Source organism: Arthrobacter sp. NQ4, from assembly GCF_029077345.1.
In the GTDB taxonomy this organism is placed as follows: Bacteria; Actinomycetota; Actinomycetes; order Actinomycetales; family Micrococcaceae; genus Arthrobacter.
Window position 1 is genome coordinate 1 of sequence record NZ_JARETC010000018.1, and the last position, 42041, is coordinate 42041.

The 42041-nt window shown below is 66.8% G+C and carries 37 protein-coding genes and 1 pseudogene; 23 read left to right on the top strand and 15 right to left on the bottom strand.

Translation table 11 applies throughout. The features are described from left to right. Positions 1-128 precede the first annotated feature (128 nt). Complete coding sequence (locus PUN51_RS19615; protein ID WP_159630603.1) at positions 129-872, bottom strand: GAF and ANTAR domain-containing protein; 744 nt, start codon at positions 870-872, stop codon at positions 129-131. 288 nt (positions 873-1160) lie between these two features. Between PUN51_RS19615 and PUN51_RS19620 the strand changes: the two genes are divergently transcribed. The 4 genes from PUN51_RS19620 (at position 1161) to PUN51_RS19635 (ending at position 5639) form a co-directional block, all read left to right on the top strand. Beyond that, complete coding sequence (locus tag PUN51_RS19620) at positions 1161-1754, top strand: adenylate kinase (protein ID WP_159630605.1); 594 nt, start codon at positions 1161-1163, stop codon at positions 1752-1754. Positions 1755-1799: 45 nt separating this feature from the next. Next, a complete protein-coding gene (locus PUN51_RS19625; protein ID WP_224027075.1) occupies positions 1800-2678 on the top strand; it encodes an NAD-dependent epimerase/dehydratase family protein in 879 nt (292 codons plus the stop codon). A 131-nt stretch (positions 2679-2809) separates the two neighbouring features. Beyond that, positions 2810-4654 carry a S8 family serine peptidase gene (locus PUN51_RS19630; protein WP_275182231.1) on the top strand — a complete coding sequence of 615 codons (1845 nt, stop codon included), beginning with the start codon at positions 2810-2812 and terminating at the stop codon, positions 4652-4654. Between the two features lie 187 nt (positions 4655-4841). Beyond that, the gene (locus tag PUN51_RS19635; protein WP_224027073.1) at positions 4842-5639 is read left to right on the top strand and encodes a phosphatase PAP2 family protein; all 798 of its coding nucleotides are present in this window, start codon (positions 4842-4844) and stop codon (positions 5637-5639) included. Positions 5640-5740: 101 nt separating this feature from the next. Here PUN51_RS19635 and PUN51_RS19640 read toward each other — a convergent pair whose 3' ends face one another. Next, the gene (locus PUN51_RS19640; RefSeq protein WP_159630611.1) at positions 5741-6058 is read right to left on the bottom strand and encodes a MerR family transcriptional regulator; all 318 of its coding nucleotides are present in this window, start codon (positions 6056-6058) and stop codon (positions 5741-5743) included. Positions 6059-6200: 142 nt separating this feature from the next. Here PUN51_RS19640 and PUN51_RS19645 point away from each other — a divergent pair, with 142 nt between their 5' ends. The 4 genes from PUN51_RS19645 (at position 6201) to PUN51_RS19660 (ending at position 9247) form a co-directional block, all read left to right on the top strand. Next, positions 6201-6626 (top strand): Hsp20/alpha crystallin family protein, encoded by a 426-nt coding sequence (locus PUN51_RS19645; protein ID WP_159635154.1) that lies wholly within the window; start codon positions 6201-6203, stop codon positions 6624-6626. 60 nt (positions 6627-6686) lie between these two features. After that, complete coding sequence (locus tag PUN51_RS19650) at positions 6687-7064, top strand: J domain-containing protein (RefSeq protein WP_159630613.1); 378 nt, start codon at positions 6687-6689, stop codon at positions 7062-7064. 108 nt (positions 7065-7172) lie between these two features. After that, on the top strand, positions 7173-7550 hold the full coding sequence (locus PUN51_RS19655; protein ID WP_275182232.1) for a hypothetical protein: 378 nt from the start codon (positions 7173-7175) through the stop codon (positions 7548-7550). Between the two features lie 98 nt (positions 7551-7648). Continuing rightward, positions 7649-9247: a glycoside hydrolase family 1 protein gene (locus PUN51_RS19660; protein ID WP_275182233.1), complete on the top strand. Its 1599-nt coding sequence runs from the start codon at positions 7649-7651 to the stop codon at positions 9245-9247. A gap of 27 nt (positions 9248-9274) precedes the next feature. Here PUN51_RS19660 and PUN51_RS19665 read toward each other — a convergent pair whose 3' ends face one another. Together PUN51_RS19665 and PUN51_RS19670 are read right to left on the bottom strand one after the other, a co-directional pair. Next, complete coding sequence (locus PUN51_RS19665; RefSeq protein ID WP_275182234.1) at positions 9275-10387, bottom strand: App1 family protein; 1113 nt, start codon at positions 10385-10387, stop codon at positions 9275-9277. 32 nt (positions 10388-10419) lie between these two features. Further along, positions 10420-11151, bottom strand: coding sequence for a DUF72 domain-containing protein (locus tag PUN51_RS19670; RefSeq protein WP_224027068.1), 732 nt, complete (start codon positions 11149-11151; stop codon positions 10420-10422). A 63-nt stretch (positions 11152-11214) separates the two neighbouring features. On the opposite strand from PUN51_RS19670, the gene PUN51_RS19675 reads away from it, so the two are divergent. The 3 genes from PUN51_RS19675 (at position 11215) to PUN51_RS19685 (ending at position 14149) form a co-directional block, all read left to right on the top strand. Next, positions 11215-13023 (top strand): glycoside hydrolase family 15 protein, encoded by a 1809-nt coding sequence (locus tag PUN51_RS19675; RefSeq protein WP_224027067.1) that lies wholly within the window; start codon positions 11215-11217, stop codon positions 13021-13023. Positions 13024-13136: 113 nt separating this feature from the next. Further along, entirely contained in the window at positions 13137-13427 is a 291-nt protein-coding gene (locus tag PUN51_RS19680) for a ribosomal protein L7/L12 (protein WP_141159327.1), read from the top strand. Then, complete coding sequence (locus tag PUN51_RS19685; RefSeq protein ID WP_275182235.1) at positions 13427-14149, top strand: HAD family hydrolase; 723 nt, start codon at positions 13427-13429, stop codon at positions 14147-14149. The genes PUN51_RS19680 and PUN51_RS19685 overlap by 1 nt, the downstream gene beginning before the upstream one ends. Before the next feature lie 5 nt (positions 14150-14154). Here the strand turns inward: PUN51_RS19685 and PUN51_RS19690 are convergent, their stop codons facing one another. Continuing rightward, positions 14155-14403, bottom strand: a complete 249-nt coding sequence (locus PUN51_RS19690) for a hypothetical protein (RefSeq protein WP_224027065.1) — start codon at positions 14401-14403, stop codon at positions 14155-14157. Between the two features lie 189 nt (positions 14404-14592). Here PUN51_RS19690 and PUN51_RS19695 point away from each other — a divergent pair, with 189 nt between their 5' ends. Next, a complete protein-coding gene (locus tag PUN51_RS19695; RefSeq protein ID WP_275182236.1) occupies positions 14593-15774 on the top strand; it encodes a zinc-dependent alcohol dehydrogenase in 1182 nt (393 codons plus the stop codon). A gap of 78 nt (positions 15775-15852) precedes the next feature. Here the strand turns inward: PUN51_RS19695 and PUN51_RS19700 are convergent, their stop codons facing one another. Genes PUN51_RS19700 through PUN51_RS19715 form a run of 4 tightly spaced genes read right to left on the bottom strand, consistent with a single transcriptional unit; the run spans position 15853 to position 21036 of the window. Then, a complete protein-coding gene (locus tag PUN51_RS19700; protein ID WP_275182237.1) occupies positions 15853-16665 on the bottom strand; it encodes a bifunctional allantoicase/(S)-ureidoglycine aminohydrolase in 813 nt (270 codons plus the stop codon). Between the two features lie 16 nt (positions 16666-16681). Next, positions 16682-17956, bottom strand: a complete 1275-nt coding sequence (locus PUN51_RS19705; RefSeq protein ID WP_275182238.1) for a DUF6986 family protein — start codon at positions 17954-17956, stop codon at positions 16682-16684. Between the two features lies 1 nt (position 17957). Then, positions 17958-19556 (bottom strand): malate synthase A, encoded by a 1599-nt coding sequence (gene aceB / locus PUN51_RS19710; protein WP_275182239.1) that lies wholly within the window; start codon positions 19554-19556, stop codon positions 17958-17960. A gap of 34 nt (positions 19557-19590) precedes the next feature. Continuing rightward, a complete protein-coding gene (locus tag PUN51_RS19715) occupies positions 19591-21036 on the bottom strand; it encodes an NAD-dependent malic enzyme (protein WP_275182240.1) in 1446 nt (481 codons plus the stop codon). Positions 21037-21257: 221 nt separating this feature from the next. Here PUN51_RS19715 and PUN51_RS19720 point away from each other — a divergent pair, with 221 nt between their 5' ends. Further along, positions 21258-22013 carry an IclR family transcriptional regulator gene (locus PUN51_RS19720; RefSeq protein WP_224027059.1) on the top strand — a complete coding sequence of 252 codons (756 nt, stop codon included), beginning with the start codon at positions 21258-21260 and terminating at the stop codon, positions 22011-22013. A 76-nt stretch (positions 22014-22089) separates the two neighbouring features. Here the strand turns inward: PUN51_RS19720 and PUN51_RS19725 are convergent, their stop codons facing one another. Next, entirely contained in the window at positions 22090-23595 is a 1506-nt protein-coding gene (locus PUN51_RS19725) for a nucleobase:cation symporter-2 family protein (RefSeq protein ID WP_224027058.1), read from the bottom strand. 147 nt (positions 23596-23742) lie between these two features. Then, positions 23743-24651: a factor-independent urate hydroxylase gene (pucL, locus tag PUN51_RS19730; RefSeq protein ID WP_224027057.1), complete on the bottom strand. Its 909-nt coding sequence runs from the start codon at positions 24649-24651 to the stop codon at positions 23743-23745. Positions 24652-24998: 347 nt separating this feature from the next. Here pucL and PUN51_RS19735 point away from each other — a divergent pair, with 347 nt between their 5' ends. Together PUN51_RS19735 and PUN51_RS19740 are read left to right on the top strand one after the other, a co-directional pair. Further along, positions 24999-25199 carry a hypothetical protein gene (locus PUN51_RS19735; RefSeq protein WP_224027056.1) on the top strand — a complete coding sequence of 67 codons (201 nt, stop codon included), beginning with the start codon at positions 24999-25001 and terminating at the stop codon, positions 25197-25199. 130 nt (positions 25200-25329) lie between these two features. Then, on the top strand, positions 25330-26337 hold the full coding sequence (locus PUN51_RS19740) for a glycoside hydrolase family 16 protein (RefSeq protein WP_224027055.1): 1008 nt from the start codon (positions 25330-25332) through the stop codon (positions 26335-26337). Between the two features lie 57 nt (positions 26338-26394). On the opposite strand, the gene ligD is transcribed toward PUN51_RS19740, so the two are convergent. Both ligD and PUN51_RS19750 read right to left on the bottom strand, forming a co-directional pair. Beyond that, positions 26395-27639, bottom strand: a complete 1245-nt coding sequence (gene ligD, locus PUN51_RS19745) for a non-homologous end-joining DNA ligase (protein WP_275182241.1) — start codon at positions 27637-27639, stop codon at positions 26395-26397. 39 nt (positions 27640-27678) lie between these two features. Further along, on the bottom strand, positions 27679-29055 hold the full coding sequence (locus PUN51_RS19750) for an 8-oxoguanine deaminase (protein ID WP_275182242.1): 1377 nt from the start codon (positions 29053-29055) through the stop codon (positions 27679-27681). Positions 29056-29460: 405 nt separating this feature from the next. Here PUN51_RS19750 and PUN51_RS19755 point away from each other — a divergent pair, with 405 nt between their 5' ends. The 8 genes and pseudogenes from PUN51_RS19755 (at position 29461) to PUN51_RS19790 (ending at position 39644) form a co-directional block, all read left to right on the top strand. Next, a complete protein-coding gene (locus PUN51_RS19755) occupies positions 29461-29955 on the top strand; it encodes a nucleoside deaminase (protein ID WP_275182243.1) in 495 nt (164 codons plus the stop codon). 15 nt (positions 29956-29970) lie between these two features. After that, positions 29971-31536, top strand: a complete 1566-nt coding sequence (locus tag PUN51_RS19760; RefSeq protein ID WP_275182250.1) for an NCS2 family permease — start codon at positions 29971-29973, stop codon at positions 31534-31536. Positions 31537-31633: 97 nt separating this feature from the next. Continuing rightward, the gene (locus PUN51_RS19765; RefSeq protein WP_275182244.1) at positions 31634-32857 is read left to right on the top strand and encodes an XdhC family protein; all 1224 of its coding nucleotides are present in this window, start codon (positions 31634-31636) and stop codon (positions 32855-32857) included. After that, the gene (locus PUN51_RS19770; protein ID WP_275182245.1) at positions 32848-33783 is read left to right on the top strand and encodes an FAD binding domain-containing protein; all 936 of its coding nucleotides are present in this window, start codon (positions 32848-32850) and stop codon (positions 33781-33783) included. Before PUN51_RS19765 ends, PUN51_RS19770 begins: the two co-directional genes overlap by 10 nt. 2 nt (positions 33784-33785) lie before the next feature. Then, complete coding sequence (locus tag PUN51_RS19775) at positions 33786-36617, top strand: molybdopterin-dependent oxidoreductase (protein WP_275182246.1); 2832 nt, start codon at positions 33786-33788, stop codon at positions 36615-36617. Between the two features lie 90 nt (positions 36618-36707). Beyond that, positions 36708-37688, top strand: coding sequence for an aldo/keto reductase (locus tag PUN51_RS19780; protein WP_275182247.1), 981 nt, complete (start codon positions 36708-36710; stop codon positions 37686-37688). 23 nt (positions 37689-37711) lie between these two features. After that, positions 37712-38084 (top strand): annotated as a pseudogene (locus PUN51_RS19785) (hypothetical protein). A gap of 54 nt (positions 38085-38138) precedes the next feature. Next, positions 38139-39644 (top strand): HNH endonuclease signature motif containing protein, encoded by a 1506-nt coding sequence (locus PUN51_RS19790; RefSeq protein WP_275182248.1) that lies wholly within the window; start codon positions 38139-38141, stop codon positions 39642-39644. A gap of 19 nt (positions 39645-39663) precedes the next feature. Here PUN51_RS19790 and nboR read toward each other — a convergent pair whose 3' ends face one another. Together nboR and PUN51_RS19800 are read right to left on the bottom strand one after the other, a co-directional pair. Further along, positions 39664-40272 (bottom strand): nicotine blue oxidoreductase, encoded by a 609-nt coding sequence (gene nboR, locus PUN51_RS19795; protein WP_275182249.1) that lies wholly within the window; start codon positions 40270-40272, stop codon positions 39664-39666. 57 nt (positions 40273-40329) lie between these two features. After that, positions 40330-42041: transketolase-like TK C-terminal-containing protein (locus PUN51_RS19800; protein WP_441296775.1), on the bottom strand; the 1712-nt coding region annotated here is incomplete at its 5' end.

Below are 42041 nucleotides of genomic sequence, written 5' to 3' on the forward strand. Positions count from 1 at the left end.
AACGCGTTACGGTGGGACACGAGGACCTCCTGGTTTGTGTTCGCTCTCGACAAGCACCACACAACACCCGGAGGTCCTCTTATTGCTTCAAATCAACCCAGTGTCACCAACCTGGCGGGACAGTACACCTAGCCGTCGTAATGGGTGCGCGCCGGGCCCTGGCCCAGGGCATTCACCACGGCAGCAGCAACATCGTGCAGCTTGGTGTTGCGGGTGCTCGACGCGGTCTTCAGGATGGCAAAAGCGTCCTGCTGGCTGCATCGGTTCTGGGCCATGATGATGCCCACCGCCATATCGATGACCGTGCGGGACTCCAGCGTGGCACGGAGGTTCGCCGCCGTCTCGCTGTAATGCGCAAAGCGCACTGCAAGGCGGAGTGCCAGCGAGGTCTGGCTGACGAAATCTTCGGCGAACTTGAGCACGCGGCCCTCAAAGCGGTGGGCCCGGCCGGAGTACAGCAGCAGCGCTGCCTTGGTTTCGCCTTCAAGCCGGAAGGGAAGAGCCGCGACCGACCTGACTCCCCGTGCCACAACTGCCGTGGAGTATTCCGGCCAGCGGCCGTCCCCTTCGAGGTCCGGAGCGTGGACTGTCTCCTGGACGGTGAATGCCGTCAGGCTGGGGGTCTCGGCGAAGCTGTGCTCAAGGCGTCCGATGGACTTTGCTTCCCGGCTGCTGCTGGCTACGGTGGCGGTTTTCCGCTGCCGGAGCAGGGTGATGGCGCATAGCATCTCATCGCCTGGCTCCGAGAGGTTACGCGCGGACACCTGTGCCAGTTCATTGAGGAAGTCCTCAACATCGGAGCTGTTGAGGACCAGTTCATGCAGGTGCTCTGTGATGGATGTATCGGTTTTTGCTGTTGACTCGCTGGCCACGGTTTTCTGGTGCCATTCGTTCAGGTCAAAACGAGCCTGCAACACACAAGCACCCCGCAGCAGGGCGGGGAACCGGTGATGGTCGCTGGATCGACGAACTTTCCAACGGCCTGCTGCTAAACCGATAACCAGAGTATATACATCCCCGGCCGGGGCGAAGCCCATGTGCTTCCGGGCGGCGACAGCGCTTGCTGGCGCCGGGCAAGGACCAACCGGCACAATGATGCGGGAGCCGGTGCTGCCTCTGCCGGCCCGTTGACTGTGGTCCCGCCGCGGAAGGACAGGAACATGACCAGGCTTCTCATCATCGGCCCACCGGGCTCCGGCAAAGGAACCCAGGCCGAACACCTGGCGCGCCACTTCCAGGTCCCTGCCGTGTCCACCGGCGACATCTTCCGGAGCAACGTAAGCCGGAAGACAGACCTGGGGAACCAGGCTGCGCAGTATTTGGACGGCGGCCACTTCGTACCTGACCACCTAACCAACGCACTGGTCAAGGACCGGCTCCTTGAAGGCGACGCGAGGCACGGGTTCCTGCTGGACGGCTACCCCCGCACGGCGCCGCAGGCCGCCGAACTGGATGCCATGCTCGCGGCCCAGGGCCATGCGCTGGACGCCGTCATCGAACTGCAGGCGCCGGACGCCGAACTGGAGGAGCGGATGCAGCGCCGCGCTGCGGAACAGGGCCGCACGGACGACACCATCGATGTCTTCCGGCGCCGCCTGGACCTCTACCACCGCCAGACCCATGAAGTAGTCTCGGTGTACGCGGGCCGGGGCATCCTGGTGTCCGTCAACGGCAGCGGCGATCAAGGCGGGATCACCGCAGTGGCAATCGCCGCCGTCGAACAGTTCCTCGCAGCCCCGCGGCCCCCGTCCTGACCGAAACACCGCACGGTGAACGCACTCCAACAGAAGGAAACACTGATGAGAATTGCCGTTACAGGCGGAAACGGAAAACTGGGGCGGCACGTGGTGCGCCGGCTCACCGACGATGGCCACCAGGTCCTCACCCTGGACCGCGCTGGCGAGCGCAGCCCGGGGCTCCTGGTAGTGGACCTGCGCAACTACGGGCAGGTGGTGGACGCGCTGCTGGGGGTTGATGACCGGCATGACGGGTTCGACGCCGTGGTGCACCTGGGAGCCATTCCCGCCCCGGGCATCCTTCCGGACGCCGCCACGTTCGAGAACAACATGCTGTCCACCTACAACGTCTTCCAGGCCGCGCGGCGCGCCGGCATCAAGAAGGTGGTGTACGCGTCCAGCGAGACCGTGCTGGGGCTGCCGTTCGACATTGACCCGCCCTACATCCCGGTGGACGAGGAATACCCGCCGCGGCCGGAAAGCACCTACTCCCTGGTGAAGACGCTGGAGGAGCAGATGGCCGTGGAGATGACGCGGTGGGACCCGGAGCTGAGCATTACGGGGCTGCGGTTCTCCAACGTGATGGACGAGGCCGACTACGAAAAGTTCCCTTCCTTCGATGGGGACGCGATGCTGCGGAAGTGGAACCTGTGGGGCTACATCGACGGCAGGGACGGCGCGCAGGCCGTGGCGCGGGCGCTGGAGAACGCCAAGCCAGGATTCGAGGCCTTCATCATTGCCAATGCCGATACCGTCATGAGCCGGTCAAGCGCCGGCCTCGCAGCTGAGGTGTTCCCCGGCGTCAAGGTCACCAAGGAACTGGGCGAGCACGAAACGATGCTTTCCATCGACAAGGCACGGCGGCTGCTGGGCTTCGAGCCCGAGCACAGCTGGCGGAACCATGCAGCAGCCGGCTCCGGCTCTGGAGGAGGCCAGGGCTAGAACCGGGCCTGCAGTAACCGGGCCGCAGGAAACGCCGAAGGTTGGCACAGGATCATCCAAGGAGCCGGAAGCCGTGCGCTTCCGGCTCCTATCCTTTTGGTACCGCCAACCGCCACCGCAAGGACCCCCACATGCGTACCCGATTCTTCGTGCTGCCTGCGCTCACGGCGATGCTCTCCGCCGTCGTCCTTTCCACGGCAGCCCTGCCCGCCGCCGCTGCTCCTATCGCGGCTGCTGTCACTGTCCAACCCGCCGCCGCTGCAACCGGACGCTACATCGTCCAGTACGCCCCCACTGCGGACGTCGCCTCAGAGACGGCCGGACTGCGCGGCCAGGGCCTCGCCGTCGGCCGCACGTTTGAGCACGCAATCCATGGCGCCGTTGTCACCGCAACCCCCGCCCAGGCGGCAGCCCTTGCCAGGTCGGGGAAGGTGCTGTCGGTGGAACCGGACGCCCCCCTCACGGTTTCCGGGAACGAGCAGCCGGCCCCCTGGGGCCTGGACCGTGCCGACCAACGGGCGTTGCCGCTCTCCGGCAGCTACTCGTGGACCGGGTCCGGCGCCGGTGTGACGGCCTACGTGGTGGACACCGGCATCCTGGCCTCGCACAGCGACTTTGGCGGCCGGGTGGCGGCGGGCTGGACCGCCGTGGCGGATGGCAACGGCACCACTGACTGCAACGGCCACGGCACCCACGTAGCCGGAACGGTGGCAGGGTCCACGTACGGCGTCGCCAAGAGCGCCACCCTGGTGTCGGTCAGGGTGCTGGACTGCAGCGGGTCCGGCTACAACTCGGACGTGGTGGCCGGCCTGGACTGGATCGCCGCAAACCATGCAGCCGGAACACCGGCCGTGGCCAACCTCAGCCTGGGTGGAGCGGCCAGCAGCACGGTGGACAGCGCCGTCCAGGCCGTCCTGGCTGACGGCGTCACCACTGTGGTGGCCGCGGGCAACTCCGCTGTGGACGCCTGCACGGGCTCACCTGCCCGCGTGTCCGGCGCCGTCACCGTGGCGGCCAGCGATGCAACCGACAAGCAGGCATCGTTCTCCAACTTTGGGTCCTGCGTTGACCTGTATGCTCCCGGCGTCGGCATCACCTCCGACTACTACACCTCCACCACGGCCACGGCGTCCATGTCCGGAACATCCATGGCGGCTCCGCACACCGCCGGCGCCGCTGCCCTGCTGCTCTCGCAGAACCCCGCCCTGGCACCGGCGGACGTGGCCGCGGCACTGGCAGCCAATGCCACCTCCGGGGTGGTCACCGGCGTCACCGCGGGTACCCCGAACCGCCTGCTGTTTACCGGTGCGGACGCCACGGCTCCTGCCCCTGCTCCTGCCCCGACCGTCACCTCGGTTTCGCCGGCCGCCAAGGCCACCGCCGTGGCCGCGGGCACGAACGTGGCGGCCACCTTCAGCGTCGCCGTCCAGGGCGTGTCCGCCACGACCTTCGTGCTCAAAAACGCCGCAGGGACCAACATTGCCGCCACCGTCACGTACAACGCAACCACCAGGACCGCCACCCTTGACCCGGCCGCAAGCCTCGCCGCGGACACCACCTACACGGCCACCCTGGCCGGCGGAACCTCTGCCATCCGCGACGCGGCAGGCACGCCACTGGCCACCACCAGCTGGAGTTTCACCACCGGTCCCGCGCCCACCCTCACCAGCTACACCCCGGGCAGCAATGCGCTCCTGGTCCGCAGGAACAGCAACGTCAGCGCCACCTTCAGCGAAGCCGTCCAGGGCGCCGGCACCGCCACATTCACTTTGAAGAACGCTTCCACCGGTGCCTTGGTGGCAGCCTCTGTCTACCGCAACGGCACCACCAACCAGTGGATCCTCGATCCCCAGGAACCCCTGGCCGCCAAGGCCCGGTATACGGTGACCCTGGTTGGAGGGGCCGCCGGGATCCGCGACCTCGCCGGCAATCCGCTGGCCGGCCGGAGCTGGCAGTTCACCACCGGGTCGTACTAGTCGCCCGGACCGGCCCTGCCGTTGGCCGTGGCGGCCGCCCTGGCGCCCTACCTGGCCGGGGCCGGCTCCATGGCCGGTGACCCGGTGATGGAGTGAATGGCCAATCATGGGGATAATCTTCAGCCTAGGCATTCAACAACACGCATACACGGCGTGCATTCAACAGGGCGCAGGGACGGGCAGCACATTGGCACAAAAATCAGCAGGTTCCGCAGTCACGCAGAGAAACTCGGGCAGGTGGCACACCTTCCATGAGAAGTTCGTGGTGGAGGAGCGCTACATCGATCCTGCCGACCGGCGCCGCCTTTACCGTGCATCGGTCATCCTGGCGGTGGTGGGGCTGGCACTCTTTATCGCCACGCTGATCAGCGTGGTGCAGGGTGTCGGCCTTACCGTTGCAGACCAGCCGGTGCACGACTGGCTGCTGACAACCCGTTCAGGGGCACTTACCGCGTTCATGATCTTCCTGGCCGTGTTCTTCGGCCCCATCGCCCTGCCCATCATCGTGCTGGTGGTGATCCTCGTCTGGGGCTTCGCGGCCAAACACGCCTGGCGCCCCATCCTGCTGGCGTCCGCGATGCTGACCGGGGTGATCATCTCCCAGATCATCCTGCACATCGTCCAGCGCTCGCGGCCTCCCGTTGACCAGATGCTGTTCGGTGCGGACCAGACCTTCTCGTACCCGTCCGGGCACGTCCTGGGAGCCTGCGACTTCCTGCTGGTGGGCGCCTACCTGATCTTCTCCCGGCGCCGGAACCCCCGCTCAGCGGTGTTCGGTTTCATCGGGGCCGGAATCGGAATCATCCTCGCCATCGGCAGCCGGCTCTACCTGGGCTACCACTGGCCCACCGATACCCTTGCATCGTTTTCCCTCTCGCTGCTCATCCTGGGCGGAGTCATCGCGCTGGACACCTGGCGGACAGCGCGAATCCCCGGGGAGCCGGTCACGGGAGAGCTGTCGAAGGAAGAATCCGCCCGGGAGTAACGCCCTCCCCGGCAGGCTAATTCACTGCAGTTGCGTCACCGCGGCTGCTTGATTCCGGTTGTGTCGCTCGGCTGATTCGCTGCAGCCAGGTCCCGGCTGCATCACTGCGGCCGGGACCTGGCGCGCTTCAGGGCCCTGTGCAATTTCACATTCGCTGCCTCCAGCTCCAGGACCTTGGCAACGCCTGCCAGGTTCAGCCCCTCCTCGAGGAGCTCGCCGATCCGCTGCAGTACGGCAATGTCGTCATCGCTGTATTGGCGGGTGCCGCCTGCCGTCCTCGACGGCGTCAGCAGCCCCTTGGTTTCGTACAGCCTGATGTTCTGCTGCCCGGTTCCCGTGAGCTCCGCGGCCACCGAGATGGCGTACAGGGCCCGTGAGCCGGCGGAGCGCGCAGGCCGTCCCGCATCAGGTTCTGCCATGTGTACTCCCAAAAATCGCTGCGGCCCGTGTCTTGCTTCAGTTTCCCACGAGTGCTATAAAAAATCTATATCCACCGCCATAGATTAGGTGATAGTGGAGCAGACGCAGATCAACACTTGGAAGCTGAAGGAGTGGGAAATGATGTTGATGCGTACGGACCCGTTCCGTGAGCTGGACCGGCTCACGCAGCAGGTCTTTGGGACTGCCGCCCGTCCGGCCGCCATGCCCATGGACGCCTGGCAGGAGGACGGCGAGTTCGTGGTGGCGTTCGACCTTCCCGGAGTGAAGGTGGATTCGCTGGACCTGAACGTCGAGCGAAACGTCCTGACTGTGCGGGCCGAGCGCCAGGACCCCACGCAGCCCAATGTGGAACTGGTGGCCTCTGAGCGTCCCCGCGGCGTGTTCAGCCGCCAGCTGATCCTGGGCGACACCCTGGACACCGACAAGATCAAGGCCAGCTACGACCAGGGCGTCCTGACCCTGCGGATACCGGTTGCAGAACAGGCCAAGCCGCGCAGGATCGAAATCCAGACCCAGCAGGGCGGGATGCAGCAGATCAACACGTAGGGCTTTCCTTCGCGTGCCCCTGCCGGCCCGGCAGGGGCACCGGCGGAGCAGGAGGCTGGCATGAATGACGTCCCCGATTACTACACCATCCTCGGCGTGGGCCGGGATGCCACCCGGCAGGAAATCTCCCATGCGTACCGGGCCCTCATGCGCAGCCACCATCCGGACATGGACGGCGCGCAGGCGGACGGGAACAATCAGCCAGGGGGGAGCCAGCCGGCGGTGGCGCGCAACCCCGGGCAGCGTGACGAACTCCTGAGGATCATGCAGGCGTTCAACGTGCTGCGTGACCCCGGGCGCCGGGCCGAGTACGACCGGAGGCTGACGGCGGCGGTGCCCACCATCGTTCCGGTCCGCAAAGTCCGCAGCACCGGCGGCCCGTCCGGGCCTCCCATCCGTGTCACCCCCGTGCGGTGGGAGAGCGGGCCCTGGGCCTGAAAACGGCCCCGGCCCTAAAGCTGGTCCTGAATCCGGCCCTGAAGCGGGCCCTGAACCCCGTAAAACCAACCAACGCAGTGCCATTCATCCAAGGAGGCGGAAAGCTGCATGAGCGACTGGCGGCGCTACGATTCACACCTCATTCCCGCATTCCATGAGCGCTTTGAGCAGCGCTGGGGTCCGGGAACCGCGCCCTTCCTGGACCCCGAGGCGCACGAACAGCCGCTGCCGCGCGCGCAGTGGATCAACCCTGCCACCGGTGCGGCCTTGGCGGCGGTCCCGGTCTGGACGGCCGACGAGAGGCAGCAGCGTTCCTTCGGCGTGTTCTACCTGCCCCCGGCGGGGGACATCTGGGTCCTGCGGCCCGGGTACACCGGCTACCTGGAACCGTCCGACGGCGATTCCGAGCACCTGGTGACCCTGCGCAACGACGCCTTTCGCAAGGCAGTGGCGCACGCCAAGGAGTTCCTTTTCGGTTCACAGTAGCCGCCGGTGCCCGCCGCGGAGTTGCTGCTCGTCAGCCGTCCTGCGCTGTGACATTCTGGGACGTACCCAAACCACCGTGACCAAAAGGCTGGACCCCAATGCACATCACCGCCAAGGACCTCGCAGCGCTCATCCCCCCGGGGTTCACGCTTGGCGTCGCAACCGCAGCATTCCAGATTGAAGGGGCGCTGGATGAGGATGGCCGCGGGCCCTCGGGGTGGGACAGGTTCGCGGCCAGGCCCGGCGCCATCGTGGAGGACCACAGCCCCGTCGTGGCCACGGACCATTACCACCGGATGCCGCAGGACGTGGCCCTCCTGAAGCAGCTGGGCGTCGATTCCTACCGGTTCTCCTTCTCCTGGCCGCGCATCCAGCCCGGCGGGACCGGGCCGGCCAACCGCGCAGGGCTGGCGTTCTATGACCGGCTCCTGGACGAGCTCCTGGCCAACGGCATCTCGCCCATGGCCACCATCTACCACTGGGACACGCCCCTGGAACTGGATGAAGCAGGCGGCTGGATGAACCGGGACACCGCCTACCGGCTGGGGGAGTACGCCGCGATCGTGGCTGAGTCGTTCGGGGACCGGGTGGCACGCTGGGTCACCATCAACGAACCGGCCACCGTGAGCGCGAATGGCTATGCATTCGGCCTGCACTCACCCGGCAAGGAGCTGGCCCTGGGCGCCTTCCCCACCGTCCACCACCAGCTGCTGGGCCACGGGCTCGCCGTCCAGGCCCTGCGCGCTGCCAAGGTGCCGGGCGAAATCGGGATGACCAACGTCTACTCGCCCATGGTGCCGAACTCGATCAACCCGCTGGACAAGATCAGCGCCGGGGTTATGGACCTGGGCCAGAACCGGCTCTACGCGGACCCGGTCCTGACGGGCAAATACCCCGACCTGATCCGCGCCGCAAAGTTCTTCAGCTCCTTTGAACACCCCGACGAGGACATGGAGATCATTTCCCAGCCCCTGGACTTCTACGGGCTCAACTACTACATGCCCACCAAGGTGGCGGCGGGGCCAGGCAGCGGTACAGTGCCGTCAAGCATGGCGGAAGCCATGGGCAGCGACCTCAACGCCACGGGCAGCGGTGCCACGCCATTCCACGTGGAAGCCTGGCCGGAAGCGGACATCACCGCCTACGGGTGGCCGGTCAAGCCGGAGTACATGGCCGTGGCCCTGAAGGAGATGGCGGACCGGTATCCCAACCTGCCGCCGGTGATCATCACCGAAGGCGGGGCCAGCTTCGAGGACATCATCGTCCGGGACAAGTCCACCAACACCCGGTTCATCCCGGACGAGCGGCGGCTGAAGTACATCTCCGACCACCTTGAAACCGCACTGCGGGCCACGGCCCCCGGCGGCGTGGCAGAGTCCGTTGACCTGCGTGGCTACTACGTGTGGTCCTTCCTGGACAACTTCGAGTGGTCCGCCGGCTACAAGCAGCCCTTTGGCCTGCTGCACGTCGACTTTGAAACACTGGACCGCACGCCCAAGGCATCCTACTTCTGGTACCAGGAGCTCATCGAGGAACGTGACCTGGCTGCCGCTGCTGACGCCACCATCGCCCAGGCCGTGGTTCCGGATCTGCTCGGCAGTGAGGATGTGCTGGACCGTGAGGATTTGCTCGACAACGGGGAGTTGTTGGGCAATGAAGCGCCCGACGACGGCGCACCCCTGGGTGCCGGGGCGTAGGACGCAACGGGGCCGGCCCCGGAATGGTCAGCCCCGGAGCAGGTCCAGCATGGCGAGCTGCTTGGCGATGCCGGCGCCGTCCGGGGAGTAGATCCACGGCACCCGGGAGGTGGTGTGGTCGCCGTCCTCGGAGTGGCCGCCGGCGAAGACCGATTCGCTGACGGACAGCTGCCGGATGGCGATGGCCGCAACCTTTTCCGGGTTCCCGGCGGCGAAGGCGGAGTAGATGGCCTCATCATGCTGGCCGTTGTCGCCGATCAGGAGCCACCGCATGTCCGGGAATTCCTCGGCAAGCCGCTCCAGGTTGCGGTGCTTGTGGTCCTGGCCGCTGCGGAACCAGCGGTCCTGGGTAAGGCCCCAGTCCGTCAACAGCAGCGCACCCTTGGGGTACATGTTGCGGGTCAGGAAGCGCCCCAGCGTGGGGGCGGCGTTCCAGGGGCCGGTGGACAGGTAGATAACGGGGGCCTCGGGATGCTCAATGGTCAGCCGGTCCAGCAGCACGGCCATTCCCGGCGTGGCCATGCGCGCCCGTTCGCTGAGCACGAAGGTGTTCCACAGCGCCAGGAATGGCCGGGGCAGGGCGGTCACCATGACGGTGTCGTCAATGTCGGAGACGATGCCGAACTGCACGCCGGGCGCGATGACCTGGATCAGTGCTTCCGCCGGCTCGGTTCCCTCGGCGCGCAGGACTGCCGTATGCCAGCCGGGGGACAGCTGGACATCCACCTCGGTGTCGATGAGTCCGCCCCGGTCCGCCGTGACGTGGGTGACCACGTCGCCGATGGTGATTTCGACGTCGGTAAACTGCAGCGGCACCCCGGTGAAGGCGCGCCAGCCCCGGATGTTCTGGTTCCCGTTTTTCGCTTCGTGCTCGGCTTTGCTTCCCGGTAACGGCTTCTGGGTCAGCAGCACCCGCCCCAGCACCCGTACACGGGTGGTGGAACCGTAGCCCTGGTAGGCGATGGTCTGCGGCACGAAGTCCCACCGTTTGGCGAGGGTGATCCGGACATCGTTGACCGCATCAGAAAGCCTGTGCGCCAGCCGGAAGAACTGGCTTCCCGACAGTGCGTACTGGCCTTTTTTGTTCTGCCGCGGTGTGTGTGCCGTGTCCTGGGCTGGGTTCTGCGGAGCCGTGTCCATGCCCTAACTCTGCCACAGGGCGGCAGCAGGCATCAGCTGACGCCCAGGAAAGCCCGCAGGGTCTCGGCGTTCCGCACAGCGTTCCCGCCGCCGTCGTTGTTGAAGTAGGCGTACACGTCGATGCCCGCGCCGTCCCACTCGCGGATCCGGTCTGCCCACCAGTGCATGTCGGCGTCCGAGTAGGAGCCGCCGTACAGGTGCTCGTGATCCGGCCCGTGAAGCCGGACGTAGGCGAACGGCGCGGTGGTGCGCAGGATGCAGGGGAGGTTGGCGCCGCTCATGATGCAGTAGGCCGCCTGGTGCCGCTCCAGCAGGGCGAACACTTCGGGGCAATCCCAGCTGGGGTGCCTGAACTCCACGGCCACCCTGATCCAGGAGGGGAGCGCGGCCAGGAAATAATCCAGCCGGGCGTCGTCGCGCTCCAGCTGCGGCGGCAGCTGGACCAGGAGCACGGCCCGTTTGTCCCCCAGCTCATGCCAGCACCTGGTGATGCGCTCAATCCACACCTCCGGTGAATAGAGCTTGCGTGCGTGGGTCAGCCCGCGGGGTGCCTTGACGGACATGCTGAATCCGGGCGGGAGGCGCCTGTTCCAGCCTGCGAAGGTGGTGTCCCTGGGCCACCGGTAGAAACTGGCGTTCAGTTCAACCGTGCTGAACCTGGCGACGTAGCACTGGAGCCTGTCCCGGACGGGCAGCCCGGGCGGGTACAGGACGTTCTCCCAGTGGTCGTAGCTCCAGCCGGAGGTGCCGATGTGGATAGCCATTTGCCTCAGGCTACACCTGCACATTCCCCTTCCCTTCGGAGCCCTGTGTGGCAGGGTAATGTCATGGCGCGAATCGAAGACTATGCGGTAGTTGGCGACCTTCAAACAGGGGCGCTGGTCAGCAAGGAAGGCTCCATTGACTGGCTCTGCCTCCCGCGGTTCGATTCCCCGGCGTGCTTCAACGCCCTGCTGGACACCCCTGACTCGGGTCGCTGGCTGCTGGCGCCGGAGGGCGGCGGACCGTGCACCCGGCGGAGCTACCGCGACGGCAGCCTGGTGCTGGATACGGAGTGGGAGACGCCGGACGGAACGGTGCGGGTCACGGACTTCATGCCGCCCAGGGATTCCGTTGCTGACATTGTCCGCATCGTGGAGGGCATCAGCGGCACAGTCAAGATGCACGGGGAGCTGGTCCTGAGGTTCGACTACGGCCACATCGTGCCATGGGTCCGCAAGGACAAGCGCGGGCTGCACGCCATTGCCGGCCCGGACGCCGTCTACCTGGTCACCCCTGCGCCCCTGCACGGCGAGAACATGCACACCATCAGCGACTTCACCGTGAGCGCCGGCGAGAAGGTGCCGTTCGTGCTCACCTGGGCACCAAGCCATGTGGGCCGGCCGGTCAGTGTTGATGCCGAGGACGTCCTTGACAGCACCTACGCATTCTGGCGGGGCTGGTCCTCGCAGTGCACCGTCAAGGGAAAATACCAGGACGCGGTGGTCCGATCCCTGGTGACGCTCAAGGCGCTCACCTATGCCCCCACCGGGGGCATCGTCGCCGCCGTCACCACATCCCTTCCGGAGCAGCCGGGCGGCCAGCGGAACTGGGACTACCGCTACTGCTGGCTGCGGGATGCCGCCATGACCCTGCAGGCCCTGCTGGCCGCCGGATACACCGCCGAGGCGGCCGCCTGGCGGGACTGGCTGCTCCGGGCCGTGGCCGGCGACCCCGCCGACCTGCAGATCATGTACGGAATCCATGGCGAGCGGCGGCTGCCCGAGATGGAGCTGCCCTGGCTGAAGGGCTACGAAAACTCGTCACCTGTGCGGATCGGAAACGCGGCTGCGGAACAGTTCCAGCTGGATGTGTGGGGCGAGGTCCTTGACTGCCTCGCGCTGACCCGGAACTCGCTGCTGAAGCACACGGATGAGGCCTGGGACGTGCAGATCGCCCTGATGGAGCACCTGGAAACCATCTGGGACCAGCCGGACAACGGGCTCTGGGAGATGCGGGGGCCGCGCCGGCACTTCACCCACTCCAAGGTCATGGCGTGGGTGGCCGCGGACCGGATGGTGAAGGGCGTGCGGGAGTCCGGGCTGCCGGGTCCGGTGGAGCGCTGGGAGGCGCTGCGGGAGCAGATCCGCGGGGACATCATGGCCAACGGGTTCGATGCCCGGCGCAATACGTTTGTGCAGTCCTACGGCCGGCCGGAGCTCGATGCCAGCCTGCTGCTGATTCCGAGGGTGGGTTTCCTGCCGAACGACGACCCCAAGGTCATAGGAACCATCGACGCCATTCAGCGGGAGCTGACCCAGGACGGTTTCGTGCTGCGGTACAAGCCGGAAGAGAGCGACGACGGCCTGCCGGGCGACGAGGGCGTCTTCCTGGCGTGCTCATTCTGGATGGTGGAGGCGCTCCTGGGGGCGGGGCGCCACGAGGAATCGCGCGAGCTCTTCGAACGCCTGCTGGAACTGCGCAACGACGTGGGGCTCCTGAGCGAGGAGTGGGCGGTGAAAGCCGGGCGCCAACTGGGTAACACACCGCAGGCATTCAGCCACTTCGCCCTTGTGACTAGCGCCCTGGAGCTTCATCAGGATACGGTTCGGCGCAGTGACACCCCCCTTCCGTCTGCACAGGCGGATACGCGCTGAGGCGGCGCGGACGGGGCCGGAACTTCTCCTTCGCAGGATAGATAAGTATACTTACTAACACCTCATGGAGTGCTCCCAAGCACAGTGCCGTGATTGACGGAGGAGTGATAGTTATGGCCGGATTTTTTGAACTCGTGGATGCCCCTGACGGCGGTTACCGGATCAGGATGATGGACGGAAGCGGGAACCTGATGGCCATCTCGGTTACCTTCCCCACCAAGCGGGCCGCTGTGGCGGGCGTTGCGATGGCCCGGGAAATTGCCGGCACGGGCCTGATCCGGGACAAGAGCCTGGACGGCGCCGGATCCGTCATCCGGGAACGCGTCCGGCCGGTCAGTTCTCCCAAGGAGGAAGCGGCCAAGCTGAAAAAGGCCCCCGGCGCCCGACGGGCAGCGGTGGGCTGATGGCCGAATCCACCACACCCCCTGGCGGCCCCCGCCGGGGGGTCCTGTTTGACGTCGACGGTACGCTGATCGACTCGTCGTACATCCATACCATCGCCTGGTGGAATGCCTTCCGCCAGTATGGCCACGACGTCCCCATGGCAGCCATCCACCAGCTCGTGGGCATGGGCGGCGCCCGGCTGGTGGACACCCTCCTTCCGGATGGCCGGAACCGGGATGAGGATGAGGACATCATGGCCAGCCATGGCGCGCTGTATGCCTCGCACTGGCCCTCGCTCCGCACCCTTGATGGCGCCAAGGACCTGCTGGGCCAGTGCCATGCCGGAGGCCTGGCCGTGGCCCTGGCGTCCTCGGCGCGGGAAAGGGACCTGCAGGTCATGCGCTCCGTGCTGGACGCCGACTCCTTCATTGATGCCGCCACCAGCGCCAACGACGCGGAGGAGAGCAAGCCTGCACCGGACATCCTGGAAGCCGCCCTGGAGGCCGTGGGTGTCGAGGCTGCCAATGCCGTTTACGTGGGCGACGCTGTATGGGACATGAAGGCGGCGGGCGCGCTGGGCATTCCTGCCATCGGACTTACCTGCGGTGGAATCCAGGCGGCACAGCTCCGCGAAGCGGGTGCCGTTGAGGTCTTCGACGGGCCGCGCCAGTTGCTCCAGAACCTGGGCTCAAGCGCCATCGGCCGGCTGCTTGCGCTGCAGCCGCACCGCCAGGAAGGCTGACCGGCCTACAGTGGCTGCCCGCCCGGCACGGAATCCTCGTCGCCGGCGATGGCGGGCTTTGTCCACGACACCACCACCTTCACCGAGCCGTCGTCGTTCCGCTCGATGTCGGTGGCCACCTCTGTGGCCGGCGCCCCCATTTCCCGGACGCGCGTGCGGTAGGTGCTGACCAGTTCCGCCAGGCTTTCTTCCGTCCATTCACCCGGACGCATGCGGGTGGAGATCTCGACCGGTTCCGGCTGGTACAACGACATGGCGTTCCTCTTTCACGTGGTCTTCCCTTGGTCCCTTCCTACGCTATGAGCAGCCGACGGCGGCCACAAGCTTTTAATCAGCATGCTTACTTTTTTCGCCCAAAACAGATAGCGTCGAAGAAAGGGTGCCGCGGGTGCCCTGCCCCGCCCCGGGAGAACCCCAGGGGCACAGCAGACGAAAGGGAGATTGTGAAAGCACTGACGTGGCAAGGAAAGCGGTCGGTAAGCGTTGAAGAAGTGCCCGATCCCGTCATCCAGGAACCCACGGACGCGATCGTCCGGATCACCTCCACCGCGATCTGCGGCTCCGACCTGCACCTCTATGAGGTCCTGGGCCCCTACATGCACAAGGGCGACGTCATTGGCCACGAGCCGATGGGCATCGTGGAGGAAGTAGGCAGTGGCGTTTCGAATCTCCGCAAGGGCGACCGCGTGGTGGTTCCGTTCAATATTTCCTGCGGCTCCTGTTACATGTGCAAGCAGGGCCTGCAGTCCCAGTGTGAGACCACCCAGGTCAAGGAAAAGGGATCCGGTGCCGCCCTCTTCGGCTACTCCGAGCTGTACGGGTCAGTCCCCGGCGGCCAGGCCGAGTACCTGCGCGTGCCGCACGCCGATTACGGGCCCGTGAAGGTGGGCAGCGAGCTTCCGGACGAACGCTACCTGTTCCTTTCCGACATCCTCCCCACCGCCTGGCAGGCCGTGGAATACGCGGACGTCCCGGCGGGCGGCACGCTCGCAGTGTTCGGCCTGGGGCCGGTTGGCCAGTTCGCCAGCCGCATCGGGGTGCACCGCGGTTTCCGGGTTATTGGCATCGACCCCGTCGTTGAACGGCGGGAAATGGCGGCACGGCACGGCGTGGAAACGCTCGATTACAGCAAGACCATTGGAGACGAACTCCGGGACATGACCGCCGGGCGCGGCCCGGACGCGGTGGTTGACGCCGTCGGCATGGAAGCCCATGGATCCCCGGTGGCAGGATTTGCCCACCAGGCGCTGGGCCTCCTGCCCGACAAGCTGGCCCAGAAGGCGATGGAGACCGGCGGCGTGGACCGACTCGCGGCCCTGCACGCCTCCATCGACGCGGTACGCCGCGGCGGCACGCTGTCCCTGAGCGGCGTGTACGGCGGACAGGCCAGCCCCATGCCGATGCTCACCATGTTCGACAAGCAGCTCCAGGTGCGCATGGGCCAGTGCAACGTGCGTCGCTGGACCGATGACATCCTCCCGCTCGTGGAGGACGACGGCGATCCGCTGGGTGTCATGGACCTGGTCACCCACCGTTCGGGCCTGGACGGGGCGCCTGCCCTGTACGAGAAGTTCCAGAAGAAGGAAGACGGCTGCATCAAGGTGGTCCTGAACCCCGGCGCCTGACCAACAGCATCAACAGCAGAGGCCGTTATGGACATTCCATAACGGCCTCTGCTGTCTGCCCGGATGGGTCAGGGGCGCTTAGGTGAGCTTCACCTGGCGGTTCATGTCCTTGTAGAGCAGGTAGCGGAATTCACCGGGGCCACCGGCATAGCAGGCCTGCGGGCAGAAGGCGCGCAGCCACATGAAGTCGCCCGCCTCCACCTCCACCCAGTCGTTGTTCAGCAGGTACATGGCCTTGCCTTCCAGCACGTACAGGCCGTGTTCCATCACATGCGTTTCGGGGAACGGGATGACCCCGCCGGGCTGGAACGTCACGATGTTCACCTGCATGTCATGGGCGAGGTCGTTCGAGTCCGTGAACCGCGTGGTCTTCCAGACGTCATTGGTGTCCGGCATGGACGTGGGCTCCACGTCCTTTTCGTTGGTGACGAAGGACTTGGCCTCGTACCCTTCCAGGCGCTCGTAGGCCTTGCGGATCCAGTGGAAGGACACGACATCGTCAGAGACGTTTTCCAGGCCCCATTCCGAACCTGCAGCCAGGTAGGCGTAGCCGCCCTCCTCCAGCGGGTGCAGTTCGCCGTCCAGGGTGAGGTTGACCTTGCCCCGCGTCACGAAAAGGACGCCCTCCACCCCGGCCTCGAATTCGGCCTTCGGGGCCCCGCCACCCGGGCCGATCTCGACGATCAGCTGGGAGAAGGTGGTGGCGAAACCCGAGATGGGACGGGCGATGATCCACGACCGGGTGTTCGAAAAACCCGGCAGGTTGGACGTGACGATGTCCGTCATGACGCCCTTGGGGATCACCGTGTAGGCCTCGGTGACGATGGCCCGTTCGGTGGTGAGGTGGGTCTGCGGCGGGAGTCCGCCGCTGGGGGAGTAGTACTTGCCCATGAAAGGAATCCTTTGCTTAGGAGTTGGAAGTAGTGGCAAGCCGCGGATGGGCCAGCGCCGTGAGCTGCGGAAGTCCGACGCCGGCAAGCGCCTGGACTTCCTCCGCACCCACTGCGCCGCACTGGACGCCGCGCAGGACGAACGCGGCCAGGGCGCGGGCGGTGGCGGGCTCGTCCATCACGCCGCCTTCGGTCCGCTCCACGTAGTTGCGCAGGCGGGCGGCGGCGGCCGGCAGGCCCTCGCGGTAGAAGGCATAGGTGGCTGCGAAGCGGCTGGGCAGCTGGGCCGGGTGCAGGTCCCAGCCCTGGTAGTAGCCCCGTTCCAGCGACCTTCGGACCAGGCGCCCGTGCAGCTGCCAGGCGTTCTCCACGTTGTCGCCCACCGGGATGATGTTGGTGGACCCGTCGGAGAGCCGGATGCCGGTGCCTGCCACGGCGAGCTGCATGACTTCCTTGGCGAAGTCGGCAACCGGGTGCTCCATGGACTGGTATTCGGCGGAGATCTGCAGCGACGCCGAGTAGTCGTAGGTGCCGTAGTGCAGGCCGCTGATCCTGCCGGGGACGGCGTGCGGGAGCTGCGCCACCGGTGACGTGCCGTCCGGGCCCAGGATCAGCTGCGGCGTTTCCACCTGCACCTCGAACCGGAGTTGGCCGGCGGCCAGCCCGTGGATCTCCTCGAGCCGGGAGACCGCATAGTCCATGGCCTGGACCTGGGCCACCGTGGTGACCTTGGGCAGGGTGAGGACCAGGCCGTCCGGCAGTTCGCCGGCTGCGGCCAGGCCGGACACGAACAGGTCGAGCGTCCGCAGGCCACGGGCCCGGGTGGGAGCCTCAAAGCACTTGAAGCGGATGCCGATGAACGGGGGAGCGGACCCCGCCGCCACGGCCTGGGCCACCACGGACGCTGCCGCAACCGCTGCGGCGTCCTCGGCGTCGTCGCCCCGGTCCCCGAACCCGTCCTCGAAGTCCAGGCGCAGGTCTTCGATCGGCTCGCTGGAAAGCTTCGCTTCGACCCGCGGGGCTACAGCCTGTGCCAGCGCGGCGTCCTGGCCCAGCAGTTCGCAGAGTTTTCCGAACCCGCCGTGTGCTTCCGCCGTCGCCGTTGCCTGGGCGCCCCAGTCGGCCGCGAACGACGCCGTGAAACGGTCCGCGGGGACGTACACCGTGTGCACGGGCTGGCGGGAGCCGTCGTCGCCCGGGTAGTTCTGTTCCAGCAGCCGGTCCGTGGCAGCAAGCTGCCCGTCGATGTGCGCGAGGTCCCCCGCGGAGAGCGAGGACTTGGGTGCTGCCATCTCAGCCCACCAGCTCGTAGGCGGGCGTGGTGAGGAAGTCGGTGTAATCATCCGACAGGCAGATGTCTGCGATCAGTTCGCTGGCCGGCTGGTAGTAGCGGCGGAACGCCTCGTCCCCGAATTCGGTGCGCAGCCGCTCGGTTTCCTCCGCCAGGATCTTTTCCACCAGCTCCCTGGTGACCGTGTTGCCGGTGTCCGCGAGGATGGACTTGTTGCGGATTTGCTGCCACACCTGCGAGCGGGAAATCTCGGCCGTGGCGGCGTCCTCCATGAGGTTGTGGATGGCCACGGCGCCGTTCCCGGACAGCCACACGGCCGTGTAGGCAACGGCCACGTAGAGGTTCAGGCGCAGGCCGGCCTCGGTGACCTGGCCGCCGGCGGACTGCACGTCCAGCAGCTGCTCCGCGGTGACCGACACCTCGGGCCGCTGCTTGTCCACCTGGTTGGGCTTGTCGCCGAGCACGGAGTCGAAGACTTCGCGGCAGGTGGGCACCAGGTCCGGGTGGGCAACCCAGGAGCCGTCGAAGCCGTCGTTGGCCTCGCGGGTCTTGTCCGCGCGGACCTTCTCGAAGGCGGCCTCGGTGACTTCGGGGTGGCGCCGGTTGGGGATGACCGCGGCCATGCCGCCCATGGCGAAGGCGCCGCGCCGGTGGCAGGTCTTGACCAGGAGTTCGGTGTAGGCGCGCATGAACGGGGCGGTCATCGCCACGGACGCGCGGTCCGGCAGGACGAATTCCTCGCCGGCGTCCCGGAAGTACTTGATGATGCTGAACAGGTAGTCCCAGCGCCCGGCATTGAGGCCGGAGGCGTGGTCCCGCAGTTCATAGAGGATCTCGTCCATCTCGAACGCCGCCGGGATGGTCTCGATCAGCACCGTGGCGCGGATGGTGCCCTGGTGCAGTCCGAGGAAGTCCTGGGCGAAAACGAACACGTCGTTCCACAGCCGCGCTTCGAGGTGGCTTTCCATCTTCGGCAGGTAGTAGTACGGGCCCTGCCCGTTGAGGACCAGTTGTTTGGCGATGTGGAAGAAGTGCAGGCCGAAGTCCACCAATGCGCCCACGGCGGGTTCGCCGTTGACCAGGAGGTGCTTCTCCTGCATGTGCCAGCCGCGCGGGCGGGCCACCACGACGGCGAGCGGCGCGTCGGTGCGGAGCCGGTATTCCTTGCCTTCCTCCGAGGTGTAGCTGAGCGTGCCCTGGGCGGCATCGCGGAGGTTCAGGATGGCGTCGATGACGTTGGCCCAGGTGGGCGTGCTGGCGTCCTCGAGGTCCGCCAGCCACACCTTGGCGCCGGAGTTCAGGGCATTGATGGCCATCTTCGCCGGCGAGGCGGGTCCGGTCATCTCCACCCGGCGGTCCTGCAAAGCTGCCGGTGCGGGCGCAACCTTCCAGTCGCCGTCGCGCACGTCCTGGGTCTCCGGCAGGAAGTCCAGCTTGCCCGTTTCCGCCACGCGCTGCCGCTTGACGGCGCGGGCCGCCAGGAGCTCGTTGCGGGTGCCGGCAAACCGGTTGTGGAGCTCCTCCACGAAGGCCAGCGCCTTGGGCGTGAGGACCTCCTCTGCGCGGTTGATCGGACGGGGATCGGTGACGGTGATGGCCATTTCTGGTCCTTTCCTTTGGCTGGAAGTCGGGCGGTCAGGCGGAGGCCAGTGCAGGCTCCGCGGCGGAATCGGCCGGTTCGGCAGCCGTTGCCACATTTGAGGCGTGTGCCGCGGCGGCCACTGCTGCCGCGACGTCGGCGGTCACGTGCGGATCGAAGATGCTGGGGATGATGTAGCTCGCATTGAGCTCATTATCATTCACCCGGTTGGCGATTGCCTCGGCAGCGGCCACCAGCATGTCCGGGGTGATGTCGCTCGCCCCCACGTCGAGGAGCCCGCGGAACAGGCCGGGGAAGGCCAGGACGTTGTTGATCTGGTTGGGGAAGTCGCTCCGGCCCGTGGCCACCACGGCGGCGTGCCGGGAGGCGATGGCCGGATCCACCTCCGGAGTGGGGTTGGCCATGGCGAACACAATGGCGTCTTTCGCCATGGATGCGATGTGCTCTTCTTCCAGGATGTTCGGGGCGGAGACGCCGATGAAGACATCAGCGCCCACCAGGGCCTCGTGCAGGCTGCCGGAGAAGCCTTCCTGGTTGGTGTTTTCCGCGATCCAGGTGCGGTGCGGATCGTTGTACGCCTCACCCTTGTGGATGGCACCGGAGCGGCCCGCGGCCACAATGTGCCGGGCACCCTGGGCCTTCAGCAGTTGGATGATGGCAGAGCCGGCGGCGCCCACCCCGGACACCACGATCTTGACGTCCGCGATCTTCTTGTCCACCACGCGCAGGGCGTTGACCAGGGCGGCGAGGGTCACGATTGCCGTGCCGTGCTGGTCGTCGTGGAACACCGGGATGTCCAGTTCCTCGCGCAGGCGGGCCTCGATCTCGAAGCAGCGGGGTGCGGCGATGTCCTCCAGGTTTACGCCGCCGAAGACCGGTGCCAGGAGCTTGACGGTGCGGATGATTTCCTCCGTGTCCTGGGTGTCCAGGCAGACGGGCCAGGCGTCGACGTTGGCGAACTGCTTGAACAGGGCGGCTTTGCCCTCCATGACCGGAAGGGCCGCGGCGGGGCCGATGTTGCCCAGGCCCAGCACCGCCGATCCGTCGGTGACCACGGCCACCGTGTTGCGCTTGACGGTCAGGTTCCGCGCGGCGGCGGGGTCCTCGGCGATGGCCAGGCAGACGCGGGCGACGCCGGGGGTGTAGGCCCGGGAGAGGTCGTCACGGTTGCGCAGGGGGACCTTGGGGACCACCTCGAGCTTGCCGCCCAGGTGCATCAGGAAGGTGCGGTCCGAGACGTGCTGGACCGTGACGCCGTCGAGCGCGTTGAGGGCGTCCTTGACGCGGGCGGCGTGCGCGTCATCGGTGGTATTGCAGGTGACGTCAACCACCAGGGTCTCGTGGTGGGACTCGGTGACGTCAAGGGCGGTGATCGCGGCGCCGGCAGCTCCCACGGCTGCGGCGAGCTCGCTGGTGGCGCTGAAGCTTGACGGTGCTTCCACGCGCAGGGTGATCGAATTTCCGGGGCTGGGGTTCGCCATTGAATGTCCTCCTGATTGGGCCGGGTCCGGCTTCTGCTCTGATCCGAATGTTTTCGTATTATGGATATTATTATCTACTTTATGGAAACACAACCCCTCCGAATGCGACTGTACGCCCGCATCGCCGTGGGGACGGCCGTGCTGTATCTTGGGTGTTCTAAGCAACTCTTTTCACGATGCGGATAAGAGTTGTCGGATTCCGAGCCACAGGAGACAACGGAATGGCAGAAAAAGCGTCCGGTGGGGTGCAGTCGGTGGAGCGCGTCTTCGAACTGCTGGAGCTCATCACTGATGCCGGCGGCGACGTCACCCTCAGCGAGCTTTCGTCCTCAACCGACCTGCCGCTGCCCACCATCCACCGCCTGCTCCGCACCCTGGTGTCGCTGGGCTACATTCGCCAGCTGCCCAACCGGCGCTACGCGCTGGGCCCCCGGCTCATCCGTTTGGGTGAGGGGGCCAACAAGCAGCTCGGTGCGCTGGCGCAGCCCCAGCTGAAGATCCTGGTGGACCGGTTGGGGGAGACCTCCAACATGGCCGTGCTGGATTCCGACATGGTGATCTACGTGGCGCAGGTGCCTTCGCTGCACTCCATGCGCATGTTCACCGAGGTGGGCCGGCGCGCCCACACCCACGCCACCGGCGTCGGGAAGGCCATCCTGGCCCAGCTCGACGACGACACCGTCCGCGGCATCGTTGCCCGCGCCGGGATGCCCACCCCCACCCCCAAGAGCATCGGCGACGTGGAGGAACTCCTGGCCGACCTCAAGCTCATCCGCGAGCGGGGCTACTCCATCGACGAGGAGGAGCAGGAGCTCGGCGTCCGCTGCTTCGCCATGGCAGTGCCCAACGCCCCCACGCCCACCGCGATCTCGGTCTCCGGCCCGGTGTCCCGGGTGGATGAAAACTTCGCCGACAAGGCCGTGCCGATCCTCCGGGAAGCGGCCGAGGCAATCTCCCGCGAGCTCAACCGCACCTGACGCGTCACGACAGCGGACGACGGCGGCCCGCACCTTCGCTGGAAGGTGCGGGCCGCCGTCGTTCGCGGTGTCCTTGCTAATGTTCTGGTGCCTTTTCGGCTGACTGGACGGGGACTTCCTTGCCGTCGCAGTCGATCAGCTTGCCGTTCTCGAACCGGTCACCTTCTGCCAGGCAGTGGAGGTCTTCGGCGCGCACCAGGCGCTCGGTGCCGGCCACGAACACGGACTGGTTGTCCGAATTGCCGGCCCGGAGGTGGTTGAACAGCAGGTTCAGCAGGATCGCCATCACGGCGGCGGAGCTGATGCCGGAGTGGAAGATGGTGCCGAACCACGTGGGGAACTGGTCGTAGAACGTGGGGGCGGCGATGGGGATCATCCCGAAGCCGATGGAGGCCGCCACCACGATCAGGTTCATGTTGTTCTTGTAGTCCACCTTGGACAGGGTCCGGATGCCGCTGGCCGCGACCGTCCCGAAGAGAACGACGCCGGCGCCGCCCAGGACGGGGGTGGGCACCGCTGCGACCACACGGCCCAGGACGGGAAGCAGGCCGAGGACCACCAGGATCACGCCGCCGGCGCTGACCACGAAGCGGCTCTTGACGCCGGTGATGGCCACCAGGCCGACGTTTTGGGCGAAGGCGCTCTGGGTGAAGGAGTTGAAGAGCGGGGAGACGGCGCTGGAGAGCATGTCCGCGCGCAGGCCGTTGCCGATCCGCTTGGAGTCCACCTTGGTGCCCACGATCTCTCCCACTGCAATGATGTCCGCGGAGGTCTCCGTGAGGGTGACCAGGATGACGATCAGCATGGAGATGATGGCGGCGACCTCAAACGTGGGCGGGCCGAAGGCGAAGGGGGTGGGGAAGGCGACGATTTCGCCCTGACCCACCTTGGAAAAATCGGCCATGCCGAAAACGACGGCGATCAGCGTGCCAAGCACCATGGCCAGCAGGATCGACAACCGCGAAATGGCGGCGCTGCCCACCTTGCTCAGGAGCAGGACGATGCCCATGGTGGCTGCGGCCAGGCCGATGTTTGCCACGCTGCCGTAGTTGGGTGCCTTGTTGTTTCCGCCCATGGCCCAGTTGGCTGCGACCGGCATCAGCGTCAGGCCGATGGTGGTAATCACTGTGCCGGTGACGACCGGTGGGAAGAACCGGATGATCTTCGAGAACAGCGGCGTGATCAGCAGCCCGATCAGGGACGCTGCGATGACAGAGCCGAAGACAGCCTGGATTCCGCCTCCGCCGTGGACGATGGCCACCATGGTGGAAACCCCTGCGAAGGACACACCCTGCACCAGGGGCAGCTGGGAACCGAAGAAGGGGACGCCGACGGTCTGCAGGATGGTGGCCAGGCCGCCAACGAAAAGGCAGGCAGCAATGAGCAGGCCGATGTCCTGGGAATTCATTCCCGCGGCGGCGCCGATGATCAGGGGCGGGGCGATGATGCCGCCATACATGGTGAGGACGTGCTGGAAGCCGTAGGCAAACATGCTGCCGATCGGGAGCCGCTGGTCTTCCGGACGGGCCGGCCGGGCGCCTCGCTGGGCGGCCGCGGGGGCCAGTTTCTTCTTGATGTTCATGGCAGACTTTCTTGGTTCATGGCAGACGTCATCGTCTGGCTAACTGGTGTCTGGCTAACAGGTAAGGCTGTGGGAGGTGCTTCAGGGTTTGGCGGTTGAGCCTGCGGGTCGCCAAACCCGGCAGGCTCAACCACCTGGTGGAGTGCTTTAGCAGAAGCCGGCGATGCCGGACCAGGCCGCCGGGGCTGCCGCGGCATCGTCGCGCTGGACGGTGGCCTCGATCAGGCCGTACGGACGGTCGGCCGCGAAGAAGACCTCGTTGGGGTTGTCCAGGCCGAACGGCGAGAGGTCAACCAGGAAGTGGTGCTTGTTGGGCATGGAGAACTTGATCTCGTCGATTTCGCTGTGCGCCTCAAGCACCTTGGTCCCCATGTCGAACAATGTCTGCTGCAGGGCGTGGGAGTACTTCTCCGTGAAGCCTTCGAGCAGGAGACCCTTGACGTCGTCGTAGCTCTTGTTGAAGTCCAGCGCGCTGAAATCGGTGCCGGTCTTGAAGCGCCAACGGGCTGAAACGTCCGTTGCCAGGATGCGGTCGGTGGTCTCGGGGAGGGTGGTGTAGCGGTCCCGGGGGTAGCCGACAAAGCCGGACTGGGTGGACTTGAGGACGGTCAGGTCCTTCAGTCCGGAGATGAGGTGGCTGGTGGCGCCGTCCCGGACCAGGACCGCGGTCCGGACTTCCTGGCCGTTGCGGACGAACGAGTGGTCGTGTTCGCTGCCGTGGGCCTGGATCCGGTCCCAGGCGTAGGACTCGGCTTCCCAGCGTCCGCCGGTGACCCAGTCGAAGCTGGAGGTGAAGTGCTCCCCGAGGCGCAGGAGGAACTCTTCCGGCGAGCCGATGCCTTCGCGGGCAAAGGCGTAGATGGTGTTCTTCTGGGTGTCGGTGGCCACCACGTGGGCGTTGTCGCCCTCCAGGTGGGCCGCTGCAAAGTCGCCGCGCAGCTGCGAGGTGACATTCAGGTCCTCAATCTCGTGGCGGTTCGTGTCGCGGGTGATCTTGACGACCCGCACTTCTGCCTTGCCGTACTGGTTTTCGCCGAGGATGATCTTGCTGCTCATGGTCTTTTCCCAACTTCCGGTAAGTGGAACCTAGGTTCCATCACTGAAATTAAGCGCGCGTTTCATGCGCGTTTCCGATGGAGCCGACCCAACAAAAAAGAGCCGGCATCCGTTGATGCCAGCTCATTACGACCCTGCCTGCTGCTCCCAGGTTACGTGACCTGCGCCACGAGTTGCATACCAGCGTACCCCTGCAATCCGGTGGTGTACATCACAGATTGAAAATTCCATTTGTGACCGTCCGGGCGCCGGGAGTGTAGGGCTGACCTCTTGACCGCCTCCCAATGCCCGCCTATTCTTTTCACATAGCAGAAATTGCTTTCCATAATATGAAAAAGGAGGTTCCGATGTACCAGCAAGACAACCATCCTGTTCCGGCAGCACCGTCCGCAGGGCCCGGTGCGCAGGAGTTCTACCTCCCCCTCGGCGGAGGAGTCGACCCTGATCTGTACGTGCCGGAGGAGCGCCTCCACTCCACCGGGCGCCTGTCCCGGTGGATCCAGTCGCTGCGTACCCCGGCAGCGAAAGCGCGTAAAAGCCGTCCCTAAAGCTGAGTAGCGGCTACTCGGGACTGGCGTGGGAAATTCTTCTAGCCTTGCACGATAGACAGCCGACCGTGGGCTTGGAGGCTTCGTCCTTGGTCTGGCCATCGCCATTACGTGCGAGGGAAGGACAGCGATGCCACAAGCCACAGCCCGCCTACTGCAGGTCCTGTGCTGTGTGCTGGTCGTTGCAGGGCTCTCGGGCAGTGCCATGCTGCAGGCGGGGCAGCCTGATGCCTCACCGCCCGGACAGGAGGCGTCGGTGGCCGGTACCGACCCCGGGCCCGCGCTTTCAGATTCCACCGGTGGCACTGGTGCGGAACAGCCGGCCGCTCCGGGCGGGACTGACGCATCAGCTGCCCAGCCGCCGGCAGCGGAGCAGCCCAGCGCGGAAGAACCGGCCAAAGCCCAGGAAGCCCCCGCCGATGGCCCGGTAAGTGAAGCCCTGGTCAAGGGCACCCCCGTTGTGGCCAGCAAGGAGGGCGGTCCGCTCGGCCCTCCGGGAGCGTGGAAGCTGGTGCTCGATGAGGAATTCGACACCCTCAACACCAGTCTTTGGACTCCCTACTGGTTCCGTGACTGCCATCCCGGATCGACAAAGAACGGGGTCAAGACCTGTTCCAGCAATGTCAAAGTGGAGAACGGAAACGCGGTCCTGCAGCTGTCCGACGCAGAATCGGGGGCGCTGCTGTCCACCAATCCCAAGGACGGCGTTCCGGGCCATGTGGGGTTCCAGTACACCACCGGCTACGTTGAGGCCCGGATCTACTTCCCGGGAACCTGCTCGGGCGGTATCTACAACTGGCCGGCCTGGTGGACCACCGGCCAAAAGTTCCCCGCAACCGGCGAGATCGACATTGCAGAACCCCTCGCCGGGACCATGACCACGGTCTATCACTCTGCGGACAGGGATCCCGCAAAATGGTTCATTGGATGCTGGGCGGGCGGCTACCACACCTACGGGGTGCACCGGAAGGCCGGCGTCAACGACGTCTACTTCGACGGGAAGCTTGAGTTTTCCTACCCCACCAGCGACGGCAATGCCCCGCACTACCTCCTCCTGAATGTCGGCATCAACCCAGACAAACTGGTCCTGGGCAAAACCGGAGCCATCAAGGTGGACTGGGTGCGGGCCTGGCAGTAGCCCGGAACCTGCCCTCCGGCTGCCAGTACCCAGTCTCCGTCTCCGCGTGCTCGTTCCTCAGGCCCTGGGCCGCCCCGGCCACTGCCTGCCGGCCCAGGGGTCGTAGTCGGCGATGAGCTCCTCCTGCGGCGGCCGCTCGCCGTCGGGGACGTGCTGCAGGTTGACCCGTACCCGGTACCAGAGCGAGCTGGACCCGCGCATCCCGTCGACCAGGATGTCGGCAGGCTGCAGGGAATTCACGACGGCGGCGTGCCGGGACTTCCATTCGTCGAGCGCAGCCAGCGCTTCCGGCTTGGTCCTGGTCCGGGCCACTTCGATGAGCGGCATCAGCGACTGGCGGCGGCCGGACCCGTTGCCGCTGCGCGGAGCCTTCTCCGCCGGACCCAGTTCCTTCGCCAGGGCCAGCAATCCATCCAACGATCCGGCCGCCCCGTCAATGCCTGCGTGCGGATCGCCGGTTTCTGCAAACCGCTTCAGCATCGTGGGAACAGTGAACTGTCCAGGCCGGGCCGTGCGCATCTCCTCCCACGTGAGCGGCGCTGAAACGCGGGCATCCGGCAATGGCCTGACTGAGTAGGCGGACGCGACCGTACGGTCCTTGGCATTCTGGTTGAAGTCCACGAAGACGCTCTCGCCGCGCTCCTCCTTCCACCACCGTGCCGTCGCAAGGCCGGGAGCCCGGTTTTCCACTTCCCGTGCCAGGGTTTCGGCAGCCAGCCGGACATCGGAGTAGGACCACTCCGGGGCAATGCGGACCAGGATGTGAAGTCCGCGCGACCCGCTGGTCTTGGGCCATCCCACCAAACCCACGTCATCGAGCACCTCCTGGGCCACGTACGCCGTATCCACGATCTGCGACCAGTCCACGCCCGGCATGGGGTCAAGGTCCACCCGCAGTTCGTCCGGGTGTTCCAGGTCCTCTGCCCGCACGGGATGCGGGTTCAGGTCCAGGCAGCCAAGGTTGATGACCCAGGCCAGGCCGGCGGCATCCCGGATCACGGCTTCCTCGGCCGAGGTCCCGGACGCGTAATGCAGTGAGGCGGTACCAATAAAGGGCGGGTGGTTTTCCGGCACGCGTTTTTGGAAGAACGGCTCGGCGTCAATGCCTTTCGGGAACCGCTTGAGCACCATGGGCCGGCCGCCCGCGCCCCGCAGTGCGCCCTCCGCCACTGCAAGGTAATAGCGCACCAGGTCGAGCTTGGTCAGCCCCGGCTCCGGGAATACCACCTTGTCCGGGCTGGAGATGCGGACTTCGATTCCATCGATGTCGAGAACCTCGGGCGGCGTCTTTGACGGGGTCATGCCGCCACGGTAGCAGCGGCCCGGACCGCTGTCAGCCGTTCACCGGCCGCCGTTGACCAGGCGCCGTGCCGCGGCTGAGTGCTCCGCGATAAGCCCCGGTATGTCCAGCCCCGGGATCTGGCCGTCCACCACCCGCCACTTCCCGCCGACCATCACCCGGTCGGCCCTGTCGGCGGCGCAGAGGAGGAGGGCGGCGACGGGGTCGTGGCTGCCGGAGAAGCGCAGCTCATCCAGGGTGAACAGCGCCAGGTCGGCCTGCATCCCGGGTGCCAGCTGACCCAGTCCCCGCCGGCCCAGCACGGCAGCCGAGCCGCGGGTGGCCCAGCCCAGCGCCCGCTCCACCGGAACGTCGGCCCCGTAGCGCAGCCGCTGCAGGTAGAGCGCCTGGCGTGCTTCCAGGATCATGTTGGAGGCATCGTTCGACGCCGAACCGTCCACGCCGAGCCCCACCGGTACCCCGGCATCCTCCAGTTCCAAGACCCGGGCTGTACCGGAGGCAAGCCTCATGTTGGAGGTGGGGCAATGCGCGACGCCGGTCCCCGCCGCACCGAGGCGGGTGATCTCGGCGTCGCTGAAGTGGATGCCGTGGCCCAGCCAGGTGCGGTCCGTCAGCCAGCCCACGCTGTCCAGGTAGTCCACCGTGCGCAACCCGAACATCTCCCGGCAGAAGTCCTCCTCATCAAGGGTCTCTGCCAGGTGCGTGTGCAGCCGGACGTCCAGCCGTTCAGCGAGGGCAGCGCTTTCGGCCATGATGTCCTTCGTCACCGAGAACGGGGAGCATGGGGCCAGGGCAACCTGGATCACGGCATCGTCGCCGCGCTCGTGGTACGTGGAAACCAGGCGCTCGCTGTCCGCCAGCACCACCTCCGGATCCTGCACCGTGGACTGTGGCGGCAGGCCGCCGTCGTCGGTTCCAAGGGTCATGGAGCCGCGGGTCAGTGTGGCCCGCATGCCCAGCCGGCGCACTGCTTCCACCTCGATGTCAATGGCATCCTCGAGCCCTGCCGGGAAGAGGTAGTGGTGGTCCGCTGCGGTGGTGCAGCCGGAAAGAAGCAGTTCGGCGAGGGCAGCCGTTGCGGCCAGTTCCAGGTCCTTGGGAGTGAGCCGCGCCCACACTGGATAGAGGTTCTGCAGCCAGGGGAACAGTGGGGCGTTGGCCACCGGGCCCCAGGCGCGGGTGAGGGTCTGGTAGAAGTGGTGGTGCGTGTTGACCAGGCCGGGCAGCAGTACGTGGTTGCCGGCGTCGAACGTTTCGGTGCAGGGCGCGGACGGCTGTTGGCCGGCGGCAAGGACCTCTGTGATAACACCGCCGCTGACCACCACGCCGCCGGAGGCGTCGAGGGAGTTGGCGGTAAACGCGGCCAACGGATTCCTGATCCAGAGCCGGCTGATGGGGGCAGGGGAGGAAATGGTCATGGGCTGTCCTTGTCTGAGCGGAGTGCGGTGCAGTTATATCCAGCTCAGTGAGGCCCTGTCTGCTGATCCAGGTTCCCGTGCCGTCGGGCGGCGCGGGTGCGACCAGAGTAGGGAAACGGCCTGGCCTGCGTCAATGCCTCTGTTTGTGACCGCGGAGACGGACGGGCCGGTGAAGAGCGCGAAACATAGATTTCACATCGCGAAATTAAATTTCCAGAAAACTATGGCGCGGCCCACAAAGCGGTGCTAATCTCGATTCTGCCAAAGGCGGGCGCCCGAACCCGGGAAGCTATCTACCAGGCGCAACTTAACCTTCACAGCACATGCTGAAGCCTGGTAACCGTTCGCACCTGGTTTTACTGGTCCTGCGCGGCAACAGGCTTCCCGGCAAAAGGAAGTCGCATCATGAGTACCACCGTCACGGCCGAACAGTTTTTGGCCCGCTCCATCCGGCTGGCAACGGCCAACGTCCTCAACAGCGGAGGCCCGTTCGGCGCCATGATCGTCACGGCGGACGGCAAGACGTTCGACGGCGTCAACCGCGTCACTGCGGACAACGATCCCACCGCCCACGCTGAAGTCACCGCCATCCGCACCGCCTGCCGCGAGCTGGGCACCTTCGACCTCAGCGGCGCCACCCTCTACACCAGCTGCGAGCCGTGCCCCATGTGCCTGGCCTCCGCACTCTGGGCACGGGTCAGCCGCGTTGTCTACGCGGCGGACCGCCACGACGCCGCCTCGGTCGGCTTCGACGACGCAGTGTTCTACGAATACTTCGACAACCAGGACAGGGATTCCCTGATGCCGGTTTCGAAGCTGGAGCTGGGCGATCCCCAGGCCCCGGCCCCGCTGGAACCGTTCAACACCTGGAACACGCTCGAAACCAGGATTGACTACTAGGGCCCGGTGGCTGACATGACAATCCTGGACAATTCCGCTGAAAAGCAGGCTGCGCTGCTCCCCAACGGGAACAACAGCGCAGAGCCCGCAGCGACACGCGAAACGCAAAAGGCAACCGGACGGACGCGGCTGGGAAGCACCCCGCCGGCGCCGGACTCCCTCCTGGACCGGTTCTTCCACATCACGCAGCGCGGCTCAACCCTTGCCCGCGAATTCCGTGGCGGCCTGGTCACCTTCTTCACCATGGCGTACATCGTCATCCTCAACCCCCTCATCCTGGGCGGGTTCAGCGCGGACAACGCCCCCACCGACGTCGCCGGAGGCTGGCTCTCCGCCGCGCAGGTGGGCGCCGTCACCGGCCTCACCGCCGGCGTCATGACCATCCTCTTCGGCCTCATCGCCAACCTGCCGTTCGGGCTCGCCGCCGGACTGGGCATCAACTCCTTCCTTGCCGTCTCGGTGATCCAGGAAGTCACCTGGCCCGAGGCCATGGGCCTGGTGGTGATCAACGGCATCCTGATCGTCCTCTTCGGAGTCACCGGCGCCCGGACGGCCATTTTCCGGGCCGTGCCCAAGGAACTGAAGGCCGCCATCACGGTCGGCATCGGCCTGTTCATCGCCTTCATCGGCTTCGTGGACTCCGGCTTCGTCCGGCCCACCGCGGGCGGGCCGCCCGTCCAGCTGGGCGACGGCGGCTCCATCACCTCCGTGCCCACGCTGGTGTTCGTCGTCGGCCTCCTTGCCATGGGCATCCTCGTGGCACGCAAGGTCCAGGGCGGACTCCTGATCGGGATCGTCGGCACCACCGTGCTGGCCGCCGTCGTGGAAGCAGTCATGAAACTGGGCCCCGCCAGCGCCACCAACCCCGGCGGCTGGCACCTGAACACCCCGGTCCTGTCCGGCCAGCTGGTGTCCGCCCCGGACCTGGGCCTCGTAGGCCACTTCGACCTCTTCGGCTCCTTCGCCAGGATCGGCGGACTCGCAGCCACCATGCTGGTGTTCACGCTCGTGTTCACCAACTTCTTCGACGCCATGGGCACCATGACCGGCCTGGCCAAGAGCGCCGGCGTCGCCCACAAGGACGGCACCTTCCCGCGGCTGAAGTCCGCCTTCATCGTGGAAGGCTTCGGCGCCGTGGCGGGCGGGGCCACCTCCGGTTCCTCCAATACCGTCTACATCGACTCGGCAGCCGGCATCGGCGAAGGTGCCCGCACCGGCCTGGCGTCGGTGGTCACCGGCGTCCTGTTCCTCGGCTCGATGTTCCTCACCCCGCTCACCAGCGTGGTGCCGCTCGAGGTTGCCGCCGCCGCCCTGGTGGTGGTGGGCGCCATGATGATGGCGCAGATCCGGGAGATCAAGTTCACCAAGTTCACCGTGGCCCTGCCGGCTTTCCTCACCATCGTGACCATGCCGCTGAGCTACTCGATCGCCAACGGCATCGGCGTGGGCTTTGTGAGCTGGGCCGTGATCGGGGCGGCGTCCGGCAAGGCCAAGAAGATCCATCCGCTGATGTGGGTGGTGAGCGCCGGGTTCCTGGTGTACTTCGCCCGCGGGCCGATCAACGCCCTGCTGGGCGGCTAAGTAGTGCCCTCTCCTTCCGGGGGCCGTGCCAGCCCTTGGCCCGGCCCCCGGAAGGACCGACAATTGACATCACCGCTGCGGAAGAAGGAGCGACGCCATGCTTGACCTGATCCCTTCGCTCGGCCTCTGGGTGCCCCGGCTCGCAGCCCGGGAGTTCGCCGTGGCCACCATCGTGGCGGCCTCCGGGTCTGTGCCGCGGCCCGTGGGAACGTCCATGCTGGTCGCCGGTTCCGGTGACGTGCTGGGCAGCTTGTCCGGCGGCTGCGTGGAAGGCGCCGTGGTGGCGCTCGCCCAGGAGGCAATGGACGACGCCGTCCCGCGCCACGGGACCTTTGGCTTCAGTTCCGCAGATGCCTTCGCGGCCGGACTCACCTGCGGGGGCGAACTGGGCATCCAGATCCAGCCCGTACCCGCCGCCGTGCCTGGCGAAATCCCGCACCCGCTTCGGGCCGTCCTGTTGCAGCTCGCCGGCCTGGGTCCGGCCCACGCCGTGGCGCTGGTACGGCTGCTCGGTACTCCAGGAGGTGCCGCCGTCGTCCTCTCCGATCCGGGCGCCTTCCGCCTGGCAGCATCTTCGGAGCTGGCAGCGCTGCTGCACGGGGAACCGGCCCTGCAGGTGGAATCCCTGGTGCGCAGCGGCGGTGCCGGGCTGGTCCGGCTCCTGCAGCCGGGCGAATGCGCCCCCGCCAAGTCCGGCGACGCTCAACCTGCCGCGGAACCCGCCATCCTGGTGGAGTCCAGGCTGGCCCCGCCGCGGATGCTGGTATTCGGCGCCAACGACTTCGGTGCCGCACTGGTCCCCGCAGCTAAGCTGCTGGGCTACCACGTGACCCTCGTTGATGCCCGGCCAGCCTTCGCGTCCCAGCCCCGGTTCGCGGCCGCCGACCAGGTGGTCACCGACTGGCCGCACCGCTACCTGGCAGCGGAAGCGGCGGCAGGCCGGACGGACAGCCGCACCGTGGCCGCCGTCCTCACCCATGACCCCAAGTTCGACCTCCCCCTGCTGGAAACGGCGTTGGCCCTGGACCTCGCCTACGTTGGCGCCATGGGGTCCCGGCGGAGCCACCTCCAACGGGTTGAGCAGCTCCTCAACGCGGGCGTCGCGCCGGAGCGTATCGCCCAGCTCCACTCACCCATCGGCCTTGACCTCGGTGCGGTCACTCCCGCCGAAGTGGCGGTATCCGTCACCGCTGAACTGATCGCCGCCCGCACCCGCGCAGCCAGCTGCCAGCCGCTGCGGGAAACCTCCGGCACCATCCATCACCACCCGGCTGCCCCGGCGCCCACAGACCTTAATACGCAGGAGATCGCATGGACATGAACACCATCGAGGCGGTGGTCCGCACCACCGACCCCGCACAATGGCGCGACGGCGACGCCTGGCTTGCCGGCGGCACGGTCCTTTTCTCCTACGGCAGCTATGCGTTTGGTCCGCAGCCGCTCAAGCGGCTGCTGGACCTCGGCGACGCCGGCTGGACGCCCATCACCGTCACCGAAGACGGGATTGAGCTGGCAGCCACCTGCACCATCGCGCAGCTGTACGTCCTGCCTGGTTCCCCGGAGGTGACCGGCCGCAGTTGGCCGGGGCTGGACCTGGTCCGTGCGTGCTGCGATTCCTTCGTGGCGTCCTTCAAGGTGTGGAACATGTCCACGGTGGGCGGCAACCTCTGCACCTCGCTGCCCGCCGGTCCCATCATCTCGCTGTGCGCCGGACTGGATGGCGTGGCCACCGTCCTCGCGCCAGGCGGTTCCAGCCGTACCGTCCCCGTGGCGGAGTTCGTCACCGGGGATGCGAAAAACTGCCTGGCACCCGGCGAGCTGCTTCGCAGCGTCCACCTGCCGGCGTCGGCCCTTTCCGCCCGCGTGGCCTTCCGGCGCCTCTCCCTCAGCAACTTGGGCCGGTCCGGGGCGCTGCTCATCGGACGGCTCGACGGCGACGCCTCCCTAACCCTGACGGTCACCGCCGCCACCAAGCGGCCGGTGCAGCTGCGCTTCGACACGCTCCCGGACGCAGGCCGGCTGGCCGCCGCGCTGGATGACCACATCCCCGCGGAGCTCTACCACGATGACATCCACGGCCTGCCTGCCTGGCGCCGGGACATGACCTCCCGGCTGGCCGAGGAAATCCGCGCAGAACTCGCCGCACCCGCCGGTGCCCACGATGTTCCTGTCTCCGGCGACTTCTGGCCGCCCCGGGCCGGCGACAGGCCGGCCGCCGGGACTACCACACTGCCGAAAGGGGCCTGAGCATGGCCATCGAGATTAACGGAACCCCCGCCGGCGCGGACCCGCGCCCGGGGCAATGCCTGCGGACGTTCCTGCGCGAGCAGGGCAACACCGGTGTGAAGAAGGGATGCGACGGCGGAGACTGCGGTGCCTGCACCGTGCACGTGGACGGGACGCCGGTCCACAGCTGCATCTACCCGGCAGTACGCGCGGAGGGCCATGCGGTCACCACGATCGAGGGGCTGGCCGCCGCCGGTGGTCCCGAGGGGGAGCTGCACCCGGTGCAGCAGCAGTTCATGGAACGCCAGGGCTTCCAATGCGGCTTCTGCACGGCGGGCATGGTGATGACGGCCGCCACGTTCGACGACGACCAAAGGGAGAACCTGCCCCGCAACCTGAAGGGCAACCTCTGCCGCTGCACCGGCTACCGCGCCATCGCGGACGCGGTCTGCGGGAACGCCGGCCACCCCGATCCCCAGGGACCGGGGTCCGGGATCGCAGGGGAGGGGCAGCCTGACCCGGAGCCGGGCCGTTTGGGCGACGACGTTCCCGCGCCTGCCAGCCGGGCGGTGGTCACCGGGACCGCCCGTTACACCCTGGATCTCCCGGGTGACCAGCAACGGGCACTGCTGCACCTGAAGATCCTGCGCTCGCCGCACGCACACGCCCGGGTCGTGTCCATCGATACGGAGGCTGCCCTGAAGATTCCGGGGGTGGTGGCGGTCTTCACCCACGAGGATGCGCCGGAGCAGCTGTTCTCCACCGCCCAGCACGAGCTCTTCACCGACGACCCGGACGATACGCGGGTGTTGGACGACGTGGTGCGCTTCATTGGCCAGCGGGTGGCCGCCGTCGTCGCCGAGTCGGTGGGCGCCGCGGAGGCCGGGGTGCGGGCGCTCCAGGTGGAATACCAGGAACTGCCCGCCGTCTTCTCGCCGCAGGAGGCCCTGCGTCCCGGCGCGCCGTTGGTCCACGGGGACAAGGATGCCGCCCACTCCCGCATCTCGCGGCCGGACTGCAACGTGGTGGCGGAACTGCACTCGGAGTTGGGGAGCGTGGCTGACGGCTTCGCCGCCGCCGATTTTATCCACGAACAGACCTACCAGACCCAGCGGGTGCAGCACGTGGCACTGGAAACCCACGCAGCCATCGCTTCGGTGGACGCCGAAGGGCGGCTCCAGGTCCGCACGTCAAGCCAGGTCCCGTTCCTGGTCCGCCGCACCCTGTGCCGGGTATTCGGTTTGCCGGAAGACAAAGTGCATGTGGTGGCGGGCCGCGTCGGCGGCGGATTTGGCGGCAAGCAGGAGGTCCTTACCGAGGACCTCGTGGCGCTCGCGGCCCTGAAGCTGCAGCGGCCGGTCCAGCTGGAACTGACCCGCACCGAGCAGTTCACCGCCACCACCACCCGGCACCCGTTCACCATCAAGCTGAAGGCCGGGGCCAGCAGGGAAGGGCGGGTGACCGCGCTCGAATTGGACGTCGTGACCAACACCGGCGCCTACGGCAACCACGGCCCCGGCGTCATGTTCCACGGCTGCGGCGAATCCCTGGCTGTGTACAACTGCGCCAACAAGAAAGTGGATGCGCATTCGGTCTACACCAACACCGTGCCGTCCGGTGCGTTCCGCGGGTACGGGCTGAGCCAGATGATCTTCGCCATCGAGTCCGCCATGGACGAGCTCGCCGCCGGAATCGGCATGGACCCTCTGGAGTTCCGCCGGCGCAACATGGTCCGCGAGGGCGACCACATGCTGTCCACCCAGCCGGACCCGGAGGAAGACGTCCACTACGGCAGCTACGGACTGGACCAGTGCCTGGACCTCGTCCGGGATGCCCTGGACCGCGGCAAGGCCAGGTACCGGGACGCAGGCCTGGATGACCTTGGACCCGACTGGATGGTGGGTGAAGGGGCCGCCCTGTCCATGATCGACACCGTGCCCCCGCGCGGCCACTTTGCCCATTCCCGGCTCCGGCTGCTGCCGGACGGGACGTACCAGGCCGACGTCGGGACCGCCGAGTTCGGCAACGGCACCACCACCGTGCACGCCCAGCTGGCGGCTACAGCCTTGTCCACGGAGGCCTCCAGGGTGGCGGTGCGGCAGTCGGACACCGACCTGGTGGAGCACGATACGGGTGCGTTCGGCTCCGCCGGCACCGTGGTGGCCGGCAAGGCGACCCTGGCAGCCGCGGAAGAGCTGGCTGTCCGGATCCGCGCCTTTGCCGCCGGGATCCGGCAGACCCAGGCGTCCGCTTGTGTCCTCGACGGTGACGCCGTGGTGGTCGACGGAACTCCCGTGGCACTGGCTGAACTGGCGCGGGCCGCCGCGGATGCCGGCGTCGAACTGGCCGCGGAGGGGCGCTGGGGCGGTACACCGCGCTCGGTCGCCTTTAACGTGCACGGCTTCCGGGTGGCGGTAAACCGCGGCACCGGCGAACTGAAGATCCTGCAAAGCGTGCAGGCAGCGGACGCCGGGGTGGTGGTCAACCCGCGCCAGTGCCGCGGACAGATCGAGGGCGGGATCGCCCAGGCCCTGGGTGCCACGCTGTATGAGGAAGTGGTGGTGGACGACGCCGGAAAGGTCACCACGGACATCCTGCGGCAGTACCACATCCCCACGTTCGCGGACGTGCCGCGCAGCGAGGTGTACTTCGCCGACACGAACGACAAGATGGGGCCGCTGGGGGCGAAATCCATGAGCGAAAGCCCGTTTAATCCGGTGGCTCCGGCGCTTGCCAACGCCATCCGGAACGCGACGGGAGTGCGGTTTACGTCCCTGCCCATTGCCCGTGACCGGATCTACCTGGGGCTCAAGGAAGCGGGACTTGTGCCCGGGCTGGAACAGGTTCCTGCATAGGACCACGCCGGGGGCCACATGCGGCTCCCGGGGTGGGCCCCGGGCGGGGCGGATCTGACCCCGGCTTGCATCGCTGCATATAGTCGGGGGATGGAACAGCGGATTTTAGGCAAGACCGGACGGAATGTGTCCATTGTGGGGCTCGGCACCTGGCAGCTCGGCGCGGACTGGGGCAACGTGGACCCAGCGCAGGCACAGGCGATCCTCGCGGCTTCCGTGGAAGCGGGAGTCACCTTCTTTGACACCGCCGACGTCTACGGTGATGGACGCAGCGAGCAGGCCATCGGGAAGTTCCTGAAGGAGAACCCGGGCCTCGGCATTACCGTGGCCACCAAAATGGGCCGCCGGATGGAACAGCAGCCGGAAAACTACACCCTGGCCAACTTCCGCCAGTGGGTGGACCGTTCCAGGAAGAACCTGGGGACGGACACGCTGGACCTGGTCCAGCTGCACTGCCCGCCCACTCCCGTCTACAGCAACAACGAGGTCTACGACGCACTGGACACCCTGGTGTCCGAGGGCGCCATCCGCAACTACGGCGTCTCCGTGGAACGCACGGACGAGGCCCTGGAAGCGATCCGCCACGAGGGAACCGCTTCCGTCCAGATCATCCTGAACGCCTTCCGGCTCAAGCCCCTGGACGACGTCCTCCCGGCCGCCAAAGCCGCAGGCGTGGGCATCATTGCCCGCGTTCCGCTGGCATCGGGCCTGCTGTCCGGCAAATATTCCAAGGACACCACGTTCGCGGAGAACGACCACCGGAACTACAACCGCAAGGGCGAGGCCTTCGACGTCGGGGAAACCTTCTCCGGCGTGGACTACGAGCTGGGCCTGAAAGCTGTGAAGGAGTTCGAGCAGCTGGTGCCTTCCGGTGCCACCACGGCCCAGGCCGCCATCGCCTGGATCGCGGCCCAGGACGGTGTCACCACCGTGATTCCGGGCGCCCGCAACGTGGAGCAGGCCCGTGCCAACGCGGCCGCGGCTGGCGTCAGCATCGGCAAAGAGTTCGACGACGGCGTCCGCTGGATCTACGACCACTACTTCCGCGAGGCCATCCACCCGCGCTGGTAACTACAACGACCAAGGTGGCTGGAGTGGAGCCTGCTTCCGGCATCGCGGCATTCGTTGAGCAGCTTGCAGTGGTCGACACGGGCGCTGCGGCCAACAATTTCTTCAACCACGCAGTTCCGGAGAATGCGCTCCGCCGGCACAACCTGGAGCTCTACCTGCAGGAGATGCTGGAACGCCGGCCCAAGGTACTGCTGGTGGGGGAGGCGCCGGGCTTCAGGGGCATGCGTATCACCGGGGTGCCCTTCACCAACCATCGTGGCCGTAGGCAACGTGGCCCAGCACAGCCTGCAACGCAGCGGCCTGGACGTACCGAAGGTCCGGCATCCCGCCCACGGTGGCAGGTCCGGTTTCAAACAGGGGCTGGAGCAATTGCTGGAGCGTGGGATGCCGGCCTGAGCTGACTCTCCGCGTCCCGTCTTGAATGTCGTACCCCTTTGTCATGATGGGTTTATGGGGAAGGCGGCGGTGGTGAGGGCGTTCGGGGAGATCCGTGCTGCCCTTGCTGTGCTGAATGCTGAGGTGGATGGGGCCGGTTCGGTGCCTTTTTCTGTGGCTGACCCGTTGGCTGGTTTAGCGGATGGTTGCCTGGAGATTCTGGCCGGGGCCCGTGAGGTTGAGGCCGGGATCGCAGGGTTGAAGGCCAAGGCTGCCGTTGGGTATATGGAGAGCGCCGCTGCTGTTGCGGGGCCGGATGTTCCGGTGCGGGCGCAGGAGATCGCGGTCGCGGCGGAGATCGGGTGTGTGCTGGCTCTGGGTCCGCGGGCGGCGTCGTCGTTCCTGGTCACCTCGCACGCTGTGACGGCGACGTTGCCGCGGACGTTGGAGGCGTTGCAGGCCGGGGCGATCTCCTGGAGCCACGCGGTGGTGATGGCGGACGAGACAGCGTGCCTTGATCCTGATGGGGCTGCGGCGTTGGAAGCGCATTTCCTTGACCCGGACGCCCCGGACCCGGCGAGGGGGTGCCCTGTGGGTGGGTTGCCGGCGCACCGGTTCAAGGCCAAAGCCCGGACCTGGCGGGAACGCCACCAGGCCGGGTCCATCGAAAAACGCCACGCCAAAGGCGTGGCTGAGCGGCGGGTGGAGTTCCGGCCGGACCAGGACGGGATGGCCTGGCTCTCCGCGTACCTGCCCGCGGACCAGGCCCTGGCCGGGTGGAACCGGCTCACCGCCGCCGCCCGGGGCATGCAAGGACCCGACGAGCCCCGCAGCATGCCCCAACTCCGTGCGGATACCTTCGCCGATGCGATCCTCACCAATGGCACCACGAACGACGCCGAAACCCGCGGCAGCAGTATCTTCACCGAGGGCGCGGGTGCCGCCCGGGGCCGTGGGCAATCACCGATCCGGGCGCAGGTGCTGGTCACGGTCCCGGTGTTCTCCCTAATGGGCCAGACCGATGAACCGGCGATGCTCGACGGGTACGGCCCCATCCCACCGTCAATGGCCCGGGCACTCGTCGCCTCCGGTGCTGGCTCGTTCTACCGGGTCCTGGTGGACCCGCGGGACGGGGCACCGCTGGAAATCGCCCGGACAAGCTACCGGGTCACCAAAGCCATGCGGGCCTGGCTGCGGCTGCGGGACGGCAAATGCCCGTTCCCGGGCTGCAGCAACAACTCCCTCGACAACGACGCCGACCACATCCTCGCCTGGGCCAACGGCGGCACCACCGGAATCAGCAACCTGGGACAGCCCTGCCCAAAACACCACAAACTCCGCCACACCACCGCCTGGAAACCCACCCCCGCCACCAAGAACGAACCACCCGGCTGGACCTCACCCACCGGCCGCCACTACACAAGCGAACACCAGGACTGGGAACCACCACGCTGGCCGGATCGAAAGTGGCCGGACCGAACGTGGCCGGACGGAAAGTGGCCGGGCAGCATCGACCTCGTTCGCCATGGCGCGTCCCCCTGGGAGGATGCCCTTGAGCGGTTCCTGCGGGCTCACGCCTGACGGTCTCCGGGTGCTGGTGCTACTGGAGAAGGCCAAGCTGGTCCGGTGTATCCACGTCCTCGCCCGTGTCCTGGTCGCTGCAGTCAACCTCATCCACAAGGTCCGGGTGGCTCCGCAGGAAGCCACGGGCCCCGGCGTCACCCGTCACCGTTGCACACACGGCGTCGCGCCGGGAGGCGTCGATGATCAGGGGATGCCCGCGGCGGAGCCCCGCCGCACCGCCGTCGTTGGAATCACGACGGCCGTACGCGGCCGCGGTGATCCGCCCAGTGCGGTGGCAGGACAACAGGCGGTGCACCGTTTCCAGTGTCAGGCCCGGCTGGTCCACCAGCGCGACCAAGAGATGGTCTGCCGGGTCCGAGGCCTGGTTGCCGAGCAGGAAGGAACTGCCCATTCCTGATTCCCATTCCGGGTTGGTCAGCACGCGGCAGCCGTCCAGCCTGGCGGCAGCCTCAACCTGGGCCGCACCTGCACCGAGGACCACCACCACCTCCCGGCAGCCACCGTCGAGCAGTGTTCCGGCGATAGCCTCCACCAACGGGCGTCCCCGGTACGGAAGCAGGGCCTTCGGGCCCAGTCCCAGGCGGGTGCCCGCCCCTGCGGCGAGCACCACCCCGGTGGTCCTCATTCCCGCTGAACTGGTCCTGCTTCCGTCACCCATAGCTGCACCCTACGGGAGCAACGCTCAGGCGTCGCCACCCGCCCCACCGGTGGTGCCGGCGTTGACGTCCAGGAGTTTGTAGCGGTCCATGGCGTACGACGGCGCGCCCTCCTCCACGTCGCCCCTCGCCGCGAGCATCTGCAGGACTTTCACCACGATGGAGTGGGTGTCGTTCTTGAAGAAGCGGCGGGCTGCTGCGCGGGTGTCGGAGAAGCCGAAGCCGTCGGCGCCGAGGGTGGCGTATTCGTTGGGGACGAATTGCCGGATCTGGTCGGGGACGGCTTTCATGTAGTCGGAGACGGCGACGATGGGGCCGGTGGCGCCTTCGAGTTGCTGGGTGACGAACGGGACGCGGGCGGGTTGGCCGGGGTTGAGGAAGGCTTCCTCTTCGGCGGCGAGGCCGTCGCGGCGCAGTTCGTTCCAGGAGGTCACGGACCAGACGTCGGCGGAGACGTTCCAGTCATCGGCAAGCACGCGCTGGGCTTCGATGGCCCAGGGCACGGAGACGCCGGAGGCAAGGATCTGGGTGCGGGGACCGTCGATCTTGGCCGGGGCGAGCAGGTAGATGCCCTTGATGACGCCTTCGACGTCGAGGTTCTCCGGTTCTGCGGGCTGGATGATGGGTTCGTTGTACACCGTGAGGTAGTACATGACGTTCTTGTCCGTCGAATCCGCACCGTACATCCGTTCCAGGCCGGAGCGGACGATGTGTCCGATTTCGTAGCCGTAGGCGGGGTCGTAGGTGAGGACGGCGGGGTTGGTGGAGGCCAGCAGGGGGGAGTGTCCGTCGGCGTGCTGGAGGCCTTCGCCGGTGAGGGTGGTCCGTCCTGCGGTGGCGCCGATGATGAAGCCGCGGGTCATCTGGTCTCCGGCGGCCCAGAAGGCGTCGCCGGTGCGCTGGAAGCCGAACATGGAGTAGAACACGTAGACCGGGACCAGGGGTACGCCGTGGGTGGCGTAGGAGGTTCCGGCGGCGGTGAAGGCTGCCACGGCGCCGGCTTCGTTGATGCCGGGGTGGATCAGCTGCCCTGCGGGGGATTCCTTGTAGGCCAGGACGAGGTCCCGGTCCACTGACAGGTAGTTCTGCCCGGCGGGGCTATAGATCTTCGCCGTCGGGAAGAACGCGTCCATCCCAAACGTGCGGGACTCGTCCGGCACGATGGGCACAATCCGGTTCCCGAATTTCTTGTCGCGGAGCAAATCCTTGAGCAGGCGCACGAAAGACATGGTGGTTGCGGCCATCTGCTTGCCTGAACCGCGCTTTGCCACCTCATAGGACTTCGCGTCCGGAAGATCAACCGCCTGGTGTCCGCCGCGGCGTTCGGGAACCGGCCCGCCCAATGCGCTCCGCCGTTCAAGGAGGTAGGCAATCTCGGGCGCATCGAATCCGGGGTGGTAGTAGGGAGGCCGGTACGGGTCGGCGTCGAGTTGTTCATCCGAAATCGGAATGCGCAGGTAATCCCTGAAGTCCTTGAGATCCTCAACCGTCAGTTTCTTCATTTGGTGTGTGGCATTCCTGCCTTCAAACCTGGGGCCCAGCCCGTAGCCCTTGACGGTGTGGGCGAGGATGACGGTGGGTTTGCCCTTGAATTCGGTGGCGGCCTTGTAGGCGGCGTAGACCTTGCGGTAGTCGTGGCCGCCGCGTTTGAGGTTCCAGATCTGGTCATCGGTGAGGTCCGCGACGAGGTCCTTGGTCTGCGGGGTCTTGCCGAAGAAGTGTTCGCGGACGAACCCGC

What these genes read in the sequence shown, in the direction of transcription:
- PUN51_RS19720 (WP_224027059.1), top strand. Translation starts at nt 21,258, where the DNA reads ATGGCAGAAAAAGCGTCCGGTGGGGTGCAGTCGGTGGAGCGCGTCTTC.
- PUN51_RS19630 (WP_275182231.1), top strand. Translation starts at nt 2,810, where the DNA reads ATGCGTACCCGATTCTTCGTGCTGCCTGCGCTCACGGCGATGCTCTCC.
- PUN51_RS19780 (WP_275182247.1), top strand. Translation starts at nt 36,708, where the DNA reads ATGGAACAGCGGATTTTAGGCAAGACCGGACGGAATGTGTCCATTGTG.
- nboR (WP_275182249.1), bottom strand. Translation starts at nt 40,272, where the DNA reads ATGAGGACCACCGGGGTGGTGCTCGCCGCAGGGGCGGGCACCCGCCTG.
- PUN51_RS19680 (WP_141159327.1), top strand. Translation starts at nt 13,137, where the DNA reads ATGGCCGGATTTTTTGAACTCGTGGATGCCCCTGACGGCGGTTACCGG.
- PUN51_RS19650 (WP_159630613.1), top strand. Translation starts at nt 6,687, where the DNA reads ATGAATGACGTCCCCGATTACTACACCATCCTCGGCGTGGGCCGGGAT.
- PUN51_RS19620 (WP_159630605.1), top strand. Translation starts at nt 1,161, where the DNA reads ATGACCAGGCTTCTCATCATCGGCCCACCGGGCTCCGGCAAAGGAACC.
- PUN51_RS19735 (WP_224027056.1), top strand. Translation starts at nt 24,999, where the DNA reads ATGTACCAGCAAGACAACCATCCTGTTCCGGCAGCACCGTCCGCAGGG.
- PUN51_RS19625 (WP_224027075.1), top strand. Translation starts at nt 1,800, where the DNA reads ATGAGAATTGCCGTTACAGGCGGAAACGGAAAACTGGGGCGGCACGTG.
- PUN51_RS19705 (WP_275182238.1), bottom strand. Translation starts at nt 17,956, where the DNA reads ATGGCAGCACCCAAGTCCTCGCTCTCCGCGGGGGACCTCGCGCACATC.
- PUN51_RS19700 (WP_275182237.1), bottom strand. Translation starts at nt 16,665, where the DNA reads ATGGGCAAGTACTACTCCCCCAGCGGCGGACTCCCGCCGCAGACCCAC.
- PUN51_RS19770 (WP_275182245.1), top strand. Translation starts at nt 32,848, where the DNA reads ATGGACATGAACACCATCGAGGCGGTGGTCCGCACCACCGACCCCGCA.
- PUN51_RS19670 (WP_224027068.1), bottom strand. Translation starts at nt 11,151, where the DNA reads ATGGCTATCCACATCGGCACCTCCGGCTGGAGCTACGACCACTGGGAG.
- pucL (WP_224027057.1), bottom strand. Translation starts at nt 24,651, where the DNA reads ATGAGCAGCAAGATCATCCTCGGCGAAAACCAGTACGGCAAGGCAGAA.
- PUN51_RS19760 (WP_275182250.1), top strand. Translation starts at nt 29,971, where the DNA reads ATGACAATCCTGGACAATTCCGCTGAAAAGCAGGCTGCGCTGCTCCCC.
- PUN51_RS19665 (WP_275182234.1), bottom strand. Translation starts at nt 10,387, where the DNA reads ATGGACACGGCTCCGCAGAACCCAGCCCAGGACACGGCACACACACCG.
- ligD (WP_275182241.1), bottom strand. Translation starts at nt 27,639, where the DNA reads ATGACCCCGTCAAAGACGCCGCCCGAGGTTCTCGACATCGATGGAATC.
- PUN51_RS19715 (WP_275182240.1), bottom strand. Translation starts at nt 21,036, where the DNA reads ATGGCGAACCCCAGCCCCGGAAATTCGATCACCCTGCGCGTGGAAGCA.
- PUN51_RS19750 (WP_275182242.1), bottom strand. Translation starts at nt 29,055, where the DNA reads ATGACCATTTCCTCCCCTGCCCCCATCAGCCGGCTCTGGATCAGGAAT.
- PUN51_RS19765 (WP_275182244.1), top strand. Translation starts at nt 31,634, where the DNA reads ATGCTTGACCTGATCCCTTCGCTCGGCCTCTGGGTGCCCCGGCTCGCA.
- PUN51_RS19660 (WP_275182233.1), top strand. Translation starts at nt 7,649, where the DNA reads ATGCACATCACCGCCAAGGACCTCGCAGCGCTCATCCCCCCGGGGTTC.
- PUN51_RS19790 (WP_275182248.1), top strand. Translation starts at nt 38,139, where the DNA reads ATGGGGAAGGCGGCGGTGGTGAGGGCGTTCGGGGAGATCCGTGCTGCC.
- aceB (WP_275182239.1), bottom strand. Translation starts at nt 19,556, where the DNA reads ATGGCCATCACCGTCACCGATCCCCGTCCGATCAACCGCGCAGAGGAG.
- PUN51_RS19755 (WP_275182243.1), top strand. Translation starts at nt 29,461, where the DNA reads ATGAGTACCACCGTCACGGCCGAACAGTTTTTGGCCCGCTCCATCCGG.
- PUN51_RS19740 (WP_224027055.1), top strand. Translation starts at nt 25,330, where the DNA reads ATGCCACAAGCCACAGCCCGCCTACTGCAGGTCCTGTGCTGTGTGCTG.
- PUN51_RS19685 (WP_275182235.1), top strand. Translation starts at nt 13,427, where the DNA reads ATGGCCGAATCCACCACACCCCCTGGCGGCCCCCGCCGGGGGGTCCTG.
- PUN51_RS19775 (WP_275182246.1), top strand. Translation starts at nt 33,786, where the DNA reads ATGGCCATCGAGATTAACGGAACCCCCGCCGGCGCGGACCCGCGCCCG.
- PUN51_RS19645 (WP_159635154.1), top strand. Translation starts at nt 6,201, where the DNA reads ATGTTGATGCGTACGGACCCGTTCCGTGAGCTGGACCGGCTCACGCAG.
- PUN51_RS19690 (WP_224027065.1), bottom strand. Translation starts at nt 14,403, where the DNA reads ATGTCGTTGTACCAGCCGGAACCGGTCGAGATCTCCACCCGCATGCGT.
- PUN51_RS19640 (WP_159630611.1), bottom strand. Translation starts at nt 6,058, where the DNA reads ATGGCAGAACCTGATGCGGGACGGCCTGCGCGCTCCGCCGGCTCACGG.
- PUN51_RS19655 (WP_275182232.1), top strand. Translation starts at nt 7,173, where the DNA reads ATGAGCGACTGGCGGCGCTACGATTCACACCTCATTCCCGCATTCCAT.
- PUN51_RS19725 (WP_224027058.1), bottom strand. Translation starts at nt 23,595, where the DNA reads ATGAACATCAAGAAGAAACTGGCCCCCGCGGCCGCCCAGCGAGGCGCC.
- PUN51_RS19675 (WP_224027067.1), top strand. Translation starts at nt 11,215, where the DNA reads ATGGCGCGAATCGAAGACTATGCGGTAGTTGGCGACCTTCAAACAGGG.